Raw genomic sequence first — 45,780 nt, 5'->3', positions numbered from 1 at the left:
CACCATGAGGATCAAGAGCGGATACGTGGTAGGGACGAGAGACTTTAGTCAGCAATCAATGCAGCGACGTGTACGCCGCGCCCAGCATCGGGCCCGGCTTCTCGCGGCTGCCGTCCTGGACATAGACTACCGCGCCATCGACGCCCTCGCGCGTTAGGTTCTCCAGCGGCACGGTCCAGCTTTCCGGAGTACCGTTCCAGTCGCCGACCTTCAACAGGTTGCGCACCACGTTGTGGTAAGTGATCTGCTGCCCGCGATTTTCGCCGCGGCTGATCGAGATCGGCACCGCCTTGGTGATCGAGCAGATCCAGACCTCGCCATGCGACACCGCCGCCTCCTTGCTCGCGGCCACCGAGACATTGAGCTGCTTGCCTGCGAGCGACATCGACACCGGCACGCTCATCACGGTGTCGCCCTTGGCGGTCTTTGCGATCGCGCTCTCGATGCCGGCGCGGTCGCTGCCGATAACATGCTCCGAGCCGTTGACCACGACCTGCGGCGTGTAGACCTCGCGGTCGCCGCGCATCCGCGAATAGGCGCGCTGCCGCGCCGAGAAGCGCGAGTCCGCCAGCGTGTCCTTCCAGCCGAGATAGTCCCAGTAGTCGATCGGCATGCTCAGCGCGATGATCGAGGGATCGTTGGAGAGCTCGCCGATGATCTTGTCGGCGGGCGGACAGGACGAGCAGCCTTGCGAGGTGAAGAGCTCGACGACGGCGCGGGGATCGGCGTGGGCGGGACGGACGACCGCGATGATTGCGCAGACGCCAAGTGCACTTGGCCAGATCGCACCTGACCAGATCGCACCGGACCATCGCGAAATCAGATTAGAGGCCATCATAGTCATGTTGAACGCCGCACACCTTAGCTGATGTCGAGGGGAAATCTTCTCGCCGGTTGGTCACCGTAGTCTTACGGATAAGTCTTGCGCGCGCAGTGCGTCCCGCATCGTCCGAGACGAAAACCTTTCGCTGGACGAGCCCATCTGGAACATACCGCAAACGAACAAAGGCGGCCCTTGATAGGCCGCCTTCGCTTAACGTTCTACTCACTTCGCAGTGAGCCATCGTTCACAAATCCGCGCTTACGCCGCGAGTTTGCGCAGCACATAGTGCAGGATACCGCCGTTGCGATAGTAGTCGAGCTCGTCCAGCGTATCGATGCGGCAGAGCAGCGAAACGCGCTGCAGCGAGCCGTCGGCCGACACGATCTCTGCGGTCAGCTTCTGGCGCGGCTTGAGGTCGCCGACGAGGCCGCGCAGGGTGACCTTCTCGTCGCCCTTCAGCCCAAGCGACTGCCAGGAAGTGCCCTCCTCGAAGGTGAGCGGCAGCACGCCCATGCCGACCAGGTTGGAGCGATGGATGCGCTCGAAGCTCTGGCAGACCACCGCGCGAACGCCGAGCAGACGCGTGCCCTTCGCCGCCCAGTCGCGCGAGGAGCCGTTGCCGTATTCGGCGCCGGCGAACACCACCAGCGGCACGTTCTCCTGCTGATACTTCATCGCGGCGTCGTAGATCGACATCTGCTCGCCGTCGGGCCAGTGCTTGGTGAGACCGCCCTCGGGAATGTTGCCGTCGGCGCCCTTGAGCATGAAGTTCTTGATGCGGATGTTGGCGAAGGTGCCGCGCATCATCACTTCATGGTTGCCGCGCCGCGTGCCGTACTGGTTGAAGTCGGCGGGACGCACCTGGTGCTCGCTGAGATATTTGCCCGCGGGCGAGGTGAGCTTGATCGAACCGGCCGGCGAAATGTGGTCGGTGGTGATCTTGTCGCCGAACATGGCGAGGATGCGCGCCTCGACGATGTCGGTGACCGGCTCCGGCTCCTTCTTCATGCCTTCGAAATAGGGCGGGTTCTGCACATAGGTCGAGCTCATGTTCCAGCGATAGGTCTCGCTCTCGACGGTCTTGATCTTGCGCCAGTTGGTGTCGCCCTTGAACACGTCGGCATACTTCTTCTTGAAGATCGACGCGGTCACGAACTTCTTCATGAAGGCGTTGATCTCCTTGGTCGTCGGCCAGATGTCCTTCAGGTACACCGGCTTGCCGTCCTTGCCCTCGCCGAGCGGCTCGGTGGCGAGGTTCTTCGTCACGCTGCCCGCGAGCGCGTGGGCGACGACGAGCGGCGGCGAAGCCAGATAGTTCGCCTGAACGTCCGGCGAGACGCGGCCTTCGAAGTTGCGGTTGCCGGAAAGCACGGCGGCGGCGACGATACCGTTATCGTTGATCGACTTCGAGATCTCCTCCGGCAGCGGACCGGAATTGCCGATGCAGGTGGTGCAGCCGAAGCCGACCAGGTTGAAGCCGACCTTGTCGAGATCGGCCTGCAGCCCGGAATTGGCGAGATATTCGGCGACGACCTGGCTGCCCGGCGCGAGCGAGGTCTTCACCCAGGGCTTAGCCTTCAGGCCCTTCTTGGCGGCATTGCGCGCCAGCAGGCCCGCGCCGATCAGCACGCTCGGATTGGAGGTGTTGGTGCAGGAGGTGATCGCCGCGATCACGACGTCGCCATGGCCGAGTTCGAAGTTCTTGCCCTCGACCGCGTAGCGCTTCTCGGCGTCATCGCCCTTCTTGTACTCGTTGGCCATCGCCAGCGAGAAGCCTTCCGACACGGAGGGGAGCGCGATGCGACCTTCGGGACGCTTCGGACCGGCCATCGAGGGGACGACGTCGCCGAGATCGAGCGTCAGCGTCTCCGTGAACACCGGGTCCGCCGACTTGGCAGTGCGGAACAGGCCCTGCGCCTTGGCATAGGCCTGCACCAGCGCGACGCGCGGCGCGGCGCGGCCGGAGGTCTTGAGGTAATCGATCGCGGCGGCATCGACCGGGAAGAAGCCGCAGGTCGCGCCATATTCGGGCGCCATGTTGCCGATCGTCGCCTTGTCGGCGACCGAGAGGTTATCGAGGCCGGGACCGAAGAACTCGACGAACTTGCCGACGACGCCAAGCTTGCGGAGCATCTGCGTGACCGTCAGCACGAGGTCGGTCGCGGTGACGCCTTCCTTGAGCTGACCCTTGAGCTTGAAGCCGACCACGTTCGGCAGCAGCATCGACAGCGGCTGGCCAAGCATGCAGGCTTCCGCCTCGATGCCGCCGACGCCCCAGCCGAGCACGGCGAGACCGTTGACCATGGTGGTGTGGGAATCGGTGCCGACGAGCGAGTCGGGATAGGCGACCTCGAACGTGCCGGTCTTCTTGCCGACCGTCATCTTCTCCTTCTTGGTCCAGACGGTCTGCGCCAGATATTCGAGATTGACCTGGTGGCAGATGCCGGTGCCGGGCGGCACGACGGAGAAGTTCGAGAAGGCCTTCTGGCCCCACTTCAGGAATTCGTAGCGCTCCTGATTCTGCTTGTATTCCTCGGTGACGTTCTTGGCGAAAGCCTTGTTGTCGCCGAAGAAGTTCACGATCACGGAGTGGTCGATGACGAGATCGACGGGCACCAGCGGATTGATCTTCTCGGCATCGCCGCCGAGCTTCTGCATCGCGTTGCGCATCGCGGCGAGGTCGACCACGGCCGGCACGCCGGTGAAATCCTGCATCAGGACGCGGGCCGGACGGAAGGCGATCTCATGCTCCAGCGACTTCTTGCGCAGCCATTTGGACACCGCGACGATGTCCTCCTTCTTGACCGAGCGGCCGTCCTCGTTGCGCAGCAGGTTCTCGAGCAGCACCTTCATCGAATAAGGCAGCTTTGAAATCCCCTTCAGACCATTCTTCTCCGCGGTCGGCAGGCTGTAATAGACATAGGTCTTGGCGCCGACCTTGAGGGTCTTTTTGCATTTGAAGCTGTCGAGCGAGGTCATGTAGGAAATCCCAATTGTTAGTTATACCCGGCAGAGGGTACTTTAACACCGTCAGCGAATCCGGCTGGGGTCGCTTGCAGGAGCGAGTGGAGTGCTGCATCAAGTTCCGGGCTTATAGAAGCTTTCTAACCGCACCGCCACAAGGACGATCGTGCCGCAGCAATCCGGGAGCCTCAAATTCTGCTGCGCTACCCCAAGTTTTCTTGAGGGCCGGCGGTGACGGGGTCGACCAGAAGCGACATGCAGCTCTCAGGGCGTGGCATCAGATGCGTGCGGGGCGGCCGCGAGGTGTTTGCCGGCCTCGATTTCGTGGCCGCCTCCGGCGAGGCGCTGGCGGTTGTGGGGCGCAATGGCTCCGGCAAGACCTCGCTGCTGCGGCTGATCGCGGGGCTGCTGGTTCCGGCCGGGGGCAAGATCGAGCTTTCCGGCGGCGATGCCGAGCTGACGCTCGCCGAACAATGTCATTATCTCGGCCATCGCGACGCGATGAAGCCGGCACTGAGCGTGGCGGAAAACCTCGCTTTCTGGGCTGATTTTCTCGGTGGCGAGCGCTTCGACGGGGCCGAGAGCCTGTCGACCGTCAGCCTCGACCACGCCGCCCATCTGCCGGCCGCGTTCCTCTCCGCCGGCCAACGCCGCCGCCTCTCGCTCGCCCGCCTGCTGACGGTCCGCCGCCCGGTCTGGCTGCTGGACGAGCCGACCACCGCGCTCGACGCCGCCGGCCAGGACATGTTTTGCGGGTTGATGCGGGAGCACCTGGAACGCGGAGGAATGATCATCGCCGCCACCCACATGCCGCTGGGGATCGAGGCGCGGGAGCTGCGGATCGGGGGTGTGGCGTGAAGTTCGACCAGCCTCAGCTTTCCTGCTCTGGTCCCCCGCGCTCTCGGCTTTCTTCGAGCCCAGGCTCCATCCTCTCCGTTCGCTCCCCCCTTGCGGGGGAGGGTCAGGGAGGGGGGTGCCACACGGTATGCTCCGTCAATTTGAATTCGAACGACGCTCGGTTGTTAGCGGTTTGCGGACGTCCTGCACCCTTCCCGGGGCTACCCCCCTCCCCTGCCCTCCCCCGCAAGGGGGGAGCGAGCGCAGCGTGCGCCTGGCCGGCTGCACCCGCCCATCAAATCTCAATCGGGGGCGCCCCATGACCGCCCTCTCCGCCCTTATTCGTCGCGATGTCCGGATTGCCCTGCGGGTCGGCGGCGGGGCGCTCATTGGGGTGCTGTTCTTCCTGACCGTGGTGGTGCTGATGCCGTTCGCGGTGGGGCCGGATCTGGCGCTGTTGTCGCGGCTGGGACCGGCGATCCTGTGGCTGGGGGCGCTGCTGGCGAGCCTGCTCACCCTCGACCGTCTCTTCATGGCCGACCACGAGGACGGCTCGCTCGACCTGATCACGATGAGCCGGACGCCGCTGGAACTGGCCTGCGCCGCCAAGGCACTGGCGCATTGGCTGGCCGCCGGCCTGCCGCTGATCGTCGCAACCCCCGTGCTCGGCCTCCTGCTCAATCTCGACATGGTCGCAACCGGCGCGGTGGCCCTCACCCTGCTGGCGGGAACGCCGGCCCTGACCTTCACCGGCATGATCGGCGCGGCGCTGGCGGTGACGCTGCATCGCGGCGGGCTGCTGATGGCGGTTCTGGTGCTGCCGCTGTCGATTCCGGTGCTGATCTTCGGCGTCGCGGCCTCCCAGGCCGTGATCGTCGGACCAATGTCGTTCGGCGCGCCGTTCTCGATCCTGTGCGCGCTGTCGCTCGTCAGCCTGGTGATCGGCCCCTTCGCGGCCGCCGCAAGCCTCCGGCACGGACTGGACTGATCTTGACCCCGATCAACTTTCGGTTCGCACTTTCGTGCTGATTGCCTGCGGCCCCTTGCCATGATTATCAGGTGACCATGACGCTGATCGACCTCGCCAACCCCTCGCGGTTCCTTGCGCTGACGGCGCGCGTGCTGCCGTGGCTTGCGGGGGCGACCGTGATCCTGCTGGCGCTTGGCCTCTATCAGTCGGCGCTGGCGCCCGACGACTATCAGCAGGGCGCCACCGTGAAGATCATGTTCATCCACGTGCCCAATGCATGGCTGTCGATGTTCGTCTGGGGTGTCATGAGCGTGGCCTCGCTCGGCACGCTGGTTTGGCGGCATCCGCTCGCCGACGTCGCCGCGAAAGCGGCCGCTCCAATCGGCGCGGCCTTCACCTTCCTCGCGCTGCTCACCGGCTCGCTGTGGGGCCGGCCGATGTGGGGCACCTATTGGGAATGGGACGCGCGGCTGACCTCGGTGCTCATCCTGTTCCTGATGTATCTCGGCCTGATGGCACTGTGGCGCGCGGTGGAAGATCCCTCGCGTGCGGCGCGTGCCGCGGCGGTGCTGACGCTGGTCGGCGCGATCAACCTGCCGATCATCAAGTTCTCGGTCGACTGGTGGAACACGCTGCACCAGCCGGCCTCGGTGATGCGCATGGGCGGCTCGACGCTCGACAAATCGTTCCTGATTCCGCTGCTGGTGATGGCGGTCGCGTTCACGCTCTTGTTCGTCACGCTGCATCTGGCGGCGATGCGCAACGAGATCTTGCGCCGCCGCGTCCGCTCCCTGCAAATGATGCAGGCGAGCCGCATGGCGTTTTCGAGCGAGGTGGGCGCCGGTTCGCGTGAAGAAAACGCGTCAAAAGAATTTGGGGCCGCATAACATGTCGCTCGGCCCCTACGCCTCCTTCATCGTGACGTCCTATCTCGCCGCAGCCATCGTGGTGGCGATCCTGATCGGCTGGATCGCGATCGACTATCGCAGCCAGACAGAGCGCCTGCGCGAACTGGAAAAGAGCGGCGTCACCCGCCGCTCGGGCCGCAGTGCCACGGAGCTGCGATGAGCGAGCACTCGACCTCCGCCACGCCGTCGCGCGGCACCTTCCTGGTGGTGCTGCCGCTGCTCGCCTTCATCTGCCTTGCGCTGCTGTTCTGGTTCCGGCTCGGCAGCGGCGATCCCTCGCGCATTCCCTCTGCGCTGATCGGCCGGCCCGCGCCGCAGACCACACTGCCGCAGCTCGACGGCCTGCAAGTTGGCGGCGCGCAGGTGCCGGGACTCGACCCGGCCGCGTTCATGGGCAAGGTCAGCCTGGTCAACGTCTGGGCGTCCTGGTGCGTGCCGTGTCACGACGAGGCGCCGCTCTTGACCGAGCTCGCCAAGGACAAGCGCTTCCAGCTCGTCGGCATCAACTACAAGGATGCGCCCGACAACGCGCGGCGCTTCCTCGGCCGCTACGGCAATCCGTTCGGCGTCGTCGGCACCGATGCCAACGGCCGCGCCTCGATCGAATGGGGCGTCTACGGCGTCCCCGAGACCTTCGTCGTGGGACGCGAAGGCAAGATCGTCTACAAGCTGGTCGGCCCGATCACGCCGGAGAATTTGCAGAGCGTGCTGCTGCCGCAGCTCGAGAAGGCGTTGAAGGCGGGAAGCTGACGCCGTCGTCGGTACCAGCGAAGCAATACCGCTGTCATGCCCCGGCTTGACCGGGGCATCCAGTACACCGCGGCTTCTCCGTATCCCTCTGCCGTCTCTGGAATACTGGATCGCCCGGTCAAGCCGGGCGATGACAGTTGAATGTGTGGCCAGCCTACCCCTTCCTCACATCCCCCGCTTCGGCCTCGCTCGCTTCCAGCGAGACCGGCGCGATGTGGTAGCGCTTGGTCAGCGGCATCTGCGCGATGGCGAAGATCATCGTCAGCGGCGTCACGCCAAAGACCTTGAAGTTGACCCAGAAGTCCGTGCTCTGGGTGCGCCAGACGATTTCGTTGAGCACCGCCATGCCGGCAAAGAACAGCGCCCAGCGGAAGGTGAGGATGCGCCAGCCCTGCGGGGTCAGGTTGAACATCTGGTCGAACATGATGGCGATGAAAGAGCGGCCGAACAACAGCCCGCCGCCGAGCACGGCTGCGAACAGGCCGTAGATGATGGTCGGCTTGACCTTGATGAAGGTCTCGTCGTGCAGCACCAGCGTCAGTGTGCCGAACACCAGCACAATCGCGCCGGTGACCAGCGCCATGATCGGCACGTGCCGCGTCACCACATAGGAGGCGATTATCGCCGCGACGATGGCGACCATGAACGCGCCGGTCGCGGCGAACAGATTGAACCTCGAATTCACGAAGAAAAACACGAGCAGCGGGCCGAGCTCGGTTGCCAGCTTGAACAGCGGATGCGGCTGGGTCTTGTCCATTACCTGACCTTTGTTGCCGTCATCACCCGCGAAAGCGGGTGATCCAGTACTCCGAGGCGCTTCGATCGACAACCAATAGCGCGGCGTACTGGATGCCCCGCCTGCGCGGGGCATGACGAGAGAAACCTACGATTCAATTCCGGCGATCGCCCGGGCGAAATCGCGCGCGGTGAACGGCGCGAGATCGTCGACGCCTTCGCCGACGCCGATGAAATGCACCGGCAGTTTGAACTTCTCGGCGAGCGCCACCAGAATGCCGCCGCGCGCGGTGCCGTCGAGTTTTGTCATCACGAGGCCGGTAACACCGGCCGTGCGGTGGAACGCCTCGACCTGCGACAGCGCGTTCTGGCCGACGGTGGCGTCCAGCACCAGGAGCACCGCATGCGGCGCCGTGCTATCCACCTTGCGGATCACGCGCACGACCTTCTCGAGCTCGTTCATCAGCTCGGCTTTGTTCTGCAAGCGGCCTGCGGTGTCGATCAGGAGCACGTCGATCGCCTGCTCCTTCGCCGCCGTCAGCGCGTTGAAGGCGAGGCTTGCCGAATCCGAGCCCTGCGCGCCTGATATCACCGGCGTCATGGTGCGCTCACCCCAGACCTTGAGCTGCTCGATCGCGGCGGCACGAAACGTGTCGCCGGCCGCCAGCATCACCTTGCGGCCTTCGGAGGCGAATTTCGCCGACAGCTTGCCGATGGTCGTGGTCTTGCCGGAACCGTTGACGCCAACTACGAGGATGACGAAGGGCTTTTTCGCCGCATCGATGTCGAGCGCTTTTGCGACCGGCACCAGCACCTTCTCGACCTCGGTGGCGACGACGTCCTTCACCTCATCCGCCGAGATCGCCTTGTCGTAACGTCCGGCGCCGACCGCGTCCGCGATGCGCACCGAAACCTCGGTGCCGAGGTCGGCGCGCAACAGCACGTCCTCGATGTCGTCGAGCATGGCGCGGTCGAGCTTGCGCTTGGTGACGAGATCGGCGACCGCGGTCCCGAGCGAGGCCGACGTGCGCTTCAGCCCGTTGGACAGGCGTCGCCACCAGCTCAGTTTGGGGGTGTCAGTGGTATCGTTCATGGTGGCGTGTTAGCCGTTCCGGCTCCTAAACGAAAGTCTCCAACGAAAGTCCTGATATTGCTCGATGTTCCCGAGTTGACTGCGGATGAAATCATGGCGCGCGTGCTTCACCGCGACGGGTTGATGCTGGTGATCGACAAGCCGGCGGGCCTTCCCGTGCATCGCGGCCCCAAGGGCGGGGCGAACCTGGAAGCATCCTTCGACGCGCTGCGATTCGGCCTGCTACGGCCGCCGGTGCTGGCCCACCGGCTGGACAAGGACACCTCGGGCTGCCTCGTGCTTGGGCGCCATCGCAAGGCGACCGCTTCGCTCGGCCTGCTGTTCAAGCACGGCAAGATCGGCAAGACCTATTGGGCCGTGGTCGAGGGCGGACCGGCCGAGGACGAAGGCACCATCGACCTGCCGCTCGGGCGCCTCAATGCCGAGCGCGGCTGGTGGCAGAAGCCGGACCCGGAAGGCCAGAAAGCGGTCACCAACTGGAAGGTGATGGGGCGGGGCGAGGGCCTGACCTGGCTTGCCATGGAACCGGTCACGGGCCGCACCCATCAATTGCGGGTGCATTGCGCGGCGCAGGGCTGGCCGATCGTCGGCGACAACATCTACGGCAACGGCCCGCGCTTCGGCGAGCCGCGGCTGCATCTGCATTCGCGCGAGATCGTGGTCCCGATCTCCCGCAACAAGGAGCCGGTGCGGGTGGTCGCGCCGGCCCCGCCGCACATGCAGGAGCGGCTCAGGACCTGTGGCTGGAACGGGGAATAGCGCCGCATGTTCGCTTAACCTCTCCCGCTTGCGGGAGAGGTCGGCGCGCAGCGCCGGGTGAGGGCTTTCTCCTCTTGGAGGTTCTCGGTTGCGGAGACACCCTCTCCCCGGCCCTCTCCCGCAAGCGGGCGAGGGAGCCCGCCGCCTTCGTGGCGGCAATCGAACCTGATCCCAACAGGCGCCGATGGTTTACGAAACGTTCAGTGCTCGCCTCTAATGATGCCGGTTGCTTAGAACAAGCTTCTTCGAACCGGCTCAGGACGAGCAACGCTTCATGCCGCAGGCCCAGCCATCGATCGTCGACGAAGTCGAGGGTGCGATTCGCGCCGGCTCGGACGAAAAGCGCCTGGAAACGGCGCGGCGCGTCACCGACCTGTTCCTGTCATCCGCCGGCAGCTTCAATGACGAGCAGATCGCGCTGTTCGACGACGTGCTCGAGCGGCTGATCAAGACCATCGAGCTGCGCTCGATCGCCGACATGGGCGCGCGCGTCGCACTTGCCGAGATCAGCGCGCAGCTTGCGCCGATCGCGCAGGCGCCCCCGTCCGTGATCCGCCGTCTTGCCGGCAATGACGAGATCAGGATCGCCGGCCCGGTGCTTCAGGAATCCGCGCGCCTCGACGATGCCGAACTCGTCGGGATCGCGACCACCAAGGGCGAGCAGCATCTGCTCGCGGTCGCCGGCCGCTGGTGGCTGAAGGACATCGTCACCGACGCACTGCTGGCGCGCCGCTATCCCAGCGTCAGCCGGCGCCTTGCCGCCAATCCCGGCGCACGGTTTTCGGCAAGCGGCTTTGCCGTCATCGTCGGACAGGCCGAACAGGACCCCGAACTGGCAGTGAGCGTGGGCGTGCGCGTCGATCTGCCGTCGGACCTGCGCCGTCAATTGCTGCGTTCGGCAACCGACGCCGTTCGCACCCGCCTGTTGTCGCGCGCCCCGCCGCATCTGTTCGAGGAAATCCAGAACGCCATCGCAAGCGTCGCGACCGGCGCCGATCGCGAGATGTCGGGGATCCGCGATTTCGTCGGCGCCAAACGCGCCGTCGCAAAGCTGAAGGAGACCGGCCAGCTCAACGAGGCAACGCTGCTCGGCTTTGCCGTGCAGCGGCGCTATGAGGAGACCGTCGCTGCGCTGGCAGCATTGTCCCTGTCCACCGTCGAGGTGATCCGGCCCCTGATGCAGAGCCTGCGCGATGACGGCCTGCTCGTGCCGTGCCGCGCAGCGCTGCTGAGCTGGGAGACGACCAGCGCCGTGCTGGAAAGCCGCTACGCCACCGGCACGATGAAGCCAGCTGACCTCGCCAAGGCCAAGGGCCATTTCGCCAGAATGACGCCGGAAAACGCAAGGCGCACGCTCAGGTTCTGGCAGGTAAGGGCGTCGTAGAGGAGCTCTTTTCCCCGCTCCCCTTGTGGGAGAGGGTGGCTCGCCGCGTAGCGGCGAGACGGGTGAGGGGTCTCTCTCCGCGCGCACTGCCGTGACATTTGAATTTGCGGATGCAACCCCTCATCCGGCGCTTCGCGCCACCTTCTCCCGCAAGGGGAGAAGGGAAAGCAGAGTCACACGGTCAGCCGCTCGCCATCCTCACCGCCAATTCTGAGCGGAACGACACTGCCCACCCGCGCCCCAGCCACCGCGACCGGCAGATAGTGCTCCGTGCGCCCCTGGCAGTCGCTTTCGATCAGCACGGCGCGGGTCGCGCCGACCTCGACCTGCAGGCGGCGCCGCAGCGCCGCTTCGCCGGCCGCGCGCAGGCGTTTCGCGCGATCCTTGATCACCGCGCCTGCGACCTGCGGCATCCGCGCGGCCGGGGTGCCGGGGCGCGGCGAATAGGGGAAGACGTGCAGGAAGGTGAGACCGCATTCCTCAACGAGGTCTCGCGAGCGCGCGAACATCTCTTCCATCTCGGTCGGAAAGCCCGCGATGATGTCGGCGCCGAGCGCAATGTCCGGCCGCAGGCGGCGCACCTGTTCGCAGAACGCAATCGCGTCGCGCCGCGAATGCCGCCGCTTCATGCGCTTCAAGATCATGTCGTCGCCGGATTGCAGCGACAGATGCAGATGCGGCATCAGCCGCGCATCATCTGCGATGGCATCGAGCAGATCGCTATCTGCCTCGATCGAATCAATCGAGGAGATGCGCAGCCGCTTCAGCTCCGGCACGTGCCGCAGGATCTGCTTCGTCAGCATGCCGAGCTTGGGCGCGCCCGGCAGGTCGGCGCCGTAGCTCGTGAGATCGACGCCCGTGAGCACGATCTCGGCGTGGCCGCGCTCCGCCAGCCCACGCACCTGCTCGACCACCGCGCCCATCGGCACCGAGCGCGAATTGCCGCGGCCGAACGGGATGATGCAGAAGGTGCAGCGATGGTCGCAGCCGTTCTGCACCTGCACGAACACGCGCGGCAGGCCGCTCGCAAAGCCGTCGATCAGATGCGGCGCCATCGCCTTCACCGCCATGATGTCACTGACCGCGATCTTGTCGCTGCTGCCGACATCGAACGCGGCGCGCGCATCGCGCCAGGCCCTCGCGTGCATCTTGTCGTCATTGCCGACGACGCGATCGACCTCCGCCATGCCGGCAAACATGTCGCTTTGCGTCTGCGCCGCGCAGCCGGTGACGACGATGCGCGAGCCGGGCCGCTCGCGCTTCAATTTGCGGATCGATTGGCGCGCCTGCGCGACCGCCTCGTTGGTGACCGCGCAGCTATTGATGACGATGGTGTCTGAGAGCCCTGCGCCCTCCGCCTCGCGGCGGATCACCTCGGCCTCGAAGGCGTTGAGGCGGCAGCCGAAGGTTACGACCTCGACGCCCATCAGGCGACCGAGGCGAACAGCGCCGGATCGAAATTGCCCTCATATTCGAAGGTCGCGGTGCCCGTCATCAGCACGTGATCGTCGCGCTCGCGCCATTCGATGCCGAGCTTGCCGCCGGGCAACGTGATCTCGACGCTGCGGTTGGCGCGCTTCAACCGCGCCGCCGCGACCGCGGTCGCGCAGGCGGCCGAGCCGCACGCCCTGGTGAGCCCGGCGCCGCGCTCCCAGGTGCGGATCGTGATGTGATCGCGATCGACGATGTGGGCCAGCGTGATGTTGGCGCGCTCGGGGAAGATCGGATGGTTCTCGAGCAGCGGACCAAAACGCCCGAGATCATAGGCGTTGACGTCGTCGACCCAGAAGATCGCGTGCGGATTGCCCATGCTCACCGCGGAGGGCGAATGCAGGATCGGCTTGTCGATCGGCCCGATCTGCAACTCGATGTAGCGGGTGTCGCGAAACTCCTCCGCCAGCGGAATGTCCTGCCAGCCGAACTTCGGCGCGCCCATGTCGACGGTATAGAGATCGGGGGCCGGTCCCTGCCAGCAGTTCAGAAGCCCCGCAGCGGTCTCGAACGCCGCGGTGGTCTGCCCGGTCTTCTCGAAAATCCGCCGCACCACGCAGCGCATGCCGTTGCCGCAGGCGCCGGCCTCCGAGCCGTCATTGTTGTAGATGCTGATGAAGGCCTCGGTGCCGTCGAGCCGCGGCTTCCGGAGCACCATGAGCTGATCGTAGGGCACGCCGTTCGCGGAGGCGACCGCACGCGCGTCGTCGGGCGTGACCGGCGCAGCCGAATCCCGCATGTCGACAACGACGATCTCGTTGCCGATGCCGTTCATCTTGGCAAATGCGTGATTGGCGAGCGCGCTCATGAAATGTCCTGAATTTCGCCTGTCTTATATGGCGATCATGGGACGGTTGGCCAGTCATTTGCCGCGTGTGCCCTATGACGCATCTGTCATGGGACGAATTTGGGCCATGCGTGTTAGATAGGCGCGTTCGCGCGAACCGGGACGCGCACGTGGTGCAAGAAAATGCGGGCAGGTCCTTGCTTGCCCTGGGGAGACACGTAATGACGAGCTTTTTCCGTCCTTTTCTGGCCGCGATGATCCCGGCAGCGGCCATTACCCTCTGCCTCTCCGGCGCGTTCGCCCAATCGCCGACCCCAGCACCGGCTGCCTCCGCAAGCCCCTCGCCAGCACCGGCGGCCTCGCCTTCACCGGCCGCCAGCGCGTCGCCCTCACCTGCGACGTCCCCGTCGCCGGCCCCGGCGGCCAGCGCCTCACCCTCGCCCAGCCCGACGGCGCCCCCCGCAGCAGCTACGACCCCGCCCGCCACCTCCGCCCCGGTTCAGACCGCCGATCCCTTTGGCCAGGAAATGACGCTGGAACCGAAGAGGGTCGTGATGGCCAAGGGCAGCGCCAACTGGGATTCCGCCTTCGACACGCTGATCGATTCGTTCAAGTCGCTGAACGCGCTTCTCGATAAGCAGGGCATCAAGCCCGCGGGCAATCCGATGATCGTCTACACCTCGACCGACGACACCGGCTTCACCTTCCTCGCCGAGATCCCGATCGATCAGGATCCGAAAAACCTGACGAAGGACATGAGCATCGGCAAGTCGCCGGAGGGCAAGGCGCTGAAGTTCGTCCATCGCGGCTCCTACGACAACATGGACAACACCTATGAGGCGATCACCAATCACCTCGACGACAAGAAGCTGGAAGCCAAGGACACCTTCATCGAGGAGTACCTCACCGATCCCCTGAAGACGGCCGAGGACAAGCTCGTGATCAATGTCTATGTGCCGCTGAAGTGAGCGTGATGAAAAAAGCAATTGCTGCCATTTTCGCCGCCGCGCTTGGCGCGACACCTGCGCTTGCCGACGATTTTCCGTCAGCGGTCTCGGTGAGCGGCGAGGCGACCGTGTCCGCGGCGCCCGATCTCGCGCAAATCGATGCCGGCGTCGCAAATGACGCGAAGACCGCGAAAGAGGCCTCCGACGCCAACAATGCGGCGATGGGCAAGGTGCTGCTGGCCTTGAAGGGCGCTGGCATCGAGGAGAAGGACTACCAGACCTCGCGGCTGTCGCTGCAGCCGCAATATGCAACCTCGTCCAAGACGTCGGACCGCGCGACCAGCATCGTCAGCTTCCGCGCCAGCAACCGCGTCACGGTCAAGATTCGCGACGTGACCAAGGTGGCCAGCGTGATCGACACGCTGGTGAGTGCCGGCGCCAATGATGTCGGCAACATTTCCTTCGAGGTGACGCAAGCCTCGAAGCTGCTCGACGGTGCCCGCGAGCAGGCGCTCGCGGACGCCCGCCGCAAGGCGGAGATTTATGCCAAGGCCGCCGGCGTCACGCTCGGCGCCCCCCTCAGCATCTCCGAAGGCGGCGGCCCGATGCCGCTGTTCAAGGGCCGCATCGCCGCTGCACCAATGGCCGCAGCCCCGGCGCAGGTCGCTCCCGGCGAGGAGACGCTGTCGGTGACGGTGAATGTGAGCTGGGCGATCAAGCCGGCGCAGTAGCGGCCACGCCGTCATTGCGAGCGAAGCGAAGCAATCCAGACTGCTTCCGCGGAAACAGTCTGGATTGCTTCGTCGCTTCGCTCCTCGCAATGACGGTCAGATCTCCACCACCTGCCCCGGCTTCAGCGCCACGAACCGCTCGCGCGGAACGTTCGCTGCATCGAGGGCCTCGAGCAGCGCCTGCGCCGGCGCATCGATGGCCTCATCCGTGAGCTGGAACGTGCCGTGGTGATGTGCGAGCGCAGCCTGCGCGCCGCAATCGATGAGCGCCCTCACCGCGTCTTCCGGGTTCATGTGCTGCTCGCGCATGAACCAGCGCGGCTCGTAGGCGCCGATCGGCAGGATCGCGAGCCGTAAAGGTCCGTGCGTTTCGCCGACGCGGCGGAAATGCGTGCCCTCGCCATAGCCGGAATCGCAGACGACGTAGATTTTCCCCGCGGGTGTCTCCAGCACGAAGCTCGCCCACAGCGCCCTGTTGCGGTCGAACAGGCTGCGCGCACTCCAGTGCCGTGTCGGCACGAGATGCACGGCAATGCCGCCGCCGAGCTCGACGCGGTCGTGCCAGTCGAACGCCTCGGCGCGGATCGCGCCATCGCGCTCACGCATGGTGAGATCATTGCCGAGCGGCGTGAGGACGCGCGGGGCAAAATTCTTGGCGAGCCGCGACAGCGTCGCGATGTCGAGATGGTCGTAGTGGCCGTGCGAGACCAGCACGACGTCGATCTTCGGCAGCTTGTCGAAGGCAATGCCGGGATCGTTGTGACGCTTCGGCCCGGCCCAGCCCACCGGCGAGACCCGCATCGACCAGACGGGGTCGACGAGGATGTTGAGACCGCTCGCCTGGATCAGCCAGCTCGCGTGGCCGACGAAGGAGAGCCGCACCTTGCCGCCGTTAACCGCCAGCGGCGGATAATCGGCATAGGGGCTCGGAACCCATTTCGGCCAGGCCGACCGGTCGCGCTTGCCGCCAAATTGCCAGCGCAGGACCTCGCGAAGCGATTTCGGCGGCACCCCGTCGGGATCAAAGAACTTTTCGCCGTCGAAGTGATCGGACGGCGGGCCGGAATAGCTCTTAATGCTGCGGCGGGTCATTTAACGGCCCGAATGGCCCCAAAATAAAGGTTCCGGCAAGGAATAAGCAGCCGGACCGGCCCCTTCAAGATGCGGCATTGCGGCTTGTTTCCTTGACTTTTGCGGCTTGCGGGGGTTTAAGGCCGCACCACTTCTCGGAAAGGCTTTCTTTTCGACCCGCCGACTGGCCCCGCGAGGCCAGAGGTCAACGCCCGACAGCGCGATGCGCCCTCGGGCGCAAAGGTGTTTGCAAGATCGCATTTGGCTTCGGGCCACGACCCGAGCAAGTGGTCATCCCCCGCGAAGGCGGGGGATCCAGTATTCCAGAGGCAGCTCGGCTTGAACCGCGCCGCCGCGGCGTACTGGATGCCCCGGTCAAGCCGGGGCATGACAGTGGTGAACGCGACAACCCTGCGCAAGCAGGACAAAGGACGACTTCATTGTTCGACAATCTGTCGGAAAGGCTTGGCGGCATCCTCGATCGTCTGACGGGGCGCGGTGCGCTGACCGAAAAGGATGTCGACGCCGCGATGCGCGAGGTTCGCCGCGCGCTGCTGGAGGCCGACGTTGCGCTCGAAGTGGTGCGCAGCTTCACCGAGCGTGTGCGCGAGCAGGCGATCGGCGCCACCGTCGTGAAGTCGGTCACTCCCGGCCAGATGGTCGTCAAGATCGTCCATGACGAGCTGATCAACACGCTTGGTGCCGAAGGCCAGACCATCGACGTGAATTCCGTGCCGCCGGTGCCGATCATGATGGTCGGCCTGCAAGGCTCCGGTAAGACGACGACCACCGCAAAGCTCGCCCGCCGCCTCGTCCAGCGCGACAAGCGCAAGGTGCTGATGGCTTCGCTCGACGTCTACCGTCCGGCGGCGATGGAGCAGCTCGCGGTGCTCGGCCGCGATCTCGACATCCCGACGCTGCCGATCGTGGCTGGGCAGCAGCCGCCGCAAATCGCAAAACGCGCGCTGGAAGCCGGCAAGCTCGGCGGCTACGACATCGTGCTGCTCGACACCGCCGGCCGCACCACGCTCGACGAAGAGATGATGGCTGAGGCCGCCGCGATCAAAGCCGCCGCCAACCCGCACGAAGTGCTGCTGGTCGCGGATAGCCTCACCGGCCAGGACGCCGTGAACCTCGCGCGCTCCTTCGATCAGCGCGTCGGCTTGACCGGCATCGTACTGACGAGAGTGGACGGCGACGGCCGCGGCGGCGCCGCGCTGTCGATGCGCGCCGTCACCGGCAAGCCGATCAAGCTGATCGGCACCGGTGAAAAGACCGACGCGCTGGAGGATTTTCACCCCGACCGTATCGCCGGCCGTATCCTCGGCATGGGCGACGTGGTGTCGCTGGTCGAACGGGCCGCTGCCAATATCGACGCCGAGAAGGCCGCACGCACCGCCGAGCGGATGCGCAAGGGCCAGTTCGACCTCAACGACATGCGCGAGCAGCTCTCGCAGATGGCGAATATGGGCGGCATCAGCGGGCTGATGGGCATGATGCCCGGCATCTCCAAGATGAAGAACCAGATCGCCGCCGCAGGGATCGACGACAAGATCCTGAAGCGCCAGGTCGCGATCATCGATTCCATGACGCGCGAGGAGCGCCGTCATCCCGACCTGCTCAAGGCGAGCCGCAAGAAGCGCATCGCCGCGGGAAGCGGCCAGAGCGTCGAGCACGTCAACAAGCTGCTCAAGATGCACCGGAACATGGCCGACGTCATGAAGGCGATGGGCTCGGGCAAGCGCGGCCCGCTCGCCGGCATCGCACAGGCGATGGGCTTTGGCGGCGGCATGAAGATGCCCTCGCCCGAGGAGATGAAGGCGTTGCAGGAGAAGATGCAGGGCGCGGGCGGCGGACAGGGCTTGCCCAACCTGCCGAAGGACCTGCCCGCGGGCCTGCGCCAGGGCCTACCGAATGTGCCGGGGCTCACGGGCCTCAGCAACAAGCCGACCCTTCCCGGGCTTGGTGGCTTCCCCGGACTTGGGAAGAAGAAGTGACCTCGACCGTCATTGCGAGCGAAGCGAAGCAATCCAGAGATGCTTCCACGGAAACAGTCTGGATTGCTTCGTCGCTTCGCTCCTCGCAATGACGAACCAACCTTTGAATTAACAGCTACTCAGGAGACCAGAATGTCAGTCGTTATCCGCCTCGCGCGCGCAGGCACCAAGAAGCGCCCCGTCTATCACGTCGTCGTCGCCGACTCGCGCTTCCCGCGCGATGGCCGCTTCATCGAGCGTCTCGGCTACTTCAACCCGCTGCTGCCGAAGGACAACGAGACCCGCCTGAAGCTCGACATGGACAAGGTGAAGGCCTGGCTCGCCAAGGGCGCGCAGCCGTCGGACCGCGTGATGCGCTTCCTCGACGCTGCCGGCGTCAAGAAGCGCGAAGCACGCAGCAACCCGCAGAAGGCCGTGCCGCGCAAGGAGCGCAAGGCGCAGGCCGAAGCCGCCGCGAAGGCGTAAGGCTAGCTCATGCCGGCGCTGGTCTGCGTCGCGCGGATCGGCGCCGCGCATGGTGTGCGTGGCGCGGTCAAATTGTGGACCTTCACCGAAGATCCCTTTGCCGTGCGGCGCTATGGTCCGCTTCTCACCAAGGATGGCAAGCGCCAGTTCGAGGTCGCCCAAGCGCGTGAAGCCAAGGACCATCTGGTCGCGACGTTCAAGGGCGTCACGACCCGCGATGATGCCGAACGGCTCAACGGCATCGAGCTCTACGTCGCGCGCGAAAAACTGCCCGCGACCGACGAGCATGAATATTACCACACAGACCTGATCGGGCTCGCCGCCGTCACCGCGGCCGGCGATGTGCTCGGCCGCGTGCTCGCGATCCACAATTTCGGCGCCGGCGACATCATCGAAATCGCCCCGCCGAAAGGCACGACGCTGCTGCTGCCGTTCTCCAACGCGGTGGTGCCGGAGGTCGATCTCAACGGCGGCCGCGTGGTGATCGAGCTGCCGCAGGAAATCGAGGGCGAGGACGAAGAACCCTCCACAAGTCGTCCCCGCGAAGGCGGGGACCCGTAACCACAGGCCGTGGTTTTGGCTAAGCTGATTGCTATGACGAACTCCTCACCCTGGCGCGCGACGGTGCTGACGCTGTTTCCGGAGATGTTTCCGGGACCGCTGGGCGTGAGCCTGGCTGGCCGGGCGCTGGCCGCGGGCCTCTGGGAGCTGGAGGCGCGGGACATCCGGGCGTCCGCGACCGACCGCCACCGCAGCGTCGACGACACGCCGGCCGGTGGCGGGCCGGGCATGGTGCTGCGGGCGGATGTCCTGGCCGCAGCCATCGATGCCACTGAGGTCGGCGAGGTGCGGCCAAGGCTCCTGATGAGCCCAAGGGGTCGGCCATTGACCCAGGCCCGCGTCGTCGAGCTGGCAAAGGGCCCTGGCCCCCTGATCGTCTGCGGCCGGTTCGAGGGGATCGACCAGCGGGTGATCGATGCGAGGGGCCTGGAGGAGGTCTCGATCGGCGATTACGTGCTCTCCGGCGGCGAAATCGCGGCGCTGGCGCTGATTGACGCCTGCGTCCGACTCTTGCCGGGGGTGATGGGCAAGCAGGCCTCGGGAACCGAGGAAAGCTTCTCGGACGGCCTCCTGGAATACCCCCAATACACCCGTCCGCAGCTGTTTGAGGGGAGTCCGATCCCGGAGATCCTCACCTCCGGCGACCACGCCAAGGTCGCGGCCTGGCGGCGGGCCGAATCCGAGGCCCTGACGGCCGCCCGGCGGCCTGATTTGTGGGAAAAAGCGGCGAATCAGGCCTCCGGCCAAAAAACGCCAAAAAGCACGACAGACGGGTGACAAACGCTCCCGCTTGCCTTATAGGAGCGGCCAAATCCGCAATGGCTGGATAGACGAATTTCGCGCAGCCCCCTCTTTTTCGTGGCTGGGCGCGCCGATGGAGAATTACCCATGAACCTGATCAAGCAGCTCGAAAAAGAGCAATTCGACAAGCTCTCCGCCGGCAAGGAGATTCCGGAATTCGCCCCCGGCGATACCGTGATCGTCAACGTGAAGGTCGTCGAAGGCGACCGCACCCGCGTGCAGGCCTATGAAGGCGTCTGCATCGGCCGTTCCGGCGGTGGCCTCAACGAGAGCTTCACCGTGCGCAAGATCTCCTACGGCGAGGGCGTCGAGCGCGTGTTTCCGCTGCTCTCCCCGATGATCGACTCGATCAAGGTGGTGCGTCGCGGCAAGGTGCGTCGCGCCAAGCTCTATTACCTGCGCAATCTCCGCGGCAAGTCGGCCCGCATCGTCGAGAAGCAGGACCGCGCGGCTGCAGTCAACGAGTAATCTACGAAACAGGCGGATCGGCAAAAAGCGCGGGGCTTGGCTCCGCGCTTTTTTGTTGCGCTCACGCGTCATTGCGAGCCCAGCGAAGCAATCCAGACTGTCTCCGCGGATGCATCCCTGGATTGCTTCGCTGCGCTCGCAATGACGAACTTGAAGCTCTCGCGATTTCGTCGCGCTGTGTTATATACGACTAGAATGTTTCCAGATCGGACCAGCAACGAGCCTATCAAGCGCATCGTCATCGACGATCGCTCGCGGCTGCCTGGCCGGTTCTTCGGACGCTTTGCGACCGCGGCAACGTCAGAGCTTAGGCGCGCAGCTTGAACGCTGTGCTGACGATTTTGTTGCTCCGCGCGTAACCCGCGCTCTTCCGCTCACACAACAGTCCCGGAGCTCACGCTCATGTCCAAACCGACCACGCTGTACGACAAGATCTGGAACGACCACCTGGTGCACGAAGCCGAGGACGGCACCTGCCTGCTCTATATCGACCGCCATCTGGTGCACGAAGTCACCTCGCCGCAGGCCTTCGAAGGGCTGCGCACCACCGGGCGCAAGGTGCACGCGCCCGAAAAGACGCTCGCCGTCGTCGACCACAACGTGCCGACCACCGATCGCACCAAGCCGAACCCCGATCCGGAGAGCATCGAGCAGATCAAGGCGCTCGCCGAGAACGCCAAGGAATTCGGCATCGAATATTACAACGAGTTCGACAAGCGTCAGGGCATCGTCCATGTCATCGGCCCCGAGCAGGGCTTTACGCTGCCCGGCACCACCATCGTCTGCGGTGACAGCCACACCTCGACGCATGGCGCCTTCGGCGCGCTCGCGCACGGCATCGGCACGAGCGAGGTCGAGCACGTGCTGGCGACGCAGACGCTGATCCAGAAGAAGGCGAAGAACATGCGCGTCACCGTCGACGGCAAATTGCCGGAGGGTGTGACGGGCAAGGACATCATCCTGGCCATCATCGGCGAGATCGGCACCGCCGGCGGCACCGGCTACGTGCTGGAATACGCCGGCGATGCGATCCGCGCGCTCAGCATGGAAGGCCGCATGACGGTCTGCAACATGTCGATCGAAGGCGGCGCGCGCGCCGGTCTGGTCGCGCCCGACCAGAAGGCGTTCGACTTCCTGCGCGGCCGTCCGAAGTCGCCGCAGGGCGCCGCCTGGGATGCCGCGATGCGCTATTGGGAGGGCTTGCGCTCCGACGACGGCGCGCATTTCGACCACGAGTTGCGGCTGGATGCAGCCAAGCTGCCGCCGATCGTGACCTGGGGCACCTCGCCTGAGGACGTCATCTCGGTGACCGGCCTGGTGCCGGATCCGGACAAGATCGAGGATGAAGCCAAGCGCCTCTCCAAGCATCGCGCGCTGAAATATATGGGCTTGGCCGCGGGCACGAAGATCACCGACATCAAGCTCGATCGCGTCTTCATCGGCTCCTGCACCAACGGCCGCATCGAGGACCTGCGCGCCGCGGCGAAGATCGCCGAGGGCAAGACCGTCAGCGCCCATGTCAACGCCATGGTCGTGCCGGGCTCCGGCATCGTGAAGGAGCAGGCTGAAGCGGAAGGTCTGGACAAGATCTTCATCAAGGCCGGTTTCGAATGGCGTGAGCCGGGCTGCTCGATGTGCCTCGCCATGAACCCGGACAAGCTGAAGCCAGAAGAACGCTGCGCCTCGACCTCGAACCGCAATTTCGAGGGCCGCCAGGGCTTCAAGGGCCGCACGCATCTGGTCTCGCCGGCGATGGCGGCCGCGGCTGCGATCGCCGGCCACTTCGTCGACGTCAGGGATTGGCGCTGAGCCACTCCCGCGCAATTTCTAATGATCCCGGCAAGCCTGCCTTAAGCGGCATGCCGGAGACTTCATCCTCGCGACAAGCTCGCGAGGATGAAAACGCCATGGCCAACAAACCGGAATATGTCGATCTCGTCAGCGATGCGACGCGCCAGCATCGGCGGCGCGCCGCGCCGTTGCGCATCGTCGCCAAGCCCGTGATCGAGGAAACCTCGCGCCTCAGCCGCTGGCCGCCGGCGATGTTCCGGCAATGGAAGCTCGACAATCTGATGCGCTGGAAGTCGGCATCCTGGAAGCTCAGGGATTAGCTGTTTGCTATTGATGTCATTCCGGGGCTCGCGAAGCGAGAACCCGGAATGACCACAGCTCACATCACCAATAGCGGTGCCGCCAGCCCCAGTGATGCCAGCGATGCCAATGGTGCTAGCGGCAGATGCGGCGCGGACCCCAATAGGTCCAGATCACCCGGCAGCGGCGCGGATAGCTGTAATAGGGATAGTAGCCGCCGTAGAAGCGCCGGTGGAAGTAATGATGCCGGTAGTAGGAATGGTAGATTCCATAGTGACGATATCCGCCGTAACGGAAGCCACCGTTGCGATAGCCGCCGCCGTGAAAGGCCGGCGCGGCACGGAAGCCACCGCCGTGGAAACCGCCGCCATGGAAGCCGCCGACATGCGCTCCGCCACCGCCGTGAAAGCCTCCGCCACCGTGAAAACCTCCACCACCACGGAAGCCTCCACCATGGCCGCCACCGCCACCACCGTGACGGACTTGCGTGACCATGTCATCGGCCGCGGCTTTCGCTGCCGGTAAGGCGACCGGATTGATCGGGGTCAGCGCCTCGGCGCGCTGCGCAGCCCCTGCCGACAGCATCAGCACTGCCGCGGCCGCAAGCCCGAACAAGCGGATCACGCCTGCCCGGGAATCAACACTCCTCAGCATCAAACCCTCCTGAATCTGGACAGCGCAGTTGTGTGCTCCCGTCTCCAAATGAGAGGCGGGCTTGGCGGGCGCTGTTCATGTGCGGTCGCTCCCCAAGATTAAATTAGGGACAGCGACGTGAATGCCTCATGAATGAACGAGGACGCAGAAGATCGCTGCGGCGCGGGGGAGTGTGCAGTTGTGCCAACCTAGAGCGCGCCGTCACCACCACGGCCCGAAGCCGAGCACGAAGGGAGCGGGCACGCTGTAGGGATAGGGCCGATAAAAGACGGGCCGCGCGTAGTAGTGCGGCTGATAGGGTACGTGCCGAACGCTACGCATGTATCGGTCGTGACGCCGCACGCCGAAATCAACCGTTCGCACTGAGACCTGCTGCTGTGTTGCGATCGACGTTGCCGCAACCGACGCATCAGGTAATGCCATCGCCAATCCCAAAGCGACGACGATCACGATCGCTGCCTTCATGACAATCTCCATGCCGCCAGCATGGAGCCTTCACTACGTCATCTGCAAGCGAAAACAGGCCCGGTTATCCGGGCCTGTTTTGCCGCCGATCGACGCGTCACCACCAGCGCCGGTGATGCCAATGGTGCCAGCGCCAATGATGATGGTGCCAGCCATGCCAATGCACTTCCGTCGTTGTAGCAGCGACATCCTGCACCGCTTGCGCGGCGCCGGGATTGATGAGGGACACGGCCTGCGCACGCTCAATGGGCACAGCACACATGAGTACCGCTGCGACGGCAGCGAGACCGAGCACCTTGACCTTCTTGGATTGCATGTCGTCCTCCTCCGACCTCGATTGTGTGACGCAATTCAGCATGACGTCACGGAGCAGGACGCTAGAGGCGACGGGCTGAATCGTATATGAATGAACGCGCCGCAAAGATGAACGCGAAGGAAATGAACGCGAAAGACCTGCGGCCAGATACTTTCGAGATCCGCGCAACGCATTTCGTTTGCGCCAAAAAAACCAACCGTCAATGATCGGCGTATCTTCTGGACGGCTAAAGCGCGATGAAATTGGGATGAACCGTCATCGCGCTTTAGGTTTTTGTTTGCGCATGATCTTTTCGGAAAACCGCTTCGCACTTTGCGCTAACGCGGCCCTTCGGGTCCGGATCATGCTTTAGATGCAGGAGATGATCATGGCACAGTCTCGCGGTGGGCTGCCGGTTTCTCGCCTTGCTGTTTCAACGGTCACGCTGTTCGGCTCGGAGGCGGCGCTTGCCGCACAGGGACCGGGCGTCGAGGCCGGCACGGCGAGCCCGTTCGCGCAAGCGGTGATGGCGATCCTGGTCTATGGCGCGTCCGCGCTCGTCGTCGGCGTCGGCCTGATCGGCGCGCTGCGCGGTCGTTAGGCGAGAGGCGTCAACCGCGCCGCCAATAGCAGCTCATGCGCGGCACGATCACAGTGCCGCTCGGCCGATATTCCTGCACATAGGTGGCGTTGCATTCCCGCACCGCGTCCGGGCCGGGATAGTAGCGCGGATAGACCCCGTCCGGCGTCTCGTAGGGCACCACGCGCAACCGCGGCCGGCGGCGCAGCGGCGGCGCATCCGGCGGCACCGCCTGGGCCAACCGGACTTCGGCGCCAGTCGTCTGGGCTTTCGCACCGGAATCAAAAAACAGCGAAAACAACCCCATGCAAAGTAAGATCTGGCAAAGTAAGATCTGTGCCGCTGTTCCCGCCCGCATCGTACCACCCACCTGAACTGTCCCCATCAAGGCGCCGTACGCTCCCCGTTTTGGCGACGCGCGTCAACCTCACCGCGATCATAAAGCCGGATGCATCGCCGGGGAACCCGCGCTAAGAGAAGGCATGTGGACGGAATTGAAAGCGCCTTCGCTCGCCGAAATGGAGGTGGTGGCGCATGACATCTTCGAGCGCCTGCCCAAGCACTTTCGCGATCTCTGCGAAGGCGTGATCATCCGCGTCGAGGACTTCCCGACCGAGGAGGTCCTGGACGAGATGGACTGCGAGAGCGAGTTCGACCTGCTCGGTCTGTTCCAGGGGGTCGGCCTGCCGCAGCAGAGCCTTGGTGACGTCGCGCGGCTGCCGAACATGGTCTGGCTCTACCGCCGGCCGATCCTGGACTACTGGGCCGAACACGAGGAGAGCCTCGGCCATATCGTCCGCCATGTGCTGATCCACGAGATCGGGCACCATTTCGGCCTCTCGGACGACGATATGGCCGCGATTGAGGCTCAGGCGGATTGAAGCGCCGCAGCAAGTGCGGTGCGCTCCCTCCCCCGTTTGCGAGGGAGGGCTGGGGAGAGGGTGTCCCCGCAATGGGACAGCCCCCTAGAGGAGAGAGCCCTCACCCGCGCCTTCGGCGCGACCTCTCCCGCAAGCCGGAGAGGTGAAATCCCGATGCCGCGCCAGCGCAGCCCTTATCTGCTGAATTTGGTCTAGGATTTGGGCCCCGATCGCGATAAATAGCCGTTCCCCTGACCTGACCGGGAAGCGCAACCATGGACAAGTTCACTACGCTGGAAGGCGTCGCGGCGCCGCTGAAGATCATCAATGTCGACACCGACATGATCATTCCGAAGCAGTACCTGAAGACCATCAAGCGCACCGGCCTCGGCAAGGGGCTTTTCTCCGAGCAACGCTACAAGGACGACGGCAGCGAGAATCCGGACTTCGTGCTCAACCAGCCGGCCTACCGCAACGCCAAGGTGATCGTTGCGGGCGACAATTTCGGCTGCGGCTCGAGCCGCGAGCACGCGCCCTGGGCGCTGCTCGACTTCGGCATCCGCTGCGTGATCTCGACCTCGTTCGGCGACATCTTCTACAACAACTGCTTCAAGAACGGCATTCTGCCGATCCGCGTCAGCCAGGAAGACCTCGACAAGCTGTTCGACGACGCCGAGCGCGGCGCCAATGCAACGCTCACCATCGACCTGCCCAACCAGGAGATCCGCGGCCCCGACGGCGGCAAGGTCAAGTTCGAGATCGATCCGTTCCGCAAGCACTGCCTGATCAACGGCCTCGACGACATCGGCCTCACGATGGAGAAGAAGGCCTCGATTGACACCTACGAGGAGAAGCTCAAGCGCGAACGCGCCTGGGCCTGAGATTTTATTGTTTGAGCATGATCTATTCGGAAAACCGCTTCACACTTTTCCGGATCATGCTCTAGTTCCGTTTCGAGCCCCGGTGCGATGCGCGCCGGGGCTTTTTCTTTGCCCTCTTGTGCTTTGCCCTCTTGCGTTTGTCATTTATAGCTTCCGCGCATGTTGCCTGATGTCGTCACCTTCTGGCATGGCCCGATGGACGCGCTGCGCCAGACCTGTCTGCGCTCGCAGCTCGCGGCCGGGCACAAGGTCACGGTCTACAGCTTCGACACCATTCCCGGCCTGCCCGCGGGTGTCGGCAATGCCGAGGCCGAAGCGATCCTGCCGCACGCGTTCTCGGAAAGGCTGCGGCCGCCGCAGCCGGACGGAAGCTGGCGCGACTGGACCACGCTTCAGTTCAGCGACTTCTTCCGCATGAAGCTGATGGCGCAACGCGCGGGCCTGTGGCTCGACGCCGATGTGCTGCTCCTGAAACCGGTCGAGATCGATCCCGCAAAACCCTATTTCGCCTGGGAGCGGCCGCGCCAGCTCGGTAACTCCGTGCTGTATCTGCCGGCGGAGCACGGCATCGTCCGCGCATTCGAGGCGCTGATGGAGCAGGAGGAGCTGACGCCGGACTGGCTGTCGCTGCGCCATCGCCTGACGTTTGCACTGCGCCGCCTGCGCGGCGGTTCGAACCGGCTTTCGGATATTCGCGTCGCGATCTATGGGCCCGCCGCACTGACCGCGCTCGCGCGCCGCTTCGGCGAACTGAGCTGCGCGTTGCCGAAGCAATCGTTCTACGCCGTGCACGCCGAGCCAAAGCTGTTCTTCGCGCCGTCGAACTATCTCGGCCTCGTCGCCAACCCCGAGATCATCGGCCTGCACATCTCGCCCAAGGGACGCGGCGGCCAGAAGCCGATTCCCGGCAGCCTGTATGCCTGGGCGGCGGAGCGGTTCATCTAGCTTTGCTTTCGTGTCCCGGACGCGGTGCGGCACATAGTGCCGCTCCGCAGAGCCGGGACCCACCTACCTGCATGGGCCCCGGCTCAGCAGCGCACCGCTTGCGCACTGCGCTGCGTCCGGGGCACGAGATCAGCGGCCTCGTCGTTCCTATTTGATCCAGCGCAACGCAATTTCCTGCATGTCTGCTCTACTCCCTTCAATACCGCCGAATGGAGCGTCGAGATGAGCACCCAGAGCAGACCCTATCCCGTGGTTCAGGATCTCATCGATTCCTTTGCCGGCTGGCTGAAGCATCGCCGCGAACTGAACGAGATGCGGCAGCTCGATCGTTCCGATTTCAACCGGATCGCGAGCGATCTGCGGCTGTCGCCGGATGATCTCGAAGAGCTGGTCCGTCACGGCCATCATGCCGCAGACGAACTGCCGAAGATGCTGGCGCAGCTCGGCATCAGCGAGGAGCAGCTCGGCCGCGCGCAGCCGCTTCTGCTGCGCGACATGGAGCGCCTCTGCGCGCTGTGCAACGAAAAGGCGCACTGCCACCGCGATCTCGCCGACGGCACCGCCGCCGAGAACTACGGGGGTTATTGCCCGAACGCCTCAACGCTGGAGACGCTGGATCGCACGGGCAGCGCGCCGCACTAGACGCGCGGCGGGAGCATTCGCCAGGTCGAAGGCGGCAACTATTGGCAGGTATGGACCTGTCCGTCATAGCCCCTGTAGGTCCCGGAGGATGGATTATAGGTTCGATACTGCTGGCAGTTGGGGCCGGCACTCTGGCTCACAGCCCGGCGCCGTTGTCGGCCTGTTTCGGTTACTCTGTTCTCTTGTTCACCTTGCTCTGGCGCAACGCCAGCAGACTGCTTAACGGCCGGCGAATCTTCGACTGCAATCGCCTTCTTCTCTTCCATGGCCTGGCGCACTTGTGCCAATTCAGTCGCCAGCGACTCGGCCCGATCGTGCTCCTGCTGGAGAGACTGCCGCAATTCCGCTGTCTCGTTCTCGATTGACTGCCTGGGTCGTTGCACCACCTCGCTCGCCCCGCTGCTGTCGCGTGAACGCACCAGTCCCGTCGTCTCGGTTCTACTTCGCACCTTCGCGACGTCCCCCTCGAGCGCAGTGGGGGCGGAGAGTCCTCGGGGATTCAGCATTGTCCGCTGCAAATAGACGCCGCCAATCGCACCTGCGATGACCATTGCGGCAATCCACCAACGTGCAGTTCCTCGTCGCTCGTGCAGTGGCACAATCTGAACGGTCTCTGCAAGCGTTGAGCCGATCGCGGTGGCGGACCGCGCGAGGGGTATACCGGACGGCGAGGGCTTGTAAAAACTGTAACACGGGTACCAATGTGATGGCGTCAGCTGGCTCGCTTCGCCATATTCGCCGATCCATTCATCGGTCTCGGTCGACCACCGGGCAACCTCAAAGCTTCCGCTCGCTTCATCCTCGAGCACGATGGTGTGCCCATTCTTTGGTGCAGTCTCAATCGGATAGCGCATGCCAATGGCGCCTCTTCAACTTGACGCGTTGGTCAATGATGACCTGCGCCGGCTGGGAATTCAGGAAAGTCGCATCGCTTTCATTTTGTCAGCACCGACTGTGATCCTCGCCCTGCTGAGAATGTACGTTGAGGTGACCATAATTATGGCTAGAGCTATGCAGCAGTAATCGCGCGATGACGTTCCCCGGCGGTTCCTGCGGCCGCCTCAATCAGCGAAGGGCAGCTCGGCCGCGCGCCCTCGCACCGTGTCTGTGCGCAATGCGGCCGCAACCTCGTCAGCGGCACCGCCGCGGCGCGCCGCACTGACGAGCAGTCTACTGGGTCAGTTTATAGCAATGCCCGCCGCCCCTGTGCTTTACACGCGCGCGGCAAGTATCCAGCGTCGAAAATGAGCAGTCAGGTTGTCCTGCGGCTTTCGCCCCTCTTAACTGCGCACAGAACGTGGCCGCATTGGCAGAGTCTTGAGAACAAAGAACGAAGCCCATCGAGAGAACCATCATCGCGGAGATCAGCGCCAGCTTTGAACGCGACATATCAATTCCTCCTATGAGGTTTGCCCCAATCTTCTCCTTTGAGATTGCCAGAACGTGCTGCTCGTTCAGTGGTTGCTAAGCGCGCGAGAGCAAGGCTTCAAAATCCCTATTCGGCAGCCGTTCGCAGTCGCGGCTAGTTCGCCGGGTGCCTGGAGATTTCTGACAGCCGCGGAATGTCCACCCGCTGCAGGGTTCCGTCGAAGTGAAATGGGCTTGCGCCACATCATCCCGATCGCGCTTCTTGGCGACGAAAGTACGTGTAGGCCCCGACGGTGAGATAATTGGTCAAGACTGCGATCACATTCCAGATGACGATGTTCCTCGAGCCGATCGATACGCCATAGATCACCCAGAGAATTTGGAAAGTACCCGTGATGGCCGCCATTCTAGGGTTCATGCCGACGCTGGAGCGCCGCTTCAGCATGGCAATGAGGTCGGGCAGAGCGGCGAAGGTCGTCCCGAATCCCGCCGCGAAGCCGATGATCTGATTGAGATCCATCACCTCTCCTCTCAACGCCCGAACAAAAACCGGCTCTGTCCCTCACTGCCATCGGGCAGTCGCGAGAGTGTGGCAGTCTGGGACGAAACGCGCATCGTGATCGAGAGTGCCGCTGCGGGCGGCGCCAATGCGGATCTTGATGGTGCGCGGGCAGGCAAGGTTTGTGGCACGCCCTTATTCGACGGCACGTAAGACAATCCCGCTTACTCAATTGCGCGGGCGATCAAAACCATCTCCGACTTGTGAACACATGGAACCGATCAGCCGACAAGAGACTTTTCGGTCTGTGTTAAACGTGACCGCGCGTATCAAGCCGATCAGGGGCAGCACTTCAAGTCAGGACGGGAGTGTTCAATGTCAGACCTTGTTGCGATCGTGTACCCATCCGAAGCCAAAGCAGAGGAAGTTCGGCAGAAAATTCTCAAGCTCCAGAAGGAGTACCTGATCGCGATCAATGATGCCGTGATCGCGGTCAAGACAGGGGACTCCGTCAAACTCAATCAGCTCGTGAACACGACGATGGCGGGCGCCGCGAGCGGCAGCTTCTGGGGACTGCTGTTTGGATTGGTGTTCCTGAATCCTCTCATCGGCGTGGCTCTCGGTGCCGGCGCAGGCGCATTGGGCGGCGCGCTGACCGACTTCGGGATCAGAGATCAGTTCATGAAGGATCTCGCCGCGAAGGTGAAATCGGGAGATGCCGTTCTGTTCCTGCTGATCCAGAGCATGACCGCAGACAAGGTTCTCAACGAGATCAAGGATGTGGGAGGAACGGTTCTCAAGACCTCGCTCGATGAAAAGAAGGAACAGCACCTGCGCGATGCCCTCGCAGCCGCAACTCAGTCCAAGGCTGCCTAGCTAGACTGCCTGGCGTTATGACTCCGACATTGCAGCACACGGCTGTGGCCATTCAGCCGGCGCGTGTCCTGCGCTGTCACGAGCGAGGAGCAAATCATGCGAAAATCGACTTTATGGGTACTCGCTCTTGCGGCCGCTTCGGCAGCGGTCATGACGACCGGCGGTCCTTCGCAGGCGAGCCTCATCGCACCACTGGGCGCGCGCGAGGTTGCCGATCAGCTTCGCCTTGCGGACACAGTCCAGTTCACCTGGAGAGGCCACCGTTACTGTTGGTACAACGGCGGATGGCGTGGCGGCGGCTGGTACCGATGCGGCTTCAATTGGCGGCGCGGCATGGGCTGGGGCGGTCCGGCAGGCTGGCATGGGTGGCGACGGCCACATCAGCGCCCGGTGGCACGCCCACCGACAGTTCGCCCGCCGGCAGCGCGCCCACCGAGGCCAGGTCGGCCGGGGCCAAGTCGACCAGGGCCAAGTCGGCCGGGAACGCAGCGACCGCAAACACTCCCTGAGCGCATTCCGAACAGGTGATAGCCACCGCTTTGCCCGGCCGCAGGCGTCAGGCGGCCGAGCATCTTTTTTTGGGTACAGCCTCAACCCTTGCTCATCGCCACGATCGCATCCGCGATCTCAATCGAGCGGCGCCGCTATGGCAGCCCCCTCAGAAATCCGAGTTGGGGCGGCTTTCAGACCCGCCGGCGAGTTGGTATCTGAGATACGAAATGAGGCAGACGATGAAATCCCGCGTAGAAACACTCACACCGCCGAACACGCCGAAACCGATCGGGCCCTATAATCACATCGCCAAAGTCGGCGAACATATATGGATTGGTGGGACCGCTGGAGTTGATCCAGCGACAGGACATTTGGCAGTGGGAGACATAGGTGCCCAGACTCGGCAAATCTTCAAATCATTCGAAGTGATGCTCGATGCCGTCGGCTCCGACCTCAGCCACGTTACTCACATCAATGTCTTCCTGCAGCACATGTCCGACTTCGAGGCGATGAATGCTGCCTATGTCGAGATGATGGGCGACCACAGACCTGCGCGCACAGTTTTTTCTGTCCAGGAACTCCCCAAGCCAGGCGTCTTGCTTACGATGAACCTTACGGCGGTGACGCGAGAGCGATGATCCCTGCGCGCCGAACGGCGCGGGGACCGCCTTCTGCGATGAGTCACAAGCATACTCTTCGCGAACAGAAGATTTGCACCCGGCGTCAGAAAGACGAACGTCGCCTTCAAGCGTACGCCCTACCCCTTGCTCATCGCGGCGATCGCATCTGCGATCTCGATCGTGCGGCGTGCCATGTCGGCGTGCAGGCGTTCGACCATCTGGCCGTCGAGCCGGATCGCCCCGCGCGAGACGTTCTCCGGCAATTCGAACGCCGCGATGATTTTGCGGGCGCGCGCCACGTCCTCCTCGGGCGGCGTGAAGATGACGTTGCAGGCCTCGATCTGCGAGGGATGGATCAGGGTCTTGCCATCGAAGCCGAGATCGCGACCCTGCGCGCATTCCGTCGCAAAGCCGCTCGAGTTGTTGATGTCGCTATAGGGCCCGTCGAGGATCTCGAGGCCGTGAGCGCGCGTCGCCAGGATGCAATGGGTGATCATCGGGATCATTGCGGCGCGGCCCTCCAGCATCCTGATCCGCGTCTCCCGCGAAATGTCGTTGGGTCCGAACACGAAGCCGACGAGGCGCGTGTTGGGATCACGCGAAGCGGCCGAGAGCTCTTCTGCATGCAGGACTGCACGCGCGGTCTCGATCATGGCCCAGACCTTCACCGTCGGCGCGGCACCAAGTTCGGCGAGGCGGCGGCCGATCGTATCGAGATCCTCGACGCTCGAGACTTTTGGAACCAGGATGCCGTCGGGCGACGCCTTGGCAGCCATCGCGACGTCGTCGGCCCACCAGGGCGTATCGAGCCCGTTGGTCCGGATCAGGATCTCGCGCCTGCCAAAGCCTTTCGCGGCGATCGCGGCCGCGATCTGGTCCCGCGCCACCGCCTTGGCGTCGGGGGCGACAGAATCCTCAAGGTCCAGGATCAGGCCGTCGGCCGGCAGGTTGCGGGCCTTTTCCAGCGCGCGGGGGTTGGAGCCGGGCATGAACAGATGGCTGCGGCGCGGACGGGTCATGCTGGCGTTCCTTCCGGGTTCCTCGAATGTCTTCTAGCCCCGATAGCACCTGGCCTGCCTATTCGAAAGGCTTGTTCGCCCCTGCGGTATATGATTAGGCATAGGCCATGATCACGTTCCCTCAGCACTTGCTGGACGGCTACAAGGCCTTCGCGACGCAGCGGCTGCCAACCGAGCAGACGCGCTATCGCGAATTGTCGGTGAAGGGCCAGTCACCCGAAGTGATGGTGATCGGCTGCTGCGATTCCCGCGTCTCGCCGGAGGTGATCTTCGACGTCGGGCCGGGCGAACTGTTCGTGATGCGCAACATCGCCAATCTGGTGCCGACGTATCAGCCTGACCAGAATGCGCACGGCGTCTCGGCGGCGCTGGAATATGCCGTGACGGTGCTGAAGGTGAAGCACATCGTGGTGCTCGGGCACGCGCAATGCGGCGGCATCCGCGCCTTCGTCGACAAGATCGAGCCACTGACCCCCGGCGATTTCATCGGCAAATGGATGCAGATGTTCATCAAGCCCGGCGAGGTGGTCGAGCAACGTGACCGCGAGACGATGGCGCAATTCGTCGAGCGCATCGAGAAGGCCGCGGTGTTCCGCAGCCTCGAAAACCTCATGACCTTCCCGTTCGTGCGCAAGGCGGTCGACGCCGGCCAGATGCAGACGCACGGCGCCTATTTCGGCGTCGCGGAGGGATCGCTGTTCGTACTCGACAAGGTCGCGAAGGAATTTCGCAGCGTCAGGGACGCGGGGTAGGTTCGTCAACGCGACGAGAATTTTTGTAGGGCGGGCAAAGCGAAGCGTGCCCACCACTTCTGATGACATCGAGAAAAGTGGTGGGCACGGCGCGTTGCGCCTTCGCCCACCCTACGAGATCTCGATCGGTCTTACGCCGCCTTCTGCTTCGCCGTGATCAACTTGCGGTTGATCAGGACCTCGGCGATCTGGATCGCGTTGAGCGCGGCGCCCTTGCGAAGATTGTCCGACACGCACCAGAAGGCGAGACCGTTCTCGACCGTGGCGTCCTCGCGGATGCGGCTGATATAGGTCGCGTCCTCGCCGGCCGCTTCGTAGGGCGTGGCGTAGCCGCCGGGCTCCTGCTTGTCGATGACGAGACAGCCTGGCGCCTTGCGCAGGATCTCGCGCGCCTCATCCGCCGCGAGCGGGTTCTCGAACTCGACGTTGACGGCTTCCGAATGACCGACGAAGACCGGCACGCGCACGCAGGTCGCGGAGAGCTTGATCTTGGGATCAAGGATCTTCTTGGTCTCCGCCATCATCTTCCACTCTTCCTTGGTGTAGCCGTCCTCCATGAAGACGTCGATGTGGGGGATGACGTTGAAGGCGATGCGCTTGGGGAATTTCTTCGCGATCAGCTCGTCATTGGTGTAGACGGCCTTGGTCTGCGAGAACAATTCGTCCATCGCATCCTTGCCGGCGCCCGACACAGATTGATAGGTCGAGACCACGACACGCTTGATGGTCGCCTTGTCGTGCAGCGGCTTCAGCGCGACGACGAGCTGCGCGGTCGAGCAGTTCGGGTTGGCGATGATGTTCTTCTTGGCAAAACCCTTGGTCGCGTCGGCATTCACCTCCGGCACGATGAGCGGAACGTCCGGGTCCATGCGCCAGGCCGAGGAATTGTCGATCACGACCGCGCCGGCGGCGCCGATCTTCGGCGACCATTCCTTCGAGACCGAGCCGCCCGCCGACATCAGGCAGATGTCGATGTCGGAGAAGTCGTAGTGCTCGAGCGCTTTGACCTTCAAGGTCCGATCGCCATAGGAGACCTCGACGCCGACGCTGCGGCGTGATGCCAGCGCCACGACCTCGTCCGCGGGGAATTTGCGCTCATCGAGGATGTTGAGCATTTCCCGTCCGACATTGCCGGTCGCTCCGACGACTGCGACTTTGTAACCCATCGTTCACTCTCCGATGAAAAAGCCTTCCCCAAGCGGCGCGCTTAACCAGGAAGAGCAGCGCTTCTATGCGAGAACCGCCCGCAAGACAACGTTTGACCGTGCCAGAAGGCATTGATGCCGCCGTACCAGGCCTTCCCGGCCGCATTTCCCAGAACCAGGATCCATCTGGCACTCCTAGGCTTTGCCGATGAGATCGTCCGCACAATGGCGGGCCTGTTCGCGTATGTGGGGACGCTGGCGCTGCTTGCCATCCTCGGCCTCGCCGTACTCGGCCAGTTGCCGGGTCTGCGGGATGACGAGCCGGCGATACGGCCAGGCTGGAACGTGGCCGACCGCTCGCATCCTGCCTTTGCCGTCAGCCGGCTCGATTCCAACGACAAAACAGACGCTTACATCATACTTCGGCATCCGGAGGGCGGCCGCAAGGACGTCGTGCGCTGGGTCGGCGACACGCCGGTGCCGGTCGCCGAGCTCGAAATCTACCGCCCCGGCGGCGAATTCGTCCCGGCGGCGCGCCTGCCGGCAGACATGGCGGCCCGGATGGGCCTCGGTGCGGCGACGCGGCTCGAGGAAGCCGGCGTCATCGACAGCAAGTTCGGGCCCGTGGCGCTGTATGGTCCGAGCGGGCAGGCCTCCGGCTGTCTCGGCTATGTCAAGCGGATCGAGGAGCCCTCGCTTCAGATCTCCGGCTGGTCGTGCCAAGGCGACACCTTCAAAGGCGACACGCTGCCGGCCCGTCGCGCCGCGATCGCCTGCACGCTGAACCGGCTGACGCTGCTGACCTCCGGCAACGAGCCGAAGCTGGCCGAATTGTTCGCCCATGCCGAGCTGAAGCGCCGCCCTTGCGGCCCGCCCGCCTCCGCGGACTGGCTGATGGGCGCCGGAAATGCGCAGCTACGCGGCGCGCTTTGACGCGCATCAAGCTCAAGTGGCTGGTTTTCATGCAACTTTTGGCCGCAGGCGCAATTATTCCGGCGCGGTGTGACCCAATTGACCTAGTTGCAGCCACCCCCGGCGCGCTAGTATGAGATGAAGTCGATTGGCGGCCTGCCGCTTGAAGGGGACGTGATGAGCTCGAAATTTTCCGCCGCGAACAAACTGGCGCTGTGGCTTGCGGCGGGCGCTGTTGCCGCCATCGGCCTGACCACCTCGGCTGACGCCAAGACCAAGCGTACCTATGACGATCGCGGCCGCGTCTATTACGGCTCCAGCGGCCCCAACGTGGTCTATCAGCAGGGCCCGCGTACCCGCATCTATGTCAGCAAGCGCTCCTGGCTCGATGGCGGCACCGAGGTCAATCCTGGCGACCGCAAGTTCATGGACTATGCCTTCCCGCCGCCGATCGGGTACCCGACCTTCGCGCGCGAGAACAACAACCGTCCGATCGATCGCCAGCCGCTCAGCACGCCGGCCGACGTCAGCGGCTATCCGCGGAATTTCCCGCTGTACTGGTAAGGGCTTCGACTGAAGCAAAATGGCCGGGCTCGCGCCCGGCCATTTTTGTTTTGTGATGACCTCCCGCTCTACCCGCTGGGAGCAAAAGCCGGGTCGTAACGCTTGCAAAATTGTTCGATCGCCTCGGAACGGAAATCGCTCAAGCGTTCGAAGATGATCTCGTCCGGCCAATCCCACCAGGCGATACGGCGCAGGCTATCCGCGACGGAATCGGTGAAGCGCTTGCGGATGGGGCGCGCGGGAACGCCGCCGACGATCGTGTAGGGTGGCACGCTGCGGCTGACGACCGCGCCTGCGGCGATCACCGCGCCGTCGCCGACCGTCACGCCCGGCAGCAGGATGGCGGCGTGCCCGATCCAGCAATCATTGCCAACGATCACCCGGTCGCTGCGGCGGTTTGCAAAAAAGTCGCGGTCACGGCTCGCTGTCGCCTCGTAATATTCCGGGCAATAGGTGAAGCGATGTTGGGACGGACGGCCCATCGGATGGTTCGGCGCGCCGATCCGCACCGAATTGGCGATTGCCGTGAACTTCCCGATCACGGCGTCGGCGACCTCGCAGCTCTCCCCGAGATAGGAGTAGTCGCCGAGCGAAGAAAACTCGATGCGCGTGTTGCAGAGGATTTCGCAATGGTGCCCGATCTGCGCCTCGCGCAGGCGCACCGTTTCATGGATGACGGTTTCCGCGACCTTGGGTCGATGCGACGCATCCATCAGGTGGCTCCACTAGCAGACGACGAAGGGTGGGTTAGCCGAAGGCGTAACCCACCAGTGTTTGCCTCCGCGGAAACAAAAAGAGGTGGGTTACGCTGCGCTAACCCACCCTGCGATTGCGGTGCTTGCCGTTACGCGTGCAGCTTCTGCAGTTCCTTCAAGATCGCTTCGCCCATCTGCGTGGTCGAGGCGGCGGTCGTGCCTTCCGACTTGATGTCGGCGGTGCGCAGGCCGCTCGCCAGCACGGCGGCGATCGCAGCATCGACCTTGTCGGCGAGCGCGCCCATGTCGAAGGAGTAGCGCAGCGCCATGCCGAAGGACGAAATCATCGCGATCGGGTTGGCGAGACCCTTGCCGGCGATGTCGGGCGCCGAGCCGTGCACCGGCTCATACAGAGCCTTGCGCTTCTTGCTCTTCACATCGACTTCACCGAGCGAAGCCGAGGGCAGCATGCCGAGCGAGCCGGTCAGCATCGCCGCGATGTCGGACAGCATGTCGCCGAACAGATTGTCGGTGACGATGACGTCGAACTGCTTCGGCCATTTCACCAGCATCATGCCGCCGGAATCGGCGAGCTGATGCTCGAGCGTGACGTCGGGATATTCGCGCTTGTGGACCTGCGTGACGACCTCGTTCCAGAGCACGCCCGACTTCATGACGTTGCGCTTTTCCATCGACGTCACCTTGTTGCGACGCTTCTTGGCGAGATCAAACGCGACGCGGGCGATGCGCTCGATTTCGTAGGTGTCGTAGACCTGGGTGTCGATGGCGCGCTTCTGGCCGTTGCCGAGATCGGTGATGGTCTTGGGCTCGCCGAAATAGACGCCGCCGGTGAGCTCGCGCACGATCACGATGTCGAGGCCCTCGATCGCCTCACGCTTCAGGCTCGAGGCGTCGGCCAGCGCCGGATAACACACGGCGGGACGGAGGTTGGCGAACAAGGCGAGATCCTTGCGCAGCCGGAGCAGGCCGGCTTCCGGGCGCACCTCGTAGGGCACCGCATCCCACTTCGGACCACCGACCGCGCCGAAGATCACGGCGTCGGCGTCCTTGGCCTTGGCCATGTCGCCCTCGGAGATCGACACCTTGTGGGCGTCATAGGCCGAACCGCCGACGAGGCCGGTGTCGGTCTCGAACTTGGCGATCCCGGCCGAATTGATCCAGTCGATCAGCCGCTTCACCTCGCCCATTACTTCGGGGCCAATGCCGTCACCGGGGAGCAGCAGCAGTTTATGGGTCGCCATGGTCGGTTCCTCTGAGATCGAATTCGGCCGGAGTGCTAGAGCGGCGTTGCGCGCTTGGCAAGACACCATTGCCGCGGCGTGGCTGTGCAAGGCGGGCAGGCCCTGCCACAATCAGCCTTGCCGGAGCACCCCTTGCACGCCCCTGACCGCGCCCCATTAGAGCCGCGCCCTGCGCGGCTGATCCTGACGCTGTCGCTGGCGGCGACGGTCGGGCTTGGCATCGGCCGCTTTGCCTATGCGCTGGTGCTGCCGGACATGCGGGACAGCCTCGACTGGTCCTATTCGGCCGCCGGTTTCATGAACACCATCAACGCCGTCGGCTACCTCGCCGGCGCCCTGATGGCCTCGCGGCTGATCCAGCGGGTCGGCTGGTCGGCTGCAATCCGTGGTGGAACGCTGGCCTGCCTCGCGGCCCTGGCGGTCTGCGCACTCACCGGGAACTTCATCGCGCTCAGCCTGGCGCGGCTGGTGCTGGGCCTTGGCGCGGCGGCGGGCTTCGTCGCCGGCGGCGCGCTGGCCGCAACCATCGCGCAGTCGCATCCCGAAAGGGCCAATTTCCTGCTCAGCCTGTTCTATGCCGGCCCGGGCGTCGGCATCCTCGCCTCTGGGCTGATCGCGCCGTTCACGCTGCAGCATTTCGGGCCGGGCTCTTGGTGGATCGTGTGGTGGGCGCTGACGCTGCTCTCGGCCGCCATGACGATCCCGCTGTTTCTGGTCCGCATCGAGAGCAAGGCGCGGTTCAGCGAGGCGGGGCACGGCACGTTCGCGCTTCCGCCCATCCTGATCTATCTCGCCGGCTACTTCCTGTTCGGCGCGGGCTACATCGCCTACATGACCTTCATGATCGCCTATGTGCGCGATGCCGGCGGCGGGGCGGCCGCGCAGGCCGCGTTCTGGAGCCTGATCGGGGTCAGCGCCTTCGTCACACCCTGGGTCTGGCGCGGCGTGCTGGCGCTCGACCGCGGCGGGCTCGCAACCGCGATCATCCTCGGCACCAACGCGCTCGGTGCGAGCTTGCCGATGCTGGGGCATTCGACGGCATGGCTTGCGACCTCGGCCGTCGTATTTGGTGTCGCCTTCTTTGCCGTGGTCGGTTCGACGACCGCGTTCGTGCGCTTCAACTATCCGCCGCAGGTGTGGCCGACCGCGATCGCGGCGATGACGATCTCGTTCGGCGTCGGCCAGACGCTCGGACCGATCGTGGTCGGCGCGATCACGGATGCGATGGGCAGTCTTTCGTATGCGCTGAATGTTTCGGCGGCGTTGTTAGCGCTCGGTGCGGTCGCGGCGCTGTGCCAGAGGAAGGTGAGGCCGAAAGGCTCGGTGTCGTAGGGTGGGTTAGCGAAGCGTAACCCACCACTATTTCGCGCAGAGGGAGAAGAGGTGGGTTACGCTTCGCTAACCCACCCTACAAACCGCGGCTAGCTCCCGCTGAACGAATTATATCCCTGGTCTTCCCAGTAGCCGCCCTTGTACTCGTTGGTGACTTCCATCGAGACCACGTATTTCGGGCTCTTGAAGCCGAGTTTTGTCGGCACGCGGATCTTCATGGGATAGCCGTACGCGCGCGGCAAAATCTCGTTCGCATATTTGAACGTCATCTGAGTCTGCGGATGCAGTGCGCTGCGCATGTCGAGCGGGGAGTTGTAGCCGTCCTTGTCGGCGCACTGGAACCAGACATATTTCGCGCGGGTGTCGGCGCCGATCAGTTTCAGGAAATCGCGCAGCGGCGTGCCGGTCCAGCTTCCGATCGCGCTCCAGCCCTCGACGCAGATGTGGCGGGTGATCTGCGTGACCTGCGGGAGCTGGTAGAGCTCGTCCAGCGTCCAGGACTTCTTGTTGTCGACGAGGCCGCGCACCTCGAGCTTCCAGTCCTTGCCGTCGACCTCGGGCGCCTCGTCGAGATCGTAATAGGCATTGAACGGGAACGGCTTTGTGATCGCGCTTTCCGGGAAGGTCGGCGCCAGCGCGTCCGGGTTGAAAATGAAGGCCTGCACGGCGTCGTTGAATTTCGACACCGTCTTCAGCATCTCCTCGGCGGAGGATGAATCGACGACGTCGCAGCCGGTGAGCAGGCTCAGCGCACCCAGGCTGGCGCCGCCCGTCATGAAGCGGCGACGTGTGAGGTCCGGCATCACCTTGAGCGAGTCCCTGATCAGGAGACGCTTGTCGACGCCGGGGATCAGGAATGAACGCTTGGCCATACTCTCCTCCCTCTCATCGACCGATGATCATGGCGCGCAGGCTCTTCGGTACCAGCAGCGCGAGCGCGACGTGGACCACGAGGAAGGCGCAGATCGCGGCCATGCAGAAGAAGTGGACGTAGCGCGCGGTCGGATAGTCGCCGAACAGCATCACCAGGTAATAGAGTTGCACGGGCTTCCAGATCGACAGGCCCGACAGCACGATGAGCACGCCGACGACGATGATGCCGGCATAGAGCAGGCGCTGCACGTAGTTGTAGACGGTGAGATCATCATGACCGAGCCTGAAGGTCAGCGCCGCCTTGACGTCATGGAGCACGCCCGAAGGCGTGATCGGAAAGAGTTTTTTGGCGAAGCGACCGGTGGCAAAGCCGGTGATGAGATAGGCGAGCCCGTTGATCATCAGGATCCACATTGCCGCAAAATGCCAGAGCAGCGCACCGCCGAGCCAGCCGCCCAGCGTGATGTTGCGGGAGAAGCTGAAGTTGAACAGCGGCGAGGCGTTGTAGATCTGCCAGCCCGACATGATCATCAGGATCATGGCGAGCGCGTTGATCCAGTGCATCACCCTCACCCAGGCCGGCTGAACGACCTTCGCCGGCGAGGCGGTAGCGGGTGCATCGGTTGCAGCAAGGCTGGACATGGTGGTTCCGTCCTCAGGGGTCGCGTGACAACAAATATACGCCGGCAATTTCGGTTTCGTTACGCCCTCATAGGCATCGAATCGATGCCTATGAAACATCGCGGTCACAATAAAGCGAGCCGGGATCCCCCGGCTCGCCGTTTCGCGCATCCTGTTCGGGGATGAAACAGGGTACTGCGGTGTTACGTCGCCGGCATCAGCACGGTATCGACCACATGGATCACGCCGTTCGACTGGTTGACGTTGGTGATCGTCACCATCGAGGTCCCGCCCTTGGCATCGACGATCCAGGTCTTGCCGTCCATTTTCTTGACCGTCAGCTCCTCGCCCTCGGCAGTCTTGAGCTTCTTGCCATCGGTGAGGTCGGAGGCCTCGAGCTTGCCGGGCACCACATGGTAGGTGAGGATCTTGGTCAGGGTCACCTTGTTCTCCGGCTTGACCAGGGTGTCGACGGTACCGGCCGGCAGCTTGCCGAAGGCAGCATTGGTCGGCGCGAACACCGTGAACGGGCCCTTGCCTTCCAGCGTCTGCACGAGGCCGGCGGCCTTCACCGCCGCCACCAGCGTGGTGTGGTCCTTGGAGTTGACGGCATTCTGGATGATGTTCTTGGAGGGGAACATCGCGGCCCCGCCGACCATGACGGTCTTTTCCTCGGCGCGAACCGGCGCGACGATGGTCGCGGTGATGGCGAGCGCGCTGAAGGCTGCGGCGGTGAGATAGGCAATACGCTTCGACATGGAGAGTCTCCCGATATCTGGATGAAGTCCTGCAACAACGGCGCCTAGCGACAGGTGTGAGGCGATAGCGCCGTCGTTGGCCGAACTACGGGAGGGTTTGCGACGCGGTTTCGGACAATAATTTATTGTGATGCGTGAAACTTTGGGTGGGCGAATTCGTGGGGTGCTGCGCGCTCGCGCCACGCACGCCGGTACCGCAGTCGTAGGGTGGGCAAAGGCGCGCAAGCGCCGTGCCCACCACTTTGATCCAGACTCGCGAAAAGTTGGTGGGCACGCTTCGCTTTGCCCACCCTACCGCATCGAAAGTGTGGCGCGCTGGTCAAGCACCTCAATCCCTGCTGAGCGGCGTCTGGATAAATCCGCGATTATGCGTGGGGCTGATCAGCACCTCGTTGATGCAGACGCGCGGGGGCATCGAGGCGATGAAGGCGATGGTGCGGCCGAGATCTTCGGATTGCAGCATCCTCGCCTGCTCCTCCTCGCTGGGCACGACGGGGCGCAGTTTCAGGATCGGCGTCGCCACTTCGCCCGGCATCAGGCAGCAGGCGCGCAGGCCGTTGACGCACTCGTCCATGTTGAACGAATGGGTCAGCGCCAGCACCGCATGTTTGGTCGTGGTGTAGGCCGGGCCCGGCATTTTCGAAACGTGGCGGCCGGCCCAGGACGAGACGTTGATGATGCATCCGTCCTGCTGCCTGCGCATCGCCGGCAGCACCGCGCGCATGCAATAGAGCACGCCGTTGAGGTTGATCTCGACGAGCTTGTCCCAACCCTCCAGTTCCATGTCGTCCCAGCTTCGCCTGGGAACGTTGATGCCGGCGCTGTTGACCAGGAGGTCGATGCGGCCGTGCTTGGCCAGGATCTGATCAGCCGCCTTCTGCACATCGGCGGCAATGCTGACATCGAGCGGGATCGCCTCCGCCGCCCCACCGTCTTTGGCGATCTTGGCAACCACGGCATCCAGCGCGCCCTTGCGGCGGCCGGACACCACCACCGTCCAGCCGTCGGCCGCGAGCGCCTCCGCGCCGGCCTCCCCGATCCCGCTGCCGCCGCCGGTGACCCAGGCCACGCGTTTCCTTTCGTTTGTCATGCAAACTGTCTCCGTTGCTTCATCGGGGCTGTTTTTGCTAATCCAGCCCTCGGTTTTGACCGGCCTTCGCCGTTGAGGAATGTTGCATGAACCAAGCTGCCAACGCCAATCTGTTTTCCCGCCTGTTCGATAACCTCGAGGATCCGACGCGGCTTGCGATCGAGACCCATGACGGCAGCCGCATCACCTATGGCGAGCTGATCGCACGCGCGGGCCAGATGGCGAATGTGCTGGTCGAGCGCGGCGTGAAGCCTGGCGACCGCGTCGCGGTGCAGGTGGAAAAATCCGTCGCCAATATCGTGCTGTACCTCGCAACCGTGCGGGCCGGCGCGGTCTATTTGCCGCTCAACACGGCGTACACGCTGAACGAGCTCGACTACTTCATCACCGACGCCGAGCCGTCACTGGTGGTCTGCGATCCCTCCAAGGCCGACGGCATCGCCGCGATCGCCGCCAAGGTGAAGGCCAAGGTCGAGACGCTCGGGCCCGACGGCAAGGGCTCGCTGACGGACGCCGCCGCGAAGGCGAAGAGTGAGTTCGCCACCGTGGCGCGTGCCAACGACGATCTCGCCGCAATCCTCTACACGTCAGGCACCACCGGTCGCTCCAAGGGCGCGATGCTGTCCCACGACAATCTCGCCTCGAACTCGCTGACGCTGGTCGACTACTGGCGCTTCACCGAACAGGACGTGCTGATCCACGCACTGCCGATCTACCACACCCACGGCCTGTTCGTGGCGACCAACGTCACGCTGTTCGCGCGCGCCTCGATGATCTTCCTGCCGAAGCTCGATCCGGACCTCATCATCAAGCTGATGGCGCGCGCCACCGCGCTGATGGGTGTGCCGACCTTCTATACGCGCCTCCTGCAAAACCCCGCGCTGTCGCGCGAGACGACCAAGCACATGCGTCTCTTCATCTCCGGCTCGGCGCCGCTGCTCGCCGAAACCCATCGCGAATGGTCTGCGCGCACCGGGCATGCCGTACTCGAGCGCTACGGCATGACCGAGACCAACATGAACACGTCGAACCCGTATGACGGCGAGCGCGTGCCCGGCGCGGTCGGCTTTCCGCTGCCCGGCGTGTCCGCCCGCGTGACCGATCCCGAGACCGGCAAGGAGCTGCCGCGTGACGAGATCGGCATGATCGAGGTGAAGGGACCGAACGTCTTCAAAGGCTATTGGCGCATGCCGGAGAAGACCAAGTCCGAATTCCGTCCCGACGGCTTCTTCATCACCGGCGATCTCGGCAAGATCGACGCCAAGGGCTACGTCCACATCCTCGGCCGCGGCAAGGATCTCGTGATCTCCGGCGGCTTCAACGTCTACCCGAAGGAAATCGAGAGCGAGATCGACGCCATGCCGGGCGTGATCGAGTCCGCCGTGATCGGCGTGCCGCATGCTGATTTCGGCGAAGGCGTCACGGCCGTCCTGGTCTGCAACAAGGGCGCCGATGTCACCGAGGCCGCGGTGCTGAAGGCGCTCGACGGCCGGCTCGCAAAGTTCAAGATGCCCAAGCGCGTCTTCGTCGTCGACGAGCTGCCACGTAATACGATGGGCAAGGTGCAGAAGAACGTCTTGCGGGATACCTACAAGGATATTTACACGAAGAAGTAACGCCGCGCTCCACTCTCGCTGTCGTCCTGGCGAAAGCCAGGACCCATTACCCCAGGGAAGAGCTGCGGCGCGAGGCGGTAACTACGAGTCTTCGCCAAACTATTCCCTGTGATAATGGGTCCTGGATCGACGCTCGCTCCGCTCGCTTGTCCAGGACGTGGGTTGAGGCCGGCGCCACAATGAATCGTCATTGCGAGCACAGCGAAGCAATCCAGACCGCCGCCACGGAGAGATTCTGGATTGCTTCGCTACGCTCGCAATGACGGAATGTGCAGCGCTTATTGCCCGCCCAGCAAACTCAGCACAAACCGGCTGCCCACGATGAAGAGATAGCAGCCGAACGCGGTCTCCAGCGTGCGCTTTGACATCGCATGCGCGGCTTTCACACCGAGCGGTGCGGTGACGAGGCTCATCGGCATCACCAGCACGGCGCCGATCAGCGAGACATAGCCGAGCGCGACCGGCCATTGCAGCGCTGCGACCTCGGGAAAACGCGCCGCCGCCGGCCAGCCGGCATAGATGTAGCCGAGCGCGCCGGGGATCGAGATCAGCACCGCGAGCGCCGAGGAGGTCGCGACCGCCTGATGGATCGGGCGGCCGTAGAACGTCATCAGCAAATTGGAGAACAGGCCGCCGCCGATTCCCATCAGCGTCGAGAGGATGCCGACCAGAAAGCCGTAAGCGCGCATCAGCGGCCCTTTCGGCAGGTCGTCACCGAACTTCCAGGTCTCGCGCGCGAAAATGAGCCGCGCCGCGGCGGAATAAGCGACGGCGACGAAGACGATCTTGAACAGCCGCTCCGGCGCGTAGCGCGCAACCACGCTGCCGGCGATGACGCCGATGACGATCGGCAGCCACCAGACGCGCAGGACCGCCATGTCGACCGCGCCGCGCTTGTAATGCGCCTGGAACGAGCGGATCGATGTCGGGATGATGACCGCAAGCGAGGTGCCGACGCAGAGCGGCATCCGCACCTCCAGCGGCACGCCGGCGATGCGGAAGCATTCGTAGAACACGGGGACCAGGATCGCGCCGCCGCCGATGCCGAACACGCCGGCGAGAAAGCCGGAGAGCGCGCCGACCGCGATGAGCAGCAGCGCCAGCTCGACGATGTCCTGGAGAGTGAGACCTGCAGTCACGCGAATCGTATCCCGGCACGTGAGCCACGACCCCCCAGGTCGATGCACCCGGACGAAGCGCGACGCGTCCGCAACTTCTAGGCTATCTCGCTCGTGGTCGTCAGCGGGTAGCGACAGGCGCGGGATGCAGGGCACGCATATCGGAAGCGCCTTGGAGGGATGATGGACGTGAAAACAGCTCAAGCGGCAGGC

At 64.1% G+C, this 45,780-nt stretch carries 52 protein-coding genes; 28 read left to right on the top strand and 24 right to left on the bottom strand.

The annotated features are described in order from the left end of the window. Positions 1 to 55: 55 nt before the first annotated feature. Both Q2941_RS14910 and acnA read right to left on the bottom strand, forming a co-directional pair. On the bottom strand, positions 56 to 844 hold the full coding sequence (locus tag Q2941_RS14910) for a DUF1223 domain-containing protein (RefSeq protein WP_458192912.1): 789 nt from the start codon (positions 842 to 844) through the stop codon (positions 56 to 58). Positions 845 to 1,081: 237 nt separating this feature from the next. Continuing rightward, complete coding sequence (gene acnA / locus Q2941_RS14905) at positions 1,082 to 3,802, bottom strand: aconitate hydratase AcnA (protein WP_254109494.1); 2,721 nt, start codon at positions 3,800 to 3,802, stop codon at positions 1,082 to 1,084. Between the two features lie 240 nt (positions 3,803 to 4,042). On the opposite strand from acnA, the gene ccmA reads away from it, so the two are divergent. The 5 genes from ccmA (at position 4,043) to Q2941_RS14880 (ending at position 7,252) form a co-directional block, all read left to right on the top strand. Further along, complete coding sequence (ccmA, locus tag Q2941_RS14900; protein WP_027523534.1) at positions 4,043 to 4,645, top strand: heme ABC exporter ATP-binding protein CcmA; 603 nt, start codon at positions 4,043 to 4,045, stop codon at positions 4,643 to 4,645. 298 nt (positions 4,646 to 4,943) lie between these two features. Next, positions 4,944 to 5,612, top strand: coding sequence for a heme exporter protein CcmB (ccmB, locus tag Q2941_RS14895; protein ID WP_027523533.1), 669 nt, complete (start codon positions 4,944 to 4,946; stop codon positions 5,610 to 5,612). Positions 5,613 to 5,689: 77 nt separating this feature from the next. After that, positions 5,690 to 6,481, top strand: coding sequence for a heme ABC transporter permease (locus Q2941_RS14890; RefSeq protein ID WP_027523532.1), 792 nt, complete (start codon positions 5,690 to 5,692; stop codon positions 6,479 to 6,481). 1 nt (position 6,482) lies between these two features. Then, the gene (gene ccmD / locus Q2941_RS14885) at positions 6,483 to 6,662 is read left to right on the top strand and encodes a heme exporter protein CcmD (protein ID WP_458192911.1); all 180 of its coding nucleotides are present in this window, start codon (positions 6,483 to 6,485) and stop codon (positions 6,660 to 6,662) included. After that, entirely contained in the window at positions 6,659 to 7,252 is a 594-nt protein-coding gene (locus Q2941_RS14880; RefSeq protein ID WP_458192910.1) for a DsbE family thiol:disulfide interchange protein, read from the top strand. Before ccmD ends, Q2941_RS14880 begins: the two co-directional genes overlap by 4 nt. A 154-nt stretch (positions 7,253 to 7,406) precedes the next feature. On the opposite strand, the gene Q2941_RS14875 is transcribed toward Q2941_RS14880, so the two are convergent. Together Q2941_RS14875 and ftsY are read right to left on the bottom strand one after the other, a co-directional pair. Next, positions 7,407 to 8,009 carry a septation protein A gene (locus Q2941_RS14875; protein WP_254101838.1) on the bottom strand — a complete coding sequence of 201 codons (603 nt, stop codon included), beginning with the start codon at positions 8,007 to 8,009 and terminating at the stop codon, positions 7,407 to 7,409. A gap of 126 nt (positions 8,010 to 8,135) precedes the next feature. Beyond that, positions 8,136 to 9,080, bottom strand: a complete 945-nt coding sequence (gene ftsY / locus Q2941_RS14870) for a signal recognition particle-docking protein FtsY (protein ID WP_458192909.1) — start codon at positions 9,078 to 9,080, stop codon at positions 8,136 to 8,138. A gap of 93 nt (positions 9,081 to 9,173) precedes the next feature. Between ftsY and Q2941_RS14865 the strand changes: the two genes are divergently transcribed. Together Q2941_RS14865 and Q2941_RS14860 are read left to right on the top strand one after the other, a co-directional pair. Beyond that, positions 9,174 to 9,839, top strand: a complete 666-nt coding sequence (locus tag Q2941_RS14865) for an RluA family pseudouridine synthase (protein WP_458192908.1) — start codon at positions 9,174 to 9,176, stop codon at positions 9,837 to 9,839. Between the two features lie 274 nt (positions 9,840 to 10,113). Next, a complete protein-coding gene (locus Q2941_RS14860; RefSeq protein ID WP_458192907.1) occupies positions 10,114 to 11,223 on the top strand; it encodes a DUF2336 domain-containing protein in 1,110 nt (369 codons plus the stop codon). A 173-nt stretch (positions 11,224 to 11,396) separates the two neighbouring features. Here Q2941_RS14860 and mtaB read toward each other — a convergent pair whose 3' ends face one another. Both mtaB and dapF read right to left on the bottom strand, forming a co-directional pair. Beyond that, the gene (mtaB, locus tag Q2941_RS14855) at positions 11,397 to 12,650 is read right to left on the bottom strand and encodes a tRNA (N(6)-L-threonylcarbamoyladenosine(37)-C(2))-methylthiotransferase MtaB (RefSeq protein ID WP_458192906.1); all 1,254 of its coding nucleotides are present in this window, start codon (positions 12,648 to 12,650) and stop codon (positions 11,397 to 11,399) included. Continuing rightward, entirely contained in the window at positions 12,650 to 13,522 is an 873-nt protein-coding gene (gene dapF / locus Q2941_RS14850; RefSeq protein ID WP_458192905.1) for a diaminopimelate epimerase, read from the bottom strand. Before dapF ends, mtaB begins: the two co-directional genes overlap by 1 nt. Before the next feature lie 200 nt (positions 13,523 to 13,722). Between dapF and Q2941_RS14845 the strand changes: the two genes are divergently transcribed. Beyond that, the gene (locus tag Q2941_RS14845) at positions 13,723 to 14,469 is read left to right on the top strand and encodes a GyrI-like domain-containing protein (protein WP_458192904.1); all 747 of its coding nucleotides are present in this window, start codon (positions 13,723 to 13,725) and stop codon (positions 14,467 to 14,469) included. A 5-nt stretch (positions 14,470 to 14,474) separates the two neighbouring features. Then, entirely contained in the window at positions 14,475 to 15,179 is a 705-nt protein-coding gene (locus Q2941_RS14840; protein WP_027523522.1) for an SIMPL domain-containing protein, read from the top strand. A 96-nt stretch (positions 15,180 to 15,275) separates the two neighbouring features. Here the strand turns inward: Q2941_RS14840 and Q2941_RS14835 are convergent, their stop codons facing one another. Continuing rightward, on the bottom strand, positions 15,276 to 16,271 hold the full coding sequence (locus tag Q2941_RS14835; protein WP_458192903.1) for an MBL fold metallo-hydrolase: 996 nt from the start codon (positions 16,269 to 16,271) through the stop codon (positions 15,276 to 15,278). Positions 16,272 to 16,690: 419 nt separating this feature from the next. Between Q2941_RS14835 and ffh the strand changes: the two genes are divergently transcribed. From ffh to Q2941_RS14800, 7 genes are all read left to right on the top strand, one after another. Further along, positions 16,691 to 18,247, top strand: coding sequence for a signal recognition particle protein (gene ffh, locus Q2941_RS14830; protein WP_254101820.1), 1,557 nt, complete (start codon positions 16,691 to 16,693; stop codon positions 18,245 to 18,247). Between the two features lie 132 nt (positions 18,248 to 18,379). Beyond that, entirely contained in the window at positions 18,380 to 18,712 is a 333-nt protein-coding gene (gene rpsP / locus Q2941_RS14825) for a 30S ribosomal protein S16 (protein WP_027523519.1), read from the top strand. A gap of 9 nt (positions 18,713 to 18,721) precedes the next feature. After that, positions 18,722 to 19,273, top strand: a complete 552-nt coding sequence (gene rimM / locus Q2941_RS14820; protein ID WP_027523518.1) for a ribosome maturation factor RimM — start codon at positions 18,722 to 18,724, stop codon at positions 19,271 to 19,273. A gap of 33 nt (positions 19,274 to 19,306) precedes the next feature. Beyond that, the gene (gene trmD, locus Q2941_RS14815; RefSeq protein WP_458192914.1) at positions 19,307 to 20,050 is read left to right on the top strand and encodes a tRNA (guanosine(37)-N1)-methyltransferase TrmD; all 744 of its coding nucleotides are present in this window, start codon (positions 19,307 to 19,309) and stop codon (positions 20,048 to 20,050) included. A gap of 111 nt (positions 20,051 to 20,161) precedes the next feature. Continuing rightward, positions 20,162 to 20,542: a 50S ribosomal protein L19 gene (rplS, locus tag Q2941_RS14810; protein WP_027523516.1), complete on the top strand. Its 381-nt coding sequence runs from the start codon at positions 20,162 to 20,164 to the stop codon at positions 20,540 to 20,542. A gap of 402 nt (positions 20,543 to 20,944) precedes the next feature. Then, a complete protein-coding gene (gene leuC / locus Q2941_RS14805) occupies positions 20,945 to 22,351 on the top strand; it encodes a 3-isopropylmalate dehydratase large subunit (protein WP_027523515.1) in 1,407 nt (468 codons plus the stop codon). Between the two features lie 98 nt (positions 22,352 to 22,449). Then, positions 22,450 to 22,653 (top strand): hypothetical protein, encoded by a 204-nt coding sequence (locus tag Q2941_RS14800; RefSeq protein ID WP_458192902.1) that lies wholly within the window; start codon positions 22,450 to 22,452, stop codon positions 22,651 to 22,653. 115 nt (positions 22,654 to 22,768) lie between these two features. Here the strand turns inward: Q2941_RS14800 and Q2941_RS14795 are convergent, their stop codons facing one another. The 3 genes from Q2941_RS14795 to Q2941_RS14785 all read right to left on the bottom strand — a co-directional run bounded on the left by Q2941_RS14795 (position 22,769) and on the right by Q2941_RS14785 (position 24,068). Next, entirely contained in the window at positions 22,769 to 23,287 is a 519-nt protein-coding gene (locus Q2941_RS14795; RefSeq protein ID WP_458192901.1) for a hypothetical protein, read from the bottom strand. Positions 23,288 to 23,488: 201 nt separating this feature from the next. After that, complete coding sequence (locus Q2941_RS14790; protein WP_458192900.1) at positions 23,489 to 23,752, bottom strand: hypothetical protein; 264 nt, start codon at positions 23,750 to 23,752, stop codon at positions 23,489 to 23,491. A 97-nt stretch (positions 23,753 to 23,849) separates the two neighbouring features. Beyond that, positions 23,850 to 24,068, bottom strand: a complete 219-nt coding sequence (locus Q2941_RS14785) for a hypothetical protein (RefSeq protein ID WP_027523511.1) — start codon at positions 24,066 to 24,068, stop codon at positions 23,850 to 23,852. Positions 24,069 to 24,435: 367 nt separating this feature from the next. On the opposite strand from Q2941_RS14785, the gene Q2941_RS14780 reads away from it, so the two are divergent. Then, entirely contained in the window at positions 24,436 to 24,648 is a 213-nt protein-coding gene (locus Q2941_RS14780; RefSeq protein ID WP_063621725.1) for a hypothetical protein, read from the top strand. A 10-nt stretch (positions 24,649 to 24,658) separates the two neighbouring features. Here the strand turns inward: Q2941_RS14780 and Q2941_RS14775 are convergent, their stop codons facing one another. Beyond that, positions 24,659 to 24,934, bottom strand: coding sequence for a hypothetical protein (locus Q2941_RS14775; protein ID WP_458192899.1), 276 nt, complete (start codon positions 24,932 to 24,934; stop codon positions 24,659 to 24,661). 175 nt (positions 24,935 to 25,109) lie between these two features. Here Q2941_RS14775 and Q2941_RS14770 point away from each other — a divergent pair, with 175 nt between their 5' ends. The 4 genes from Q2941_RS14770 to Q2941_RS14755 all read left to right on the top strand — a co-directional run bounded on the left by Q2941_RS14770 (position 25,110) and on the right by Q2941_RS14755 (position 27,955). Next, a complete protein-coding gene (locus Q2941_RS14770) occupies positions 25,110 to 25,508 on the top strand; it encodes a metallopeptidase family protein (protein WP_027523508.1) in 399 nt (132 codons plus the stop codon). A gap of 254 nt (positions 25,509 to 25,762) precedes the next feature. Beyond that, positions 25,763 to 26,368 carry a 3-isopropylmalate dehydratase small subunit gene (gene leuD / locus Q2941_RS14765; RefSeq protein ID WP_027523507.1) on the top strand — a complete coding sequence of 202 codons (606 nt, stop codon included), beginning with the start codon at positions 25,763 to 25,765 and terminating at the stop codon, positions 26,366 to 26,368. Positions 26,369 to 26,527: 159 nt separating this feature from the next. Further along, positions 26,528 to 27,313, top strand: coding sequence for a glycosyltransferase family 32 protein (locus Q2941_RS14760; protein WP_458192898.1), 786 nt, complete (start codon positions 26,528 to 26,530; stop codon positions 27,311 to 27,313). Between the two features lie 222 nt (positions 27,314 to 27,535). Next, the gene (locus tag Q2941_RS14755; protein WP_027523505.1) at positions 27,536 to 27,955 is read left to right on the top strand and encodes a hypothetical protein; all 420 of its coding nucleotides are present in this window, start codon (positions 27,536 to 27,538) and stop codon (positions 27,953 to 27,955) included. 38 nt (positions 27,956 to 27,993) lie between these two features. On the opposite strand, the gene Q2941_RS14750 is transcribed toward Q2941_RS14755, so the two are convergent. The 3 genes from Q2941_RS14750 to Q2941_RS14740 all read right to left on the bottom strand — a co-directional run bounded on the left by Q2941_RS14750 (position 27,994) and on the right by Q2941_RS14740 (position 29,843). Beyond that, positions 27,994 to 28,809, bottom strand: a complete 816-nt coding sequence (locus Q2941_RS14750; RefSeq protein WP_458192897.1) for a BA14K family protein — start codon at positions 28,807 to 28,809, stop codon at positions 27,994 to 27,996. Positions 28,810 to 29,125: 316 nt separating this feature from the next. Continuing rightward, the gene (locus Q2941_RS14745; protein ID WP_156944356.1) at positions 29,126 to 29,344 is read right to left on the bottom strand and encodes a hypothetical protein; all 219 of its coding nucleotides are present in this window, start codon (positions 29,342 to 29,344) and stop codon (positions 29,126 to 29,128) included. A 223-nt stretch (positions 29,345 to 29,567) separates the two neighbouring features. Then, a complete protein-coding gene (locus tag Q2941_RS14740; RefSeq protein WP_051389775.1) occupies positions 29,568 to 29,843 on the bottom strand; it encodes a SemiSWEET family sugar transporter in 276 nt (91 codons plus the stop codon). 354 nt (positions 29,844 to 30,197) lie between these two features. Here Q2941_RS14740 and Q2941_RS14735 point away from each other — a divergent pair, with 354 nt between their 5' ends. Then, positions 30,198 to 30,698, top strand: a complete 501-nt coding sequence (locus tag Q2941_RS14735) for a DUF1269 domain-containing protein (RefSeq protein ID WP_027523503.1) — start codon at positions 30,198 to 30,200, stop codon at positions 30,696 to 30,698. A 316-nt stretch (positions 30,699 to 31,014) separates the two neighbouring features. Here Q2941_RS14735 and Q2941_RS14730 read toward each other — a convergent pair whose 3' ends face one another. Continuing rightward, positions 31,015 to 31,200 (bottom strand): hypothetical protein, encoded by a 186-nt coding sequence (locus tag Q2941_RS14730; RefSeq protein WP_027523502.1) that lies wholly within the window; start codon positions 31,198 to 31,200, stop codon positions 31,015 to 31,017. Positions 31,201 to 31,429: 229 nt separating this feature from the next. On the opposite strand from Q2941_RS14730, the gene Q2941_RS14725 reads away from it, so the two are divergent. Then, positions 31,430 to 31,828 (top strand): RidA family protein, encoded by a 399-nt coding sequence (locus Q2941_RS14725; RefSeq protein ID WP_254109513.1) that lies wholly within the window; start codon positions 31,430 to 31,432, stop codon positions 31,826 to 31,828. Between the two features lie 119 nt (positions 31,829 to 31,947). On the opposite strand, the gene Q2941_RS14720 is transcribed toward Q2941_RS14725, so the two are convergent. Then, positions 31,948 to 32,829, bottom strand: a complete 882-nt coding sequence (locus tag Q2941_RS14720; protein ID WP_254109514.1) for an HpcH/HpaI aldolase/citrate lyase family protein — start codon at positions 32,827 to 32,829, stop codon at positions 31,948 to 31,950. A gap of 107 nt (positions 32,830 to 32,936) precedes the next feature. Here Q2941_RS14720 and Q2941_RS14715 point away from each other — a divergent pair, with 107 nt between their 5' ends. Then, positions 32,937 to 33,581 carry a carbonic anhydrase gene (locus Q2941_RS14715; protein WP_027523499.1) on the top strand — a complete coding sequence of 215 codons (645 nt, stop codon included), beginning with the start codon at positions 32,937 to 32,939 and terminating at the stop codon, positions 33,579 to 33,581. 131 nt (positions 33,582 to 33,712) lie between these two features. Here the strand turns inward: Q2941_RS14715 and Q2941_RS14710 are convergent, their stop codons facing one another. Continuing rightward, positions 33,713 to 34,747 carry an aspartate-semialdehyde dehydrogenase gene (locus Q2941_RS14710; protein ID WP_254109516.1) on the bottom strand — a complete coding sequence of 345 codons (1,035 nt, stop codon included), beginning with the start codon at positions 34,745 to 34,747 and terminating at the stop codon, positions 33,713 to 33,715. A 114-nt stretch (positions 34,748 to 34,861) separates the two neighbouring features. Between Q2941_RS14710 and Q2941_RS14705 the strand changes: the two genes are divergently transcribed. Then, positions 34,862 to 35,659 carry a hypothetical protein gene (locus Q2941_RS14705; protein WP_458192896.1) on the top strand — a complete coding sequence of 266 codons (798 nt, stop codon included), beginning with the start codon at positions 34,862 to 34,864 and terminating at the stop codon, positions 35,657 to 35,659. 156 nt (positions 35,660 to 35,815) lie between these two features. Then, on the top strand, positions 35,816 to 36,202 hold the full coding sequence (locus Q2941_RS14700) for a hypothetical protein (RefSeq protein WP_458192895.1): 387 nt from the start codon (positions 35,816 to 35,818) through the stop codon (positions 36,200 to 36,202). 68 nt (positions 36,203 to 36,270) lie between these two features. Here the strand turns inward: Q2941_RS14700 and Q2941_RS14695 are convergent, their stop codons facing one another. Then, positions 36,271 to 36,915, bottom strand: coding sequence for a DapH/DapD/GlmU-related protein (locus Q2941_RS14695; RefSeq protein ID WP_458192894.1), 645 nt, complete (start codon positions 36,913 to 36,915; stop codon positions 36,271 to 36,273). A 131-nt stretch (positions 36,916 to 37,046) separates the two neighbouring features. Continuing rightward, complete coding sequence (gene leuB, locus Q2941_RS14690; protein WP_027523494.1) at positions 37,047 to 38,159, bottom strand: 3-isopropylmalate dehydrogenase; 1,113 nt, start codon at positions 38,157 to 38,159, stop codon at positions 37,047 to 37,049. Positions 38,160 to 38,291: 132 nt separating this feature from the next. Between leuB and Q2941_RS14685 the strand changes: the two genes are divergently transcribed. Further along, positions 38,292 to 39,491: a YbfB/YjiJ family MFS transporter gene (locus tag Q2941_RS14685; protein WP_458192892.1), complete on the top strand. Its 1,200-nt coding sequence runs from the start codon at positions 38,292 to 38,294 to the stop codon at positions 39,489 to 39,491. An 89-nt stretch (positions 39,492 to 39,580) separates the two neighbouring features. On the opposite strand, the gene Q2941_RS14680 is transcribed toward Q2941_RS14685, so the two are convergent. From Q2941_RS14680 to Q2941_RS14665, 4 genes are all read right to left on the bottom strand, one after another. Then, complete coding sequence (locus Q2941_RS14680; RefSeq protein ID WP_458192891.1) at positions 39,581 to 40,363, bottom strand: molybdopterin-binding protein; 783 nt, start codon at positions 40,361 to 40,363, stop codon at positions 39,581 to 39,583. Between the two features lie 13 nt (positions 40,364 to 40,376). Beyond that, positions 40,377 to 41,006 carry a cytochrome b/b6 domain-containing protein gene (locus Q2941_RS14675; protein ID WP_458192890.1) on the bottom strand — a complete coding sequence of 210 codons (630 nt, stop codon included), beginning with the start codon at positions 41,004 to 41,006 and terminating at the stop codon, positions 40,377 to 40,379. 182 nt (positions 41,007 to 41,188) lie between these two features. Next, positions 41,189 to 41,743, bottom strand: a complete 555-nt coding sequence (locus tag Q2941_RS14670) for a fasciclin domain-containing protein (protein ID WP_458192888.1) — start codon at positions 41,741 to 41,743, stop codon at positions 41,189 to 41,191. 328 nt (positions 41,744 to 42,071) lie between these two features. Next, positions 42,072 to 42,833: an SDR family oxidoreductase gene (locus Q2941_RS14665; protein WP_458192887.1), complete on the bottom strand. Its 762-nt coding sequence runs from the start codon at positions 42,831 to 42,833 to the stop codon at positions 42,072 to 42,074. Positions 42,834 to 42,919: 86 nt separating this feature from the next. Here Q2941_RS14665 and Q2941_RS14660 point away from each other — a divergent pair, with 86 nt between their 5' ends. Beyond that, positions 42,920 to 44,449, top strand: a complete 1,530-nt coding sequence (locus Q2941_RS14660) for a malonate--CoA ligase (RefSeq protein WP_027523488.1) — start codon at positions 42,920 to 42,922, stop codon at positions 44,447 to 44,449. 278 nt (positions 44,450 to 44,727) lie between these two features. Here Q2941_RS14660 and Q2941_RS14655 read toward each other — a convergent pair whose 3' ends face one another. Continuing rightward, positions 44,728 to 45,588: a sulfite exporter TauE/SafE family protein gene (locus tag Q2941_RS14655; protein ID WP_458192886.1), complete on the bottom strand. Its 861-nt coding sequence runs from the start codon at positions 45,586 to 45,588 to the stop codon at positions 44,728 to 44,730. Between the last annotated feature and the right edge of the window lie 192 nt (positions 45,589 to 45,780).

The sequence above is a fragment of the Bradyrhizobium sp. UFLA05-153 genome (genome assembly GCF_054185185.1).
This window is presented reverse-complemented; position numbering and strand designations above follow the sequence as displayed.

Bases quoted from the DNA above. Each gene is read 5' to 3' on its own strand.
- Q2941_RS14720 (WP_254109514.1), bottom strand. From the start codon at position 32,829: ATGACCCGTCCGCGCCGCAGCCATCTGTTCATGCCCGGCTCCAACCCC.
- leuB (WP_027523494.1), bottom strand. From the start codon at position 38,159: ATGGCGACCCATAAACTGCTGCTGCTCCCCGGTGACGGCATTGGCCCC.
- Q2941_RS14875 (WP_254101838.1), bottom strand. From the start codon at position 8,009: ATGGACAAGACCCAGCCGCATCCGCTGTTCAAGCTGGCAACCGAGCTC.
- trmD (WP_458192914.1), top strand. From the start codon at position 19,307: ATGACGAACTCCTCACCCTGGCGCGCGACGGTGCTGACGCTGTTTCCG.
- Q2941_RS14660 (WP_027523488.1), top strand. From the start codon at position 42,920: ATGAACCAAGCTGCCAACGCCAATCTGTTTTCCCGCCTGTTCGATAAC.
- Q2941_RS14770 (WP_027523508.1), top strand. From the start codon at position 25,110: ATGTGGACGGAATTGAAAGCGCCTTCGCTCGCCGAAATGGAGGTGGTG.
- Q2941_RS14750 (WP_458192897.1), bottom strand. From the start codon at position 28,809: ATGCGCTATCCGATTGAGACTGCACCAAAGAATGGGCACACCATCGTG.
- Q2941_RS14760 (WP_458192898.1), top strand. From the start codon at position 26,528: ATGTTGCCTGATGTCGTCACCTTCTGGCATGGCCCGATGGACGCGCTG.
- Q2941_RS14695 (WP_458192894.1), bottom strand. From the start codon at position 36,915: ATGGATGCGTCGCATCGACCCAAGGTCGCGGAAACCGTCATCCATGAA.
- Q2941_RS14725 (WP_254109513.1), top strand. From the start codon at position 31,430: ATGAAATCCCGCGTAGAAACACTCACACCGCCGAACACGCCGAAACCG.
- Q2941_RS14795 (WP_458192901.1), bottom strand. From the start codon at position 23,287: ATGCTGAGGAGTGTTGATTCCCGGGCAGGCGTGATCCGCTTGTTCGGG.
- Q2941_RS14790 (WP_458192900.1), bottom strand. From the start codon at position 23,752: ATGAAGGCAGCGATCGTGATCGTCGTCGCTTTGGGATTGGCGATGGCA.
- Q2941_RS14670 (WP_458192888.1), bottom strand. From the start codon at position 41,743: ATGTCGAAGCGTATTGCCTATCTCACCGCCGCAGCCTTCAGCGCGCTC.
- Q2941_RS14880 (WP_458192910.1), top strand. From the start codon at position 6,659: ATGAGCGAGCACTCGACCTCCGCCACGCCGTCGCGCGGCACCTTCCTG.
- ftsY (WP_458192909.1), bottom strand. From the start codon at position 9,080: ATGAACGATACCACTGACACCCCCAAACTGAGCTGGTGGCGACGCCTG.
- Q2941_RS14675 (WP_458192890.1), bottom strand. From the start codon at position 41,006: ATGTCCAGCCTTGCTGCAACCGATGCACCCGCTACCGCCTCGCCGGCG.
- Q2941_RS14680 (WP_458192891.1), bottom strand. From the start codon at position 40,363: ATGGCCAAGCGTTCATTCCTGATCCCCGGCGTCGACAAGCGTCTCCTG.
- Q2941_RS14755 (WP_027523505.1), top strand. From the start codon at position 27,536: ATGAGCACCCAGAGCAGACCCTATCCCGTGGTTCAGGATCTCATCGAT.
- Q2941_RS14910 (WP_458192912.1), bottom strand. From the start codon at position 844: ATGACTATGATGGCCTCTAATCTGATTTCGCGATGGTCCGGTGCGATC.
- Q2941_RS14860 (WP_458192907.1), top strand. From the start codon at position 10,114: ATGCCGCAGGCCCAGCCATCGATCGTCGACGAAGTCGAGGGTGCGATT.
- ccmD (WP_458192911.1), top strand. From the start codon at position 6,483: ATGTCGCTCGGCCCCTACGCCTCCTTCATCGTGACGTCCTATCTCGCC.
- Q2941_RS14840 (WP_027523522.1), top strand. From the start codon at position 14,475: ATGAAAAAAGCAATTGCTGCCATTTTCGCCGCCGCGCTTGGCGCGACA.
- Q2941_RS14740 (WP_051389775.1), bottom strand. From the start codon at position 29,843: ATGGATCTCAATCAGATCATCGGCTTCGCGGCGGGATTCGGGACGACC.
- Q2941_RS14865 (WP_458192908.1), top strand. From the start codon at position 9,174: ATGGCGCGCGTGCTTCACCGCGACGGGTTGATGCTGGTGATCGACAAG.
- Q2941_RS14845 (WP_458192904.1), top strand. From the start codon at position 13,723: ATGACGAGCTTTTTCCGTCCTTTTCTGGCCGCGATGATCCCGGCAGCG.
- rpsP (WP_027523519.1), top strand. From the start codon at position 18,380: ATGTCAGTCGTTATCCGCCTCGCGCGCGCAGGCACCAAGAAGCGCCCC.
- Q2941_RS14800 (WP_458192902.1), top strand. From the start codon at position 22,450: ATGGCCAACAAACCGGAATATGTCGATCTCGTCAGCGATGCGACGCGC.
- Q2941_RS14785 (WP_027523511.1), bottom strand. From the start codon at position 24,068: ATGCAATCCAAGAAGGTCAAGGTGCTCGGTCTCGCTGCCGTCGCAGCG.
- Q2941_RS14710 (WP_254109516.1), bottom strand. From the start codon at position 34,747: ATGGGTTACAAAGTCGCAGTCGTCGGAGCGACCGGCAATGTCGGACGG.
- Q2941_RS14665 (WP_458192887.1), bottom strand. From the start codon at position 42,833: ATGACAAACGAAAGGAAACGCGTGGCCTGGGTCACCGGCGGCGGCAGC.
- dapF (WP_458192905.1), bottom strand. From the start codon at position 13,522: ATGAGCGCGCTCGCCAATCACGCATTTGCCAAGATGAACGGCATCGGC.
- Q2941_RS14735 (WP_027523503.1), top strand. From the start codon at position 30,198: ATGTCAGACCTTGTTGCGATCGTGTACCCATCCGAAGCCAAAGCAGAG.
- Q2941_RS14700 (WP_458192895.1), top strand. From the start codon at position 35,816: ATGAGCTCGAAATTTTCCGCCGCGAACAAACTGGCGCTGTGGCTTGCG.
- leuD (WP_027523507.1), top strand. From the start codon at position 25,763: ATGGACAAGTTCACTACGCTGGAAGGCGTCGCGGCGCCGCTGAAGATC.
- Q2941_RS14745 (WP_156944356.1), bottom strand. From the start codon at position 29,344: ATGTCGCGTTCAAAGCTGGCGCTGATCTCCGCGATGATGGTTCTCTCG.
- Q2941_RS14835 (WP_458192903.1), bottom strand. From the start codon at position 16,271: ATGACCCGCCGCAGCATTAAGAGCTATTCCGGCCCGCCGTCCGATCAC.
- mtaB (WP_458192906.1), bottom strand. From the start codon at position 12,650: ATGGGCGTCGAGGTCGTAACCTTCGGCTGCCGCCTCAACGCCTTCGAG.
- ccmA (WP_027523534.1), top strand. From the start codon at position 4,043: ATGCAGCTCTCAGGGCGTGGCATCAGATGCGTGCGGGGCGGCCGCGAG.
- ccmB (WP_027523533.1), top strand. From the start codon at position 4,944: ATGACCGCCCTCTCCGCCCTTATTCGTCGCGATGTCCGGATTGCCCTG.
- Q2941_RS14780 (WP_063621725.1), top strand. From the start codon at position 24,436: ATGGCACAGTCTCGCGGTGGGCTGCCGGTTTCTCGCCTTGCTGTTTCA.
- Q2941_RS14775 (WP_458192899.1), bottom strand. From the start codon at position 24,934: ATGGGGTTGTTTTCGCTGTTTTTTGATTCCGGTGCGAAAGCCCAGACG.
- Q2941_RS14705 (WP_458192896.1), top strand. From the start codon at position 34,862: ATGCCGCCGTACCAGGCCTTCCCGGCCGCATTTCCCAGAACCAGGATC.
- Q2941_RS14890 (WP_027523532.1), top strand. From the start codon at position 5,690: ATGACGCTGATCGACCTCGCCAACCCCTCGCGGTTCCTTGCGCTGACG.
- rplS (WP_027523516.1), top strand. From the start codon at position 20,162: ATGAACCTGATCAAGCAGCTCGAAAAAGAGCAATTCGACAAGCTCTCC.
- leuC (WP_027523515.1), top strand. From the start codon at position 20,945: ATGTCCAAACCGACCACGCTGTACGACAAGATCTGGAACGACCACCTG.
- rimM (WP_027523518.1), top strand. From the start codon at position 18,722: ATGCCGGCGCTGGTCTGCGTCGCGCGGATCGGCGCCGCGCATGGTGTG.
- Q2941_RS14715 (WP_027523499.1), top strand. From the start codon at position 32,937: ATGATCACGTTCCCTCAGCACTTGCTGGACGGCTACAAGGCCTTCGCG.
- acnA (WP_254109494.1), bottom strand. From the start codon at position 3,802: ATGACCTCGCTCGACAGCTTCAAATGCAAAAAGACCCTCAAGGTCGGC.